Here is a 53,868-nt window from a genome sequence, read left to right on the forward strand (position 1 = left end):
TCGTTGCCGCCGCCCATCTTGATCTTCAGCAAAGGACGGTCCGAGGCGCGCCGTGCCGCTTCGCGCATGGCATCCGGTTCGTCGAGGCTGATCGTGTAGGCGGTGCGCCGGGGCAGAGGTTTCGGCAGTCCGGCGAGCTGCCAGGCGCGTTGGCCGGTTTTCTTCGCCTCTAAATCCCACAACGCGCAGTCGATGGCATTGCGCGCCGCGCCGCGCGGCATGGCGCGCTGGAGGGCCTCCCGGCTCAGCCCGTCCCGCAAGGCCGCTTCCTGGGCACGGATGGCGGCGATCACTTCCTTTTCGTTTTCGCCATAGCGCAAATAGGGGACGCATTCCCCCCGGCCGGCGAAACCGCCTTCCTCGATCGTTACGGAAATGGTTCGAGCTTCCGTCTTGGAGCCTCGCGAGATGACGAAGGCCTCTCGCAATGGCCAAGACTCGGCTTCGATATAGACGGTTCGCATCGGATATCGTGTGTGATCTGACGTAAAAAGGGAGTCGAGCGGGGATAATCGCGTTAAAGTTGCATAACGCCAAGAACTGAATTGGCACAACGGATATATGCCGAATGTGGCCGAAAGCAGTCCGGCTGTATAGAAGGGGTAATCGCCGCGTCAGATGCGGCCTGCGAACCAGGCACCGTTCCAGTTATCGCCTGGCGGGTTTTCCTGATAGTAGGCGATGCGACTTTCGTAAAAATCGTAGAGCGTGGGAATGGCGCCGTTGAGTTTGCGGCATTCCGCGATGGCGGCTTTCGCCTCGTTCCAGCGCTGGTTGCGATAGGCAGCGAAGATCAGCGCATGCGCTTCCTGAAGGGCGCGGAATTTCGGGTTGGCGCGCATGATGGGATCGCCCAGCAGTGCGAAGACGCGGCGGCCTTCGGGGTGGCGCGGGGTCGAGACGAGATCGATTTCCAGAAGGGCATAGCGGTCGCCCACCGCCTTTTGCGAGCCTTCGCCGACAATGATGGCGGGGCCGAAATGGCGGGCGTTCTTTTGCAGATAGGCGGCAAATCCCACAGGTTCGCCCATCACGCCGTAGTCGAAGCGCTGGATCGCGCCAAGATTGCCGGTAATGGCCGGGCCGGTATCGATGCCGATGGACAGGCTGAGCGGCACATGGCTCAGATGCTGCCGGCGCGCGTCTTCTTCGAGGAATTCGTTTAGCGCTTCCAGGTTTTCGACCATGCGCAGCGCCGCGTCGCAGCCCTTGGAGGCATGGTTGGGCGCATCGAGCGGCGCGTTCCAGATCGCATAAAGCGTGTCGCCCACATTGCGGTCCACCATGCCGTTGCGTTCCAGCACGATCTTGGTCATGGGCGAGAAGAAGCGGTTCAGAATGTCGGCATAGGCTGCAGGGTCTTCCAGATAGCGGTCCGAGATCACGTTGAAACCGCGCAGGCCCACCACGACCGATGTCACGTCGCGAAGCTGACCCTCCGACCGGATAAGTTTGGGGTGGGCCTTCACCTTGGCCAGCCCCGCTTCCGACAGGCGGTTGCCGAACTGGGTTTCGAGGAAACGGATCTGGTCCTCGGTGTGAAGTCGTGTCATCAGCCCGCCCGTCAGCCAGACGATCAGCAGGGTGACGCTCGCTAGTGCCGGGTCGATAAGCCAGCGGTGCATGTCGAAGGCGTACCAGGAACCATAGGCGGCGCCGCCGATCAGGATCAGTGTGAAGGCCAGGCTCCAGCGGAAGCGGAGTTGGGTCACCGCTACGATCACCAATACGCCGGCCAGGAAAATGAAGGCCTGTTCGGCGGTCGTGGCCCAGCCCGGCCGGGTCAGGAATACGCCGTCCGCGATCTGGTCGATCGCATTCGCCATAATCTCGCCGCTCGCCATGGGAATGCCGATGGGCGTGCCGTAGAGCAGGCGCTTGCCGTTGACGGAGACGCCGACCACGGCGATCCGGTCCTCGAAGGAGGGGATGTCGGAGGCCCCGGTGAGAATTTTCCAGGCCGGAACGGCAAGCCGCGAGTCCGCCTTGCCGAAATAGAGGCGGAGGCTGCCGTCCTTGAGCGTGACGACATCGAGATCGGTACCGGCGAGTTCCACATGGGAAACGCCCGGTTCGAGATCGAAAGAAAGACCGTTGGCCGGTTCGGAAACGATGCTGCGATAGCCCGTCGCCCCGCGCGAGACGCGAAGCGCTTCCAGCGCATTCGAGGGATAGAGTGTGCCGTCGATTTCGGTCAGCGCGGGAATGGAATGGACCGTTTCTCCGGCTTCCTGCGCGGGGATCGTGGCGCCGATGCCGTCGGCAATCGCTTCAATTTGGGGCAGGGTCGGACGCCAGTCACCGAACTGCGGCACATAATGGCGCGGGTCGCCGCCTGTCATGTCGAGCGGCGCGACAAGGCGTGGTTTACGCGGCGGATGTAGGGAGGGCAGGCCCGGCGTGAAACTGGCGACGAGCCTGGCGTCCTTCACGGCATTTTCGAGCTGGTCCGCGCTTTTGGGCAGCCGGCTGTCGAGCCCTTCGGGGAGGAATCCCCAGAGTTTGCGTAATTCGCCGGGCGAGGTCGGGTCGGGCTCGGAAACCGGCATATCGAGCAGGATGGTGCGCGCGCCCTCTTTTTCAAGCGCTTCGAGCAGGGTGGCCAGGCGCTTTTGCGGCCAGGGCCAGGCGCCGAAGCGGCTGGAGGTTTCGGCGTCGATATCCACATAAACGGCGTGCGGGCCACCGGCCGAGGGCGTTCGCGGCAGGATTTGCTGATAGCCGTCGAACACCAGATTCCGCAGATAGCTGCCGGCTCCTCCCATGTCGTAGATCGACACAAGAAGGGCGAGCACCAGGACCAGCCCCGGCAGCAACGCAGACAGTCTTCGGAACGTGGGTGTCGGATTCATGCTTTCTTGCCAGCCCCGGAGCGGACCCCCGGTCCACTTCAAATGCCCTAAATTGATCGATATTGCGAGCATTCTGTCCCGATCCGGGACGACGGCCCACCTCTCCGCAGTCGAGTTGCATCTTCCGTTCCATAAACGCGTAAAAGAAAAGGGCCCCGCAGAGGGGCCCTTTCATGTCGGCAAATGCTTGCCTGAATATGGCGGAGTGGCTCATTCCTGGGGAAGGCCGCCTGCCTCCTGGATCAGATAGGTGATCAGGTCGTCGCGGTCCTTTTCTTTCTTCAGGCCGGGAAAGGACATGAAGGTGCCCGGTACGTCCTTCCGGGGGTTCTCCAGATAGACGAACATCAGGTCCGGGGTCCATTCCTCGTGTTCTCCGCCGAATTTCTTCATCCCGTCGGAATATTTGTAGCCTTCATGGGTGGCGATACCGCGCGTGAAAATGCCGTAAAGGTTCGGTCCGACGCGATTCGGCCCGCCTTCATTGACGGTGTGACATGCCTTGCAGAGCTTGAAGACCTTTTCGCCATGTTTGGCGTCGCCGCTGGTGAAGCCGCCATCCGCTGCGATAGCGGGGGCTGCGAAACTTGCCGCCAGTACCAGAGCCGCCGTGCCTTTCAGCCATTTCTCGAAACGCATGATCTTTCCCTTCCTCAAGCATGCCAGGCAGAGACCCGGACAATTCTTTCTCGTCCGCCGAGAGGCGGTCTGTCTGGAACCTAAACCTGAACCGTGCCAAGTGCATGCGTCAAACTGGCGCGCCTTGCCCTTGCGCGGCCCCGTGCGGACCGTCAAAGTGGCGCCATCGCCAAATATTACATCCGAGTCACCATTGGGCATTTTTAGACGCCAGCAGAAAAACCAGCCCGATCCGGAGGGAGCGGCCCATATTTCCCTTGAGGAAGACGGGGATATGCTGGTTTTCAGGGCATCCGGCGAGTGGGTGGTGGCCGCCGTTTCCGGCGTCGACCGACAATTGCGCGATATCGATGCCGGGCACGGAAGGGTGAAACAGGCGGTTTTCGATCTCGGCGAGGTGACACGCTTCGATACGTCCGCCGCGGTGATCCTGTCGCGTTGCGCCTATGCGCTGGAACAGGGCGGGGCCCGGATCGAATTCAGGAACCTCAACGAGGCCCAGTCCCTGCTCCTCGACAAGCTGGCGCAGGACGGTCCGCCCGAGCCGGTCGAAAAGCATGATGTCGGCCTCTATGCCCATGTGGCCGGCAATATGGGCGATGCCGTTCTCGCGGTCAGCCGCGAGACGGTGGGTATCGTCGAGTTTCTCGGCGACGTCGTTGCCGCTGTGGGGCGAACGATCAGGCGGCCCGCGCGTCTGCGCTGGGTGCCGTTCGTCTATCACATGGAGAGGGCGGGCTTCGACGCGCTACCGCTCATCTGTCTCCTGACCTTCCTGATCGGCGCCGTGCTGGCGCAGCAGGGGGCGACGCAGCTTGCGAAATTCGGCGCGGATTATTTCACCGTCAACATGGTGACCATCGTTTTTCTCCGGGAAGTCGGGCTGTTGCTGACGGCTATCATCGTGGCGGGCCGATCGGGCAGCGCGTTCACCGCGGAAATCGGATCGATGAAGATGCGCGAGGAAATTGACGCCATGCGCACGCTCGGCCTCGACCCGATGGACATGCTCATTCTTCCGCGCGTGCTGGCGCTGGTCGTCACGCTGCCCATGCTCGCCTTCGTGGCCGATCTGATGGGGCTTCTCGGCGGCGGGGTCGTTTCCTATTTCATGCTCGGCATGTCGCCCGGCCTTTATATCGACAGGGTTCGGGACGCGGCGGACTTCTGGACATTCGCCGTCGGTATCATCAAGGCGCCTTTCATGGCCGCGCTGATTGCGATGGTCGGGTGCCGGGCGGGACTGCTCGTTACCGGCAGCGCGGAATCGGTCGGCCAGCAGACCACGCATTCGGTGGTTCGCTCCATTTTCCTCGTCATCATCGTCGATGCGATATTCGCGATGTTCTTCACAGCGGTGGGAGTGTAGGGCATGAGCGCCGGTACCGGGGATAACATCATCGAAGTGGAAGGCCTCGGTACGCGGTTCGGCGACAATGTCATCCATGAAAATCTCGACCTTCAGGTGAAGCGCGGCGAAGTCATCGGCATTGTCGGCGGCTCGGGCACGGGAAAATCCGTCCTGTTGCGAACGATCCTCGGGCTCAAGAAACCGGATCAGGGACGGATTCGCGTCTTCGGGGAATATCTGCAGGACATGCCCGAGGCGGAGCGGCGGGCCTATGAGCGGCGCTGGGGCGTGCTCTTTCAGGATGGCGCGCTGTTTTCTGCGCTCACCGTCGCACAGAACGTGCAGGTGCCCTATCGGGAGCATCTTCACATGGAAGCGGATTTGATGGACGAACTGGCTGCCGCCAAGATCCGGATGTCGGGACTGCCCGCCAATGCATGTTCCCTTTATCCCTCGGAACTGTCGGGCGGGATGCGCAAGAGGGCGGGGCTTGCCCGGGCGCTGGCGCTCGATCCGGAAATCCTCTTTCTCGACGAGCCGACGGCCGGGCTCGACCCCATCGGCGCTGCCGCGTTCGATGAACTGATCGGCGATCTGAAGCGGACTCTGGGGCTTACCGTCTTCATGGTCACGCATGACCTCGACTCGCTTTATGCGATCTGTGACAGAATTGCGGTGCTGGCGGAGCGCCAAGTTATCCTCGTCGGGACGGTGGAGGATATGCTGGTGAGCGACCACCCGTGGATTCACGAATATTTCCACGGTCCCCGTGCGCGGGCCGCCCTCAAGGAAAGCTGAGCGAAGGGCAAGGAGCTAAGCTCATGGAGATCAAAAGCAACAATGTGCTGATCGGCACTTTCACGCTCATTGTCGTCTTCGGCGTTTTCCTGTTCGTCATGTGGCTGAGCCGCGTGCAGGTGAACCAGCAATATGACGAGTATGAAATCGTTTTCGACGGATCGGTTTCCGGCCTGAGCGTCGGCGGATCGGTGCAGTATAACGGTTTGCCGGTAGGGACGGTGCGCGATCTTCACCTGATGGAGAACAACCCGAACAAGGTCGTCGCGCTTGTCCGCGTGGATGCGCGCACGCCCGTCAAAGAAGATTCCATCGCTCAGCTGGAGCTGGCCGGTATTACGGGTGTCGCCTTCATTCAGCTTTCGGGCGGCAGTCCCAATTCGCCGCCGCTGGAGGCGAAGGGCGATCAGTATTACCCGGTCATCAAGGCCGAACAGAGCACACTGCAGGAAATAGCCACCGCTGCGCCGAAGACGCTGCAGAAGATCGACAAGCTGGTGTCGTCGCTTCGCGATATTGTCGACGAAAACCGGGCCTCGGTGAAAGGTACGCTGCAGAATCTGGAGAAGATGAGCAAGGTGATGGCCGATGGCAGTTCCGACATGAAGAAGGCCATAACGGAATTGTCGGAGGCGTCGGTTCACCTGAACAACATCAGCCGCAATGCGGACAATCTGGTGGCGGGCGACGGGAAACAACTCGTCGCCGAAGCGCGCAAGGCGGTGGAGTCCTACCGCAAGGTCGGGGAACAGCTCGACCGGATGATGGAGGCGAGCGGTCCGGCGGTTAGCGACGGCATGCAGCAATTGCCGCAGCTTATTGCCGAAACGCGGTCGCTCATTACGTCGCTCAACGGCATAGCCAATCGGGCGCAGGACGATCCGGCGCGGTACATCATCGGCAATCGCGTGCCGGAAGTCGAAGCGAAATGAGAGAGGTCAGGATGAGCCGGATATCGAAAATCTTTCGTGCGACGGTCTTTGCCGCGTCTCTCGTCTCGCTCGGGGGGTGTGCGCTGGTCGATGTCGCCAGCGAGCCTGCGCCGCGTTTCTTCACGCTGACGCCGCCCGCCCTTCAATCGATGACGTCGCCGGTGCCGGCGCAGCTTTCGGTTCAGGCGTTTACGGCCAGCGCGGCGCTCGAAACCAGCCGGATCGTCTACCAGCCTTCGGAAAACGAAATCAAATATTATGCAGGCGCGCGCTGGGCGGATCAGACACCGGACATGATCCGGCGCCTGACGATCGAAACGCTCGAACGGAGCGGCGCCTTTGCCGCCGTGCTGGGCGAGGGCGCTCCGGCGAAGGCCGACTATCTGCTGAGCGGCGAAATCCGGCGCTTCGCGGCCATGCCCGCCACGGGAAATGAAAAGCGGATCGAAGTCGTGCTGCTGACGCGACTGACCGAGAAGGGCTCGGGGCGTATCCTCGGGACGAAACTGTTTTCCGAAACCGTAACCTCGCCCGACGGCCGCATGGACAATGTGGTAGGTGCCTATAACGCGGCGCTGGGCAATGTCCTGTCGCAGCTTTCCGCCTGGACGGCGGCGGAGCTGAAAACGGCAGAACCGGTCGGCTGAGCCCGACGCAGGGAGGTCAGCTCAGCTTTCCACTCGTCTGGGCCAGCATCAGATAGACCTTGCCCGTATCGGAGGTGAGGTAGGTCTCGACCAGAATATTGCTGCGGTCGCGCGCAGAGGCTGCGCCGAGCAGTTCCTCGAATGTCGAGACGTAGCGATCGACATAGGTGCGGAATTCGCCGTCTTTCTTGTATTTCGCAGCGATCTGATCGAACAGTTCCCGACCCGACAGATTGTAGAGACGGCGGGTGAAGACATTCCGTTCGCCCGCCTGGTAGCGGCGCCACAGATCCGGCGGAGGGCTTTGTTCGAGAGCCCGGTCGAGATCGATCGCCAGCGATTGCAGCGTCTCGAAGACATTCACGGAGGCGCGCTGGAACGCATCCTCGTTCATTTGAGGGTCGGGTTTGGCCTGATCGGTTTTCTGGTCGCCGGCGGCGGCCAGCAGTTCCGACATCGCCCAGGGGCGTTCGCCTTTTTCGTCGTCGCGGGTCGGGCTCTGACGGGGCAGGTCGTGAAGGGGCTCGTGCGCGCGGCGCGAGGGCTGCTCGGCGGCAGGGCTGGACCGGTCGATGACACGGGCGTGGCGCACCACGATCTCCGCGATGCTCGCCAGGGCCGATACCTGGTCTTCCAGCACCTTGCGCAGCGCGTCGGCGCTTTCCATCGCTTCGTCCGGCAAGTCGTCGATGCGCCTTGCCAGTTCGTCGCTGGCAAGTTGCAGATCGCCGCCGGCCGTGCGCGCGGCGCTGCCCAGTTGTTCCATGACGCGGGAAAGACGCGCGGCCGTATCTTCTTCCTGCGTGACGGTCCGTTCGATGAGGGATTGAATTTCGCCGCCGCGCTTGTCGAGATCGGTATGGATGGCCGCCGTCACGCGGCCCACTTCCTCGCGCATTTCGGCGGTCGCCGCTTTCAGGCGGTCGGTTGTGGCCGATATCGCGTCGGCGGCGCTCTTGTTCACTTCGCTGTCGAGGGCGCTGCCGGCATCTTTCAGTTCCTGCACCGTGGCGCCGATGGCGCGCGTGGCGGCACCTGCCGACCGGCTGACGGCGGCGGAGGTGCTTTCGGCTTCCTCCGCGGCGCGGGCGAGTTCCGCGGACACGCTTTCGCGCAGCGCCGTGGCCTTGTCGTGGGCGCGGGCGAAATTTTCGTCGATACCTTGCGAAAGCTGCCCGACGGCCTTGCTGATCTGCGCGGTATGGCCGGCCAGCGCCGTGTCGGCGGCCTGCATGGTGTCGCGATGCAGCTCGAAAATCGACTGCAGGCGCGCATGTTCCTTTTCCAGCCGTTGCGCGGCTTCCGAGATGAGGTCGCGCTGCGCTTCGTAACGCTGCGAGAGTTCCTCGGCGCGGGTGAGGGCGTTGCTCGACACGACTTCGAGGCGGGATGACTGACGGTCCAGCATGGCGGCGGTGGCGTCGGCGCCGACACGGGCCGCTTCGCCGGTCCGCGACAGCGCTTCCGTTTGCGAGGAGAGGCGCGTGGTGGCCTCCGCGATGCCGGTTTCCGCCTCATGTGCGACTGTGCGCACGGCATCGACTTCGTCGCGGATGGCGCGGGAAATCTTGTCGCTCTGCGATCCCAGCGTATGGGAGAGATCTTCCAGATTTTGCCGGTGGCGCTTCAGCAGTTCTTCCATGGTGCGGGTGCGGAATTCGGCGCGACCCGTTCCCCGCTCGATTTCGGCCACCTCGCCGGTCACGACGTCCTTGAGGTTCGAGGCGCTTTGCACCGCTTCGTCGAGACCGGATTTCAGGTTGTCGAGTTCGCGGCGGACCGCCTGCGCGATGGAGGCGATTTCGCCGGTTGCCGTATCTTCCGGGTCGGAGAGGCGGATGGCGGTCCGGGCCAGCGCTTCCGACATCAGCCGCATTTCCTGCCCGCGCCAGACCGTGTAGGTCAGCATCCAGATCAGAAGAAGGGGAAAGAGCAGGGCGGCGCCCAGCACGGCAAGCTGCTCGGGCGCTTGCGCGCGCAGCACGTCGGGCCCGTAAAATCCCCAGAGATAGGCGCCTTCCGCCCCCAGAACGAAAACGCTCGCCACGACAGCCAGCGTCAGGATGCGCGGATTGGGGCGGCGCGAAATCATGCGGTAGAGGGCGCCGCCGGTAGGGCTGTCCTCATTGGCCGCGCGCACGCCGGTTCCGGCCGCCACCGGGGCGGGCTTTTCTTCGGGGGAAGAGGGGGCGTCGCTCGCCAAGTCGCTGTTTTTCATCTGGTTTCGCCGGAGACATGAAGCCGCAATTTCGCCTCATAGGGTGTCGGAAGGCCGCAAAGGCGTCAACTTGAAGCCACACTCGGAATCAAAGCTGCGGGAAAGGCAACAATTTTAACGATTCAGCCACGTCGAATCGGTAGCCTTTCCAACTGTAACTGTGGGGTACTGGCTGAGGAGCCAAGGCATGAAACCGATGAAACTGGCCGAGGATACCGTTTGTATGCCCGCTGCCGCGAATGCCCGCCCGATCGATCTGGTGCATCTCTCCAAATACACGCTCGGTAATCGCGACCTGGAAAATGAGCTTATGGGCCTTTTCCGGGCGCAGGCCGACGTTTATCTGGGGCGTCTCGCCGAAGCGGCGGACGATGCGGACTGGGTGTCGGCGGCGCATAGCCTGAAGGGCAGCGCCAAGGCGCTCGGCGCGTGGGAGCTGGCCGATCTGGCAGAATTCGCCGAACGGGGTGCGACCGTATCCGAGCGTCCGCAAGCGCTCGATGAGATCAAGGCGGCCGTCGCGGCGGTCAACGCCTTCATCGACGGCTTCCGCGAGTAGGCAAGCCGAATTTCAGCGTCTCGCGGCGGGCCGGGCGACCGGGCCTTCATCCGTGAGCGTGATATGCGTCAGCGTTTGTTCGTCATGGTTCATGCGCCATGAGAGCAGTTTCTGCGCATAGTCGAGCACGAGCGGCAGATAGGCCGGGTCATTCGCCCGGTTCACCATCTCGTGCGGATCCTTTTCCAGATCGAAGAAGAGCGGCGGCAGATGCGTGAAGTGCACGTATTTGAACCGTTCGTCGCGGACGATGTTCATCGTGCACTGATGCAGCGTCAGGCCGAGCTTTTTCTCCGCCGTGTCGTCGGCGGGGTCGCGGAAATCGAATTCCCAATGGGCTTCATGTCGCCAGTTCTCGGGCGTCTGCGTTCCTTCGAGGAAGGGACGTAGAGAGGTTCCGTCGCATTGCACGGGGATATCCGCGCCAATGAGATCCAGCATGGTGGGCATGATGTCCACATTCTCGGTGAAGGCATGCACCGTTCTTCCTCGAGACGCATCGCATTCGTGCCGGGGATCGCGAATGATGAGGGGAATCCGGTAGGAGGCGTCGAAATAGCCGCCTTTGCCCAGCAGCCAGTGATCGCCCATCTGCTCGCCATGGTCGGAGGTGAAGACGATGAGCGTATCGTCCCAGAGGCCGAGTTCCTTCAGCGCGGCGAAAACGCGGCCCAGCGCATCGTCCACTTCGCTCATCAGGCCGTAATAGACCGCCTTCATGCGGCGGAGCTTCTTTTCATCGTCCGGGCAGGTGTAGAGCTTGCGGGAGAGCTGGTGCGCCAGCCAGGGATGCTGGCCGCCTTCCGCCTCGCGCGTTCCGGCGCGGATGAAGCCGGGGACTTCCGCGGGGTCGTACATGGAGGAATAGGGTTCCGGCGCGACGAAAGGCGGGTGCGGGCGCAGGAGCGAGAGATGGGCGATGAAAGGACCGTCCGCTTCCCGCAGATAATCCATCAGCCGGTCGGTGAGGAAGGCCGTGTCGTCGATCTCCGGCCCGTAGACGAGTGGGCGGGGGCGGGGGGCGCCGTCCTCATATTCGGGGCCGGGCGCGCGGACGCCATAGGCCTGTCGGATATCGTCCGGCACGTCGTAGCCGTTCGCCGAGAGCCAGTCCGTCCAGGGCGTCGGCCAGGTGCCCATCATGCAGACGGGACGGATGCCGGGCAGGGGCCCCTCATAGGTCTTGAGCCAAGGGCTGTCTTCTTCCAGTTCCCGCGGGTCGTTTGCCGTGTCGGTATAGCCGAAAAGCACCGGATCGTAGCCGAGGCGGCCCGCCTCCAGCGCCCAGTTGGTATGGCGGGCATCAAGCGGGGTGCCATTGGTGCCGGAGCGGTGGTTCTGGAGGTACATGCCGGTATGAAGCGTGGCCCGGGACGGGCCGCAGGGCGCGGCATTGGCGAAATGATTGGCGAAAAGCACGCCGTCCGCCGCCAATGCGTCCAGATGCGGCGTTTTCACCATGGGATGGCCCAGCGCGGACAGGCAGTCCCCCCGCCATTGGTCGGCCGTGATGAAAAGGATATTGAGCGGCTTTTCCCTTGTGGCGCTGGCGGTCATCCTCAAATCCCCTACTTAATGACGGCGGGCTCGCCCAAAAGCGGCTGGACGGGCGGCAAGTCATCATGATAACTCCCTGCGATCCCGATTTTCGACAGCACGGAAAAGAACAAGCAAGATGGCGAAGATTACTTATATCGAGCACAGCGGCACCGAGCACGTCATCGACGTCGAAAACGGCATGACGGTGATGGAAGGTGCGATCAAGAATTCCATTCCGGGTATCGATGCCGATTGCGGCGGCGCCTGCGCCTGCGCGACGTGCCATGTCTATGTGGACGAAAGCTGGATGGACAAGGTCGGTCCGGCGGAGTCCATGGAAGAGGACATGCTCGACTTCGCGTTCGACGTGAAGCCCAACAGCCGGCTTTCCTGCCAGATCAAGGTGACGGACGAGCTGGACGGCCTGCGCGTGACCACGCCGGAAAAGCAGTTCTGATTTTCCTTTAAATTCAATCGGTTCCGGTCTTCCGCGCCCTGGCGTCGAAGACCGTATATTCGTGCTCGATCGACTTTTCGATGAGCAGCCGCCAGACGGGTTCCGCGATGGCGGGGGAGAGGCCGGCGCGGTCGGCCTCGGCCACGACTTTTTCCACGACATCCTCGATCCGGGCATCGTCCCGCACGGCGCTGCGCTCGCCCTTGATGCGGCCGGCCTGCTCGATATAGCCCTGCCTTTCCGCCAATAATTTCACGAGTTCGCGGTCGAGCCGGTCGATCTCGCGGCGGACTTCCTGCATCGTGTTGCATTTCACCATGGGGGGTACTCCGGACGGAATGTGGCGGTGCGTCATGCTGCGCGCACAACATAGGCAGAACGGCGCGTTTGTCACGGCTTGAAATGCGCATGATCGAGCGAGGTTGGAGTGAGGTTCGGGCGAGATTGGAATGATGGTGGGGCGAGATAGAGCGCATGCGCCCGCCCCGCATCCTCCCTGCGTTGATGGGTCGCCTCTTCGCGACGTCAAATCGGGGGTATTTTTCTCTTGGCTCGCCGCCCGCGCACCCCTATATATGCAACCAAACTTGTGAAATAAATTTAATTACATGGTTTGTGCGTGGTTTTTCGCGCGCAGCCGCCGCGTGACGGAAGCAGGTATCAAGGATGACTCAAGAAACGATCACCACGGATGTCGTCATCATCGGGGCCGGGCCGGTGGGACTCTTTGCCGTTTTCGAACTGGGTCTGCTCGACCTGAAATGCCATCTGGTGGACATTCTGGACAAGCCGGGCGGGCAGTGCGCGGAGCTTTATCCCGAAAAGCCGATCTACGATATTCCCGGCCTGCCGGTGGTGAGCGGTCAGGAACTGACCGACCGGCTGATGGAGCAGGCGGCGCCGTTCCATCCCGAATACCACTACAACGAGATGATCGAGGAGCTGCGCAAGAACGACGACGGCAGCTTCCATCTGAAGACCGATGGCGGGATCACCTTCAACGCCAAGGCGGTGGTGATCGCGGCGGGCGGCGGCAGCTTCCAGCCCAAGAAGCCGCCGATCCCCGGCATCGAAGCCTATGAGGGCAAGTCGGTCTTCTATTCGGTGAAACGGATGGAGGATTTCCGCGGCAAGAACATCCTGATCTCCGGCGGCGGCGACAGCGCGCTGGACTGGACGATCAACCTCGAGCCGATCGCCAATTCCATGCAGCTCATCCATCGCCGCGACGGTTTCCGCGCGGCGCCCGACAGCGTGAACAAGATGCATGCGCTGGTGGACGAGGGGAAGATGAAGTTCCATCTCGGCCAGATTACCGAACTGCATGGCGATAACGGCCAGCTCACCGGCGTGAGCGTGAAGGGTAATGACGGCGAGATCGTCCAGGTCGAATGCGACACGCTGCTGCCCTTCTTCGGCCTGACGATGAAGCTCGGCCCGATCGCGGACTGGGGCATCAATCTCCACGAGAACCTGATCCCGGTCGATACCGAGAAATTCGTCACCGATGTCGACGGCATCTATGCCATCGGCGATATCAACACCTATCCGGGCAAGCTGAAGCTCATCCTGTCGGGCTTTCACGAGGCCGCGCTGATGGCGCAGGCCGCCAAGCGCTATATCGACCCGGAAGCCAAGGTGACGTTCCAGTACACGACGTCGTCGACGAGCCTTCAGAAGAAGCTCGGCGTGGCCTGACGGCCGCGGGCGATGCCGTTCGAGTAGGAGTTCGCGTGATGCATATCGTTCTGGTCGACGACCGTGGCGCCGAGCATGAGCTGGAGGCGCTGGAAGGCTGGCGGGTGATGGAGATCATCCGCGATCACGGCTATCCCATCGTGGCGGAATGCGGCGGGGCCTGCGCCTGCGGCACCTGCCAGGTGGAAGTCGATCCGGAGTGGGCGGCGAAGCTGCATGAGCCGCGCGAGGACGAACTCGACATGCTGGACGAGAACTATGGCGGCGAGTGGTCGCGGCTGTCCTGCCAGATCCTGATGTCGGAAGAACTCGACGGGTTGCGCGTCCGGCTCGCGCCGATTTCGGTGAAGGAAGCGGCCTGATACCTGTCCCTTGCTCTGAGGTGGCGTGGCGGTTGCGCCTAGCTGGAGGCGATCCGGCCAATCGCCAGGAAGAGGCCGATCAGGAAACTCGCACCCAGAAACAAAAGTCCAAGGATCGTCAGGCCAAGGTCAAGTGGCTTGGGACTTGCGAGCCAGTTTTCATCGTTCTGTTTGATTGCATCGAGGAGTGCTGCAATTGAACCTTTGGCTTTGATGCCGCGAATTTTGTCGAGGTCCAATCTTCGATGGAAATCGCGAAGCCACGGTAAAACAAGCAGCACGGCTCCCAGAAAGCCGAAAAACTCTTTTGCAATTGCCCACATCGAGACACCTCAGCTCTCAGCGGCGGCGACTGTCCAGTGGGTTGCAGTGTCGGGAAACTCGGTTGCATCGATTGCGAAATCGGTGGCGTGGGGGGAGATGAGTATTCTCGATTCGCAAGCCGCTGCGATGCGCTCCATCAGATCCCATGTCGGTCCCTGCGTGCCCATTCCCGCTTCGATTTCGCTGATACGCGATTGCGTGAGATCGAGTCTTTCTGCCAATTCCTTTTGAGTAAGGTTGCTGGACTTGCGCATTGTACGGACGATCGAACCTGCACGAAACGCCGCTGCGGATATCGACGGCTTTTTGTTCCGGGTAATATCGTTCCGTTCGATCTTTTCGATCAATGGAACAAGAGAACTGCGCTTGGCCGGATTGCCAATCCTGCGCTTTCCGGCTTTCGTATCCTTCTTCCTGCTCATTGAAAAAAGTCCTCTATTCTCGGTTCGACTTCCGCTTTGATCGCATCGAGGGCCGACTCGCTCCAAATATCCGGAGGCTCGTCGGGTCTTACAAAATCGCCGGTCCTGCCCGCCTGCATCACCGTGATACGCAGCGTTCCATCATTCTCGTCTTCCACTACGTAGAGCACGAAACAATTGTTCTTTTCAGCGTCGAGATAGTCGGCCTTGTAGACATCTATTCCGTCATGCGTATGGAAAATCCGATCTGTCTTGTATCTCCGCTTGCCGACCAGGATGCGTTGAAGGTGGAGCATAAAAAACTTTGCGGTATCCAGCCCAAGCGCGGCGAGTTCCGTCCCAGCATCCGTGCTCCCGCTTGCATAGGCAGCGACCTGTTCATCGCACATAATATAGGTAATTCCTTATTTTTTGCCAACGCAATCCGGTAGCTTGGAACTTGCTTCGAGCAGGAAAGTCGCAAATTCCCACCTTTCTTGATATTAAACATAATATTTTGTTCGCCGGAACGAAACGAAAGGCTTCAGGCGCTTATCGAAGGGGAGCATGAGGTCATTCCGTCGATACGGAAATTTTGTCCAAGCACGATGGTTTCATTGGGACGTCCGTTTCGTTTGCCGTCTCAGGCTTTATGATGCCGGGCATGGACGACACCATTCCGCTGATCGAAAAGTGTTTCGAGATCTGGCCCGGGCTCATGCGTTTCGCCGCGGTGGGCGAGGGGGCTCATGCCGCGCTGGCCGCCGCGATGGATGCGGCGCGCGAAACCTCGGGCGCGCTGCTTTCGGATGCGGAGCTTCTGTCCAGCGGCTTGCCGGACGTGTTGCCGCGCGGCGCGGCGGCGCGCCGGGTGGCGGAGCATGTGCGCCGGATCGCCGACGCGGCAAGGCTCGAGCCCGCCCGGCTGCCGCCCGTGGCGGCGGCGCTGCCGGGCGCGGTCTGCGATCACATCGCCGACGCCATGGCGGAGGCGGGCGGCGACGGCTGCGCCTTTCTGACCGTTTCGCTCGGCGATGCCATGGCGGTGAAAACGGCGCGGGGGGTGGCAACGCCCCCGATGCCGCATATGCCGCCGGTGCTTTGCGAATTCCTGACCGCGCTGGGGCCGGGCTTTACCGGCGGGGCGGCGATGGGGGGCACCAGAGCGGATTTTCCCACCGAAGGCTTTGCCGACATGGTGGGCGTGGCGGCGGGCTCCGCCGCGGAGGCGGGCTATATGGCGGCCGCGCTTTCCGACGCGGTTTATGCCGGCGGGGTTTCCGTAAGGGAGGAGCCGCTTCGAGACCGGATCGCCGCGATGTCCTGGGAGGGACGAAAGACGGTCTTCCAGACGGGTACGATGGAACCCGATGCGATCTGGGATGCGCTGTCGTCGGGCGTGCGCCGGGCGGCGGCCTTGCGCGAGGCGCGGCTTTTGCGGGCCGCCGCGCTCGGCCTCAAGGGGCGGGGACGGACCGTCGGGCCGGTGGATGGCGACAAGCTGTTGCGGTTCGGCGTTTCCGAGTGGCGTTGAGCGGGCAGGCTCGTCATAATCCCCGCAAAGGGGAGGTAGAATTTCATGAGCTTTTACGAACGCCGCATCCTGCCGCATGTCATCAACATGGCCTGCGGCACCAAGCCCATCGACTATCAGCGCCGCAAGGTGGTGCCCGCCGCCGAGGGCACGGTGCTTGAAATCGGCATCGGCACCGGCCTCAACCTGCCTTACTACGACACGAACAAGGTGACGCGCCTCATCGGGCTCGATCCCTCGGAAGAGTCGTGGGTGCTGGCGGGCGAGCGCGCCAGGGCGCTGCCCTTCGATGTGGAATTCGTCGGCCTGCCGGGCGAGGAAATTCCGCTGGAGGCGAAAAGCGTCGATACGGTGCTCGTCACCTACAGCCTGTGCACCATTCCCGATCCGGTGAAGGCGCTTCAAGGCATGCGGCGCGTGCTGAAGCCGGGCGGCAAGCTCATCTTCTGCGAGCATGGCGCGGCGCCGGACGAGGCGACGCTGAAATGGCAGAACCGGATCAACCCGATGTGGAAAGTCCTTTTCGGCGGCTGCCATATCAACCGCAACATGCCCGATCTCATCCGGCAGGGTGGCTTTGACATCGACGAGATGGAGACGATGTATCTGCCCTCGACGCCGAAGATCGCGGGGTTCAACTACTGGGGCGCGGCGACGGCATGAGTCTCGATGTGATCGGCGCCGGTTTCGGCCGGACGGGGACGCTGTCGCTGAAACTGGCGCTGGAGGAACTGGGTTTCGTCAAATGCCACCACATGACGGAGGTCTTCCAGAACCCCGATCAGGCGCCGAAATTTCTCGCCGCGGCGCGCGGCGAGACGGTGGACTGGGAAGAGGTCTTCAAGGGCTACCGCGCGATGGTGGATTTTCCCGGCTGCGCTTTCTGGCGGGAGCTTGCGGAGGCCTTTCCGCAGGGCAAGGTGATCCTGTCCACGCGCGACCCGCATGGCTGGTTCAAAAGCGCGTCGGAGACGATTTTCCAGGCGGTGCAGATGGAGATCGACGATCCGGCCATGAAGGAAGTCACCGAGATGGGGCGCGAGATCGTGCTGGAGCGAACCTTTGGCGGGGATATTTCGGAAGCCCATGCGGTGGAGGCGTTCAAGGCGCATGAGGAAGAGGTGAAGCGCACGATCCCGGCCGACCGGCTTCTCGTTTTCGAGGCGAAGATGGGCTGGGAACCGCTTTGCGATTTCCTTGGCGTGAAGGTGCCGGAGACGCCTTATCCCCGGACCAACAGCAGCGAAGAATTCCAGACGAAAATGGCCCGGAGAAAGTAAGGCCGGGAAGAAGGAGGCTTGACCGGGGTCGGTTTCAAAACTAGAACAAAACAGGAACATATTTCTGAGAAGTCCCGTCATGAGCAAGGCCGCCATCATTGCCGATCTGAAGGCGCGGATTGCCGCCTGCGAGGCGCCGTGCGCGCATGGCGCCGAGGCGGCCGCGCCGGGGCCGATTTCCCTTGGCCATGCGGCGCTGGATGCCGCCTTGCCGGGCGGCGGGCTGAAACGGGGCGGGCTGCACGAGGTGTCGGCGGCCGAATATCGCGATATGGGCGCGGCGACCGGCTTTCTCGCGGCGCTGGCGGTTCGCTGCCAGCAGGCGGCGGGCAACGGGATGTCGGGCGGGGCGCCGCTTCTGTGGTGCCAGCTTGCCTCGCCGCCTTTCGACACGGGACCGCTTTATGCGCCGGGGCTGGCCGGGTTCGGGCTCGATCCGGCACGGCTCATCCTGGCCTCGCCTGCGAAGCCCGTGGAGCTTTTATGGGTGCTGGAGGAGGCGCTGCGCGCCGGGGCGCTTTCAGGCGTCGTCGGCGAGATCGACGGGCGGTCGGCGACGTTCGACCTGACGGCGACGCGGCGGCTGCAACTGGCGGCGGAGGAAACGGGCACGCCCGTGCTGCTTTTCACCGGGCACCGGCGGGAGGGCGAAGGCGGGGCGAGCGCGGCCGTCACGCGCTGGACGGTCGGCCCGGCGCCGGGGCATGTGGACCCGGCGGAGGATTTTTTCAGGCGCGATTTTCCGGGACTTGTCGGGAGCCCTTGCTGGCATGTCCGCCTCGGGAAGGTGAGAGGCGGGGCGCCCGCCGCGTGGCATTTGCGCTGGAAGGCGGCGGAGGGAGCGTTCGACGTGGCGGAGGGCGCGGCGGCGGAGGCTGTTTCTCCGTCTACGGAGGATGAGGCGACGGTGCTTGCGATGCGCCGGACGGGGTGAGGGGGTGTCGTGATGTGCAGAGGCGAGACAGATTCTACAACTCTTAATGTCATCTCGGCCTTGTGCCGGGATCCAGAGCGTTGATTTCTGAGCTTGTGGCCCCTGGGCCCCGGGACAAGCCCGGGGTGACATGAAGGGGGAGATACAAACGAAAGAGTTCGTTATCTTTTCGCTGGAACCGCCTTACCACCAATAGGGCGGATAGCCGGGGCCGTAATAGGGCCACCAGGGGCGGTTCATGCGGTCGAGTTCGCGCGAGCGCGTTTCGTTTTCGATGGCGCGGATCTCTTTCAGCTTCAGCAGGCAGTTGCTGAAATCGTCCGTCCCTTCCTTGAAGCCGAGGCGTCCGCATTCCGCCTTGTCGGCCGTCAGCCGGGCCTGCGCCCGCGCCGCGTCCTGCTCCGGCGTGGCGCAGGCGGCTGCAAGAAGCGGCAGGGAAAGGGCAAAAGCCAGAAAAAGCGGTTTCGTCATGCGTTTCATGGGGGCGACCTCACCTAACTCATTACCAAGGGCGCATTCTAAAGGCCGATGCCGACGCCGAGACCGAAGCCGAAATGCGGGTTGTCGTTCATTTCCCGGCGGGCCCGGATTTCCCGCATCTTCAGAATGCAATTGCCGAATTCCTCGGAGCCTTCCTTGAAGCCGAGTTCCTTGCAGTGCTGCCGGTCCTCCAGTCTTTGCTGGGCTTGCTGCTCTTCCGTGCTGGTGCATGACGCAAGCCCCATCGCCGGGATGGCGAGAAAGGTCAGGAGGGCGGGAATACGCAAGTTTTTCATCGTGAAGACTCCTGTCAGTGCCTGACCACAGGCTAACCATAAAGATGACGAAAGCGCGGCGATTTTTCCAGCGCCCACCGATTCGACTCGATTCGGAACGGGTCTTGAGTCAGGATATGTTCCTGTTTTGTTCCAAAGCATGCCGATTGCGATGACCGAAAAACGGCGCATAGCCTCAGTTTTTTTGCCGGATTGGCCGATCGAACGCTTTTTGCGGGAAAGGCAGGGCCATGGGGAGACGGTCGCGGCGACCGATGGTCGCGCCGTGTCTCCGGCCATGTCTTCGGAGGGGCCTTTGGCCCTTGCCGCCGCCATTGTTCTTGCTGCGCCGGGGGCAGGGGGCAAGCGGGTGACGGCCTGCAACGGCTCCGCACGGGAGGCGGGGATTGCGCCCGGCCAGCTCGTGCCGGATGCGATGGCGCTTTGCCCCTCTCTCGGGGTTCACGACGCGGCGCCGGAGGCGGACCGGGCGGCGCTTGAAAAGCTGGCGCGCTGGTGCGGGCGCTATACGCCGTGGAGCGTGGCGGACCCGGTCGGTGTGGGAGCGGAGCCCGACGGGCTGCTGCTCGACATCAGCGGCTGCGCGCATCTTTTCGGCGGGGAGGCGGCGCTGCTCGACGAGATGGCGGCGCGGCTCGGCCGGTTCGGCTTCGGACTGCGGGCGGCCATCGCCTCCACGCCGGGGGCGGCCTGGGCGCTGGCCCGATATGGCCGCGAGGCGCCAAGTGTTTTGCCGGCGGGCGAGGAAAAGCGCGCGCTGGCGGGGTTGCCCGTCAGGGGGCTGCGGCTGGACAGGGGCGTGGCCGACGGCTTGTCGCGGCTGGGTCTCAAGCGCATCGGCGATCTTTACGACAAGCCGCGTGCGCCGCTGACGGCGCGGTTCGGGCCGGTGCCGGCGCGGCGGCTCGACGAGGCGCTGGGCCGGGCGCCCGAGCCGATTTCGCCCTCGCTGCCGCATGTGCCGTTTCGCACACGGCTGCATTTCGCCGAGCCGATTGCGCGGCTGGAGCATGTGGAAGAGGCGCTGGCGCGGCTGGCGGGCGATCTTTGCTCGCTGCTGGCCGAGGAGCACAAGGGCGCGCGGCGACTGAGGCTCACGCTTTACCGCGTCGACGGCGAGGTGCGCGAACTTCACGCCGGGACGAGCGCGCCGAGCCATGAGGAGGGGCATCTCGCGCGGCTGTTTCGCGAAAAGCTCGACAAGGCGGGAGACGATTTCGACGCGGGCTTCGGCATCGAGGCGATGAGCCTTGCCTGTCTGGCCGCGGACGATCTCGCGCCGTCGCAGGCGCGGCTGACGGGCGGGGGGCCTCAAGCGCATGATCTCGCCCGGTTGATCGACCGGCTGGGGAACCGGCTGGGGCCGGGGCGCGTGGCGCGGGCGGAGCCCAGGGCGAGCCATATTCCCGAACGCGCGGTTCGCGCCGTGCCTGCCATGCGGGGCGCATCGCCGGCGCTTGCCGGCTGGGCGCGGGAGGCGGCGCATCTGCCGGAGGGGGTGTCGCGGCCGTTGCGGCTTCTGCCCGCGGCGGAGCCGGTGGAGGTGGTGGCCGAAGTGCCGGAAGGGCCGCCGCGCATCTTTCGCTGGCGGCGGATGACCTATCGGGTCGCGCGGGCCGAGGGGCCGGAGCGCATCGCGCCGGAATGGTGGCGGCAAGACAGCGGGCAGGGGGAAAACGGGAAAAAGGATGGGGGGCGCACGCGCGACTATTACCGGGTGGAGGACGGAGACGGGCGGCGCTTCTGGCTCTACCGCGACGGGCTTTACACGCGCGACGAGGAAGAACCGCGCTGGTATCTGCACGGGGTGTTCGGATGAGCGGTTCCCGTTCTCTCAAGCAAGGCCCCCATTCTCTCAAGCAGGACCCCCATCCAAACCTTCCCCCTCGGCGAGGGGGAAGGCTTCCGGGCAGCACGGCCCGGGCGCGGCATCTGCGCCGTAATATGACGAAGGCGGAGCAAGTGCTGTGGCGTCGTTTGCGCATGAAGCAGATGGCAGGCTGGCGCTTTCGCCGTCAGTCGCCCGTGGGCCCCTATGTCGCCGATTTTCTCTGTCTGGATCCGCCTCTCGTCATCGAACTGGATGGCGGCCAGCACGACCGCCGAAAGTCGCATGACGAAAAGCGGACGGCATTTCTGAGCGCCAGGGGCTTTCACGTTCTGCGCTTCTGGAACGGTGAGGTGCTGACGAATATCGACGGTGTGCTGACGGTTATTCGGGAAGAAGGCCGTGCGGTTCTTGCAAGTCCTCCCCCGCTTGCGGGGGAGGATTCAGGTGGGGGTGAGGCGTGAGCGGGTTTGCGGAGCTGGCGGTCACCAGCAATTTCAGTTTTCTGCGCGGCGGGTCGCATGCGGATGAGCTGGTGCTGCGGGCCAAGGCGCTGGGGCTCGACGCGATCGGGGTTGCGGACCGGAACACGCTGGCGGGCGTGGTGCGCGCGCATGCCTCGGCGAAGGCGCATGGGATGCGTCTTCTCGTCGGGGCGCGGCTGGTGCTGGCGGACGGGTTCGAGGCGATTGCCTATCCGCGGGACCGCGCGGCCTATGCGCGGCTGACGAAACTTCTGACGCTGGGCAATCGACGCGCGCCCAAGGGGGAGTGCCATCTCGCGATGGAGGATGTGCGCGCGTATGGGCAAGGCATGTGTTTCATCGCCATGCCGCCTGCGAAGCCGGGTGCGGCGTTCCGGGGCAATCTGCGCGTGCTGGCGGAGGCGTTTGCGGGCGCGGTCTGGCTCGGTGTGTCGCCCGCCTATGCGGGGGATGACGGACGGCGGCAGGCGCGGCTCGCGGCGCTGGCGCGGGAGGCGGGCGTGCCGCTCATGGCGACGAACGACGTGCTTTATCATGTGGCCGAGCGCAAGCCCCTGCAGGATGTGCTCACCTGCATTCGCGAGCATGTGACGCTGGAGGAGGCGGGCTATCTCCTCGAGGCCAATGCGGAGCGCCATCTGAAACCGGCCGACGAGATGCATCGGCTGCTGGCGCATCTGCCGGAGGCGCTGGCAGCACCGGCGGAGATCGTGGCGCGCTGCGGCTTTTCGCTCGACGAACTGGCTTACGAATATCCCGACGACACCTTCTCCGCGACGGAGACGCCGCAGGAACTGCTGGAGCGGCTGACATGGGAGGGCGCGGCGCGGCGCTATCCGGACGGCTATAGCGAAAAGCTCCGGCAGACATTGCGCCATGAACTCCAGCTTATCGGAGAGATGCGCTATGCGCCTTACTTTCTCACCGTCTACGACATCGTGCGTTATGCGCGCGAGCAGAAGATTCTCTGCCAGGGGCGGGGGTCGGCGGCCAATTCCGCGGTCTGCTATTGCCTCGGCATTACCTCGGTGGACCCGACGCAGATCGACCTGTTGTTCGAGCGTTTCGTTTCGCTCGAACGCAAGGAGCCGCCCGATATCGATGTCGATTTCGAGCATGAGCGCCGCGAAGAGGTGATCCAGTACATCTACGAAAAATACGGGCGCCAGCGCGCGGGGCTGGCGGCGACCGTCATCACCTATCGGTCGCGCAGCGCGGTGCGCGAGGTCGGCAAGGCGTTCGGCCTGTCGGAGGACGTGGTGGCGGCGCTGGCGAAGTCCGGCTGGGGGTCGGGCTCGAAGCCCGTTTCGCCCGAGCGCGCCTCCGAGGCCGGGCTCGACCCGACCGATGCGCGGCTGCGGCAGGTGCTGGCGCTGTCGGGCGAGCTGATCGGCTTTCCGCGACACCTGTCGCAGCATGTGGGCGGGTTCGTCATCACGCGCGGCGCGCTCGACGAGGTGGTGCCGATCCAGAACGCGGCGATGGAGGACCGCACCATCGTCGAATGGGACAAGGACGATCTCGATACGCTCGGTATGCTGAAGATCGACGTGCTGGCGCTGGGGATGCTGAGCTGCATCCGCCGGGCCTTCGCGCTGCTCGATACGCATTACGGCGTGAAGATGGGGCTCGCGGACGTGCCGCAGGACGATGAGCGCGTCTACGACATGCTGTGCGAGGCGGATTCCGTGGGCGTCTTCCAGGTGGAAAGCCGGGCGCAGATGACGATGTTGCCGCGGCTGCGCCCGCGAAAGTTCTACGACCTGGTGGTGGAGGTCGCCATCGTCCGGCCCGGGCCCATTCAGGGCGATATGGTGCATCCCTATCTGAGACGGCGGCACGGGAAGGAGCCGGTCGAGTTTCCATCCGACGCGCTGCGCGAGGTGCTGGGCAAGACCTATGGGGTGCCGCTGTTTCAGGAACAGGCGATGAAGATGGCCATTGTCGCGGCAGGGTTCAGCCCGCAGGAGGCCGACCTGCTGCGCCGGGCCATGGCGACGTTCCGCAAGACGGGCACGATCGGCCATTACCGGGAGAAGTTCATCGCCGGCATGGAGGCGAACGGTTACGAGACCGATTTCGCCGAGCGCTGTTTCAAGCAGATCGAGGGCTTTGCCGATTACGGCTTTCCCGAAAGCCATGCGGCGAGTTTCGCGCTGCTCGCCTATGTGTCGGCCTGGCTCAAATGCTACTACCCGGATGTGTTCTGCGCGGCGATCCTGAATTCGCAGCCCATGGGCTTTTACGCCCCGGCGCAGCTCGTGCGCGATGCACGCGAACACGGCGCGGAAGTGCGCGCGGTCGATGTGAATTTCAGCGACTGGGATTGCACGCTGGAACCGCTCGACAAGGCCGGAGAGGGGAAGCTGCCGGGAAACCGCTGCGCCGTCCGGCTGGGCCTCAGACAAGTGAAGGGGTTTCATACGCATGACGGCGAAACCGTCGAGGATGCGCGCGGGCGGGGCTTCGACAGCGTGCGCCATATGTGGCTTGCCACGGGGCTGGCGCCGCGCGTGGTGGAGCGGCTGGCGGATGCGGATGCCTTCCGCTCTCTCGGGCTCGACAGGCGCGCCGCGCTCTGGGCCGTGCGCGGGCTCGGCGGATATGGGGGCGGGCAGAATGGCAAGATGCCCGCCGCGCTGCCGCTTTTCGCCGCGATGGAGGAAGGCGGTTTACAGACAGAAGAAGAGACGGCGTTGCCGCCCATGCCGCTGGGCGAGCATGTCGCGCTCGATTATTCGACGCTGCGCCTGTCGCTGAAGGCGCATCCGGTTTCGTTCCTGCGGTCGCGCCTTGCCGCGCGGGGCGCGGTGCCGCATGAAAGGCTTCGGCATATCGACGACCGGAAGCGCGTGAGCGTGGCGGGGATCGTGCTGGCGCGGCAACGGCCCGGCACGGCGAGCGGCGTGATCTTCGCGACGCTGGAGGACGAAACGGGGGTCGCCAATCTCGTGATCTGGCCCAGGGTCTTCGAGGCGCATCGCCGGATCGTGCTTACCTCGCGGCTGATGCTGGTGAAGGGCCGCGTGCAGAAAGAGGGGATCGTCATCCATGTGGTGGCGGATGAGATCGTCGACATGACGGATGAGCTGGGGCTGCTTTACGACATGGACGAAGCCGCCGTCAGGGGACGGACGGCGCGGATCATTCCCGGCAGCCGCGATTTCCACTGAACGGCGTCATGCCACCACGGAACTCACCGCGACCCCGAACAGGAAGAAGACGACCGCCGTTCCGATGGATGCATAGGCGAGGGCCCTTATCATCGAGCGTTGCCGGTCTATTTCCAGCGTCAGGGAGTTCAGCAAAGACTCCAGCTCGGCATCGCGCTGGGTCTGTTCTATCAGCACGTGACGCTGATCGTATGCGAGTTCCATATCCACCTCCACCGTCCGGATTCTAGCCTTGCCCGTAATTCTTTCGGGCCTGTGCCCATAGCTTGTGCCCTTCGGCGACAAGATCGATTTGCCGCGACGCGCCCAGTTTTTCGTAAATACGACGACGATGCGTTTTGAGCGTGTTGTGAGAAATGTTCAGCGTTTCGACGATCGATGCCTGACGTTCATTGCCGATCAACCGGATTGCGATTTCCGTTTCCTTGTTCGTGAGTCCGTATCTTTCGCGAAGAAGTTGCGCCAACTCCCTCTCCACACGCGGGGCATCCGGCATTTCTTCGTCGTTCGGGTTTCTGCGTCTGTAAGCAATCACCGTACCTTCCACGATCCCCCACTCTCGAACGTGCCGAAATGGATCAATAAGCCGCCATTCAATCCTTATCCGGATCGACCCAATAAAAAATCACCCTTTTGGGTGTCTATTGTTCGGGGGCAGGCATTTTTGACTATGCGGAAGGGCGCTCGAATTACCCGGATTCGCGCGAAACCCGCACTTTATATGCGCGCGACTAATCAATGACGGCGGGGCGATGGGGGACCCTGCGCCTGCGATTATCTGATCCGGCCGTTATATTTGCCGAAGGCGAGCTCGTTGCTGTTTTTCGGGCGCCATATCTTCTCGACGATCACGCCGGAAAGTTCCGTGACAAGAAAAAGCCCGATGGCCGGTGTGGCGCCCTGATAGAGCGCAAGCAGAATCAGAACCGAGACGGCTAGGCGCCCCAGCGAATCGATCCGCGCATTGTACTCGCTGGGATCGTGAAGCCGGGCGAGCGCCCAGACGACGCCGAGCAGGCCGGTGACGTGGATAAAAAGCATCGAGACCGGGTTCAGAACCGGAAAACCCGTATACCAGCCCAATGCGTAATCCAGCCGATAGAGGAGCGTGATCGCCCATTCGCCGACAAAGGGGATGGCGAGAGGCAGGGTGATTGCGAGATCGAGCCAGGCAAAGGCCCGTGTCAGCTTTCGCCGCAGGGGCGGTTCCTTCATTTTTTCCATGTCCTTATTGCGGCCGCCAATGCGACGATAGGTCAACCCCCGGCGGCCCGGATGACAGCCGTTTCTGATATAAGAAGCGCCGCGGGGTATGAGGTGTCACGAGAGCGGGTTGCGGAATGTCGGGGAAATTCCTCTGGGTCGGTGGTCTGATAGCGCTGGGCGTTCTTGCGGCAGGGCTTTTCTGGATTCTCGGGCCGGCAAGTGTACAGACGGTAAAGCCGCATCGCGGCGAGGCGGTGGAAGCGGTTTACGCGACGGGGACGGTGGAATCCGTCCGCCATGCCTATGTCGGCTCGAAGATCGCGGGCCGTGTGACCGACGTTCCGGCGCGCGAGGGCGAAAAGGTGGGCAAGGGCCAGGTGCTTGCCGTTCTCGATGCCCGCGAGGCGATTTCCCAGCTTCAGGAAGCGCGGGCGCGGCTCGATCTTGCCCGTTCCGATCTTTCGCGCGCGCAGCGCCTCTTCAAGGCGGGGCACGTGTCCAAAGCGGCGCTCGACCAGGCGGTCAGCGCATCGCAGGCCGCCGAAAGCGCCGTGGAAGGCGCCAAGGCCCGGCTCGACGAGCATTTCATTCTGGCGCCCTTCACCGGCGAGGTGATGCGCTCTGTGCAGCAGATCAAGCCGGGCGACATGGTGGGAGGCAACCAGAATCTTTTCCTGATCGGCGATCCTTCGGCGCTGGAAATCAACGCCGAGGTCGATGAGGAGGACATTCCGCGCATCGAGCCGGGGCAGACCGCGCTCATTCGCGCCGATGCGTTTTCCGGCCGGGCGCTGACGGGCACGGTGAACCGGATCACGCCGCATGGCGACCCGGTGGCGCGGACCTATCGCGTCTATCTCACCTTGCCGGCCGATACGCCGCTTCTTTCGGGCATGACGACGGAAATCAATATCGTGGTGACGGAGCGCAAGGATGCGCTGCTCGTGCCTGTTTCGGCGGTATCGGGACAGGGCGTCTGGGTGGTGCGCGACGGGGAGGCCCGTCTCGCGGAGGTGACGCTGGGGACGGTCGGCGCGGATATGGCGGAAATCAGGAGCGGTCTCGATGAGACGGCGCGGGTTATCGCGAACCCGCCTTCCGGGCTGGCGGAGGGGCAGCGCGTTCGCGCCGCGCCGGCGGAAAAGGACTAGCGCCCCATGTTCTGGCGAGTGGCCTTTTCCATCGCGGCCTCGCAGCTGACCCATCGGCGGCGGCAAACGGTGGTGTCGGTGCTGGGGGTGGCGCTCGGCGTCGGCTTCTTCATCGGCGTTTCCAGCATCATGTCGGGTTCGGAAAAGGATTTCGTGGACCGGCTGGTGAACAGCGCGCCGCATATCACCGTCAAGGACGAGTTTCGCGACCCGGCGAAGCAGCCCGTCTTCATCCGCTTTCCCAAGGCGGCGGTGAAGCTGGAAAACGTCAAGCCGCGGGAATATCTGCGCGGCATCAAGAACTATGGCGAGAAGGTCGACGAGCTGTCGCAGCGCCCCGGCTATGTCGCGGAGGCCGCGCTGACGGGACAGGCCATCGTGCGGTATGCGAACAAGGATATGAGCGCCTCGCTGATCGGTATCGATCCGGAGAAGGAGAAGCTGCTGACGCGGGTCGCGGAGGATATGCGCGAAGGACGCCTGGAGCGCCTGCGCACGGCGTCCGACGGCATCGTGATCGGATCTGGCATGTCGACGCGGCTGAGCCTGAAGCTCGGCGACCTGGCGAGCGTCGTGTCGCCGGCGGGGCAGGTGAAGCGGATGAAGGTGGTGGGCATCTTCCACACCGGCAATCTGATGCTCGATTACGGGCAGATCTACATGCTGCTCAAGGATGCGCAGGTGCTGCTCGACAAGCCCTTCATCGCCAACCAGCTTCGCATCAAGGTGCCCGATCCCAATGCCGCCGAGGGCATCGCCGCGGCGCTGGAAGCGCGCTGGGGCTATCGCTCGGAAAGCTGGCAGGAAGTGAACCGCGACATTCTCGGTCTCTTCATCATCCGTAACGCGATCATGTATTCCATCGTGTCGGCCATCATGATCGTGGCCTCGTTCGGCATCTTCAACATCATCTCGACGGTGGTGCTGGAGAAGCGCCGCGACATTGCGATCCTGATGTCGATGGGATTCCGGGAGGCCGATATTCAGTACATCTTCCTCATGCAGGGCTTCATCGTCGGCGTGCTCGGCATGTTGATGGGCTGGGCCATCGGCTGGGGCATTCTCGCCATTCTGGGGCAGGTGGAATTCACCGTGCCGGGCATGGCGGACCGGCAGGGCTTCGTGCTCGACAAGAGCTTCCAGCAATGGGCAATCGGCGGCGTCTTCTCGCTGGTGGCGGCGATCGGCGCGGCCTGGATCCCGGCGCGCAAGGCCTCGCAGGTGCATCCCGTCGATATTATCCGGGGGGCGGTATGACGGGCGCGGCGCGGCCGGAAGAGGGCGTGCTTGTCGAGGCGCGCCATGTGACGCGCATTCTCGACCTCGCCGTGCCGGTGCGGCTGGTGCACGATATCGAGCTGAAAGTGGAGAGCGGCGAGTTCGTGACGATCACCGGGCCGTCGGGCTCCGGCAAGTCCTCGCTGCTCTACCTGCTGGGGCTGCTGGACGTGCCGAGCGAGGGCGAGGTGCTGATCGGCGGCAAAACGACGGCGGGGCTTTCGTCGAACGAGCTGGCGGCGCTCCGGCTTTCGCGGCTCGGTTTCGTTTTCCAGTTTCATTTCCTGTTGCCGGAGTTCAGCGTGCTGCACAATGTGATGCTGCCGATGCAGCGTCTGGGGCGGCTGAGCGAAAGGGAGCTGACGGAGCGCGGGATGGCGCTTCTCGACCGATTGGGGATCGCCGACCAGGCGGAGAAGATGCCCGACCAGCTTTCGGGCGGCCAGCGCCAGCGCGTGGCGATCGCGCGCTCGCTCGGCAACGATCCGCATATCATTCTGGCCGACGAGCCGACGGGCAATCTCGACACGAAGAACAGCGAGGTGGTGCGCGACATCTTCCGCCGTCTGGCGGAGGAGGAGGGGCGCACCATCATCGCGGTCACGCATGAGCCCGCCTTCGCGGAAGCGGCCATGCGCAACGTGCATCTGGTGGATGGCGAGATCGTGTCGGATACGCGGCATCCGGATTGAGGCGTCCGAATGAGGGCGAGAGACGATCAGCGCGCGGGCGTCCTGCTTTTGGTTTTTTTCGTCGCGGCCCGCATTTCCGCCTTTACCAGCTTTTGCGCTTTCGGCGTGGCGAAGGTCATGAGGGCGACGGCGAAGCCGTAGCGCGCATTGCTTTCCAGCCGGTCGAGCGAGATGAGGCCGGCCACCCAGTCCGCCAGAGAGCCCATTATGATATGGGCGAGCAGGAGACCGAGGCGACGGGCATCGGTGTCCGGCACGAGGAAGCCGTCATCGATGGCGGCGCCGACGAGATTTTCCCAGAAGGCCTGACGGGAGCCGCGCACGACGGTGAGAAGCTCGCTCTCGGCCTCGGTGGGCGCGCGCACGACCATGGCTTCGCGATAGAAGGCGGGGTCGCGGCGATAGAAATCGGCGGCGATGCCGACCGCATCGAAGATCGTGGACAGCGTGTCGGCCGAGTTCGCGTCGGCCACATGCTGCTGGTAGGTCTCGAGGTCGCGGTCATAGACCTTGAGAAGCACGGCGGCCTTGGTGCCGAAGAGGTTGTAGATGGTGGCCGCGCTGACATCGGCGCGCTCCGCGATCATGGCGACCGACACGGAATCGAGCTCGAATTCGCGCAGAAGCTCGCAGGCCGCATTCACGATGCGCGCGCGGCGTTCGTCCTTGGCCTGTTCGCGGCGGGATTTCGGTTCGTCTCGATTCTCCATGCCCCTTCCTTCAACCACAGGAAACGCCCTTGTGCCAGCGGGGCGGGCGATTTTGCGATCATGGCCCGGATTCTTCGCGTGTGCAAAAAATTAGAGTGGACACTAAAAATATTTGACGGTGCCCCGGCGACGGGTCTTAAACTGTGTGGCAAATGACGCGGCAAAGGGAGGAAACGTCATGAGCCAGCAGACAGCAGCGAAGACCGACGCACCGGCAATGCAGAAGGCGAAGCGGGCGCGGATGACGATCCACCGCGCGACGGATGCACGGGAAGTGGATTCGGAGTTGATGCCCTATCTGGGCCTCACGCCGGCCGACGAGGCGGGCATCGGGGAGGCCGTGGCCGCGGGCGCGCAGGAAGGCGATTTCGTCAAGCTTCTCTTCGAGAACGAGGAAGCGGGGATGAGCCTCACCTATGCGTGGTTCAAGCCGAACTTCACGCTGCCGCGCCATTCGCACAATGCCGATTGTGCCTATTACGTGATTTCGGGCGAAGTTCATCTTGGTACGGAAGTACTGAAGGCGGGCGACGTCTTCTACGTGCCTTGCGACCATGCCTACACTTACGTGGCGGGGCCGGACGGCGTGGAAGTGATGGAGTTCCGTACCTCTTCGAGTTTTCATATCAACTTCACGGGCAATTCGGCGGCGTTCTGGTCGCGGCTTGCCAAGGTGAGTGCCGAAAACCGGGACGCGTGGTCGAAGGTGGAGCCGCCTCTTGCCGCGCGGCGCATGATGGAGAAGGCCTGATCCGGCCGGGCACGGGAGGGCCCGCCGGACAGACAGGCCGGGAATAGACAGGCCGGGATACCGGTCGCAGGGAGGAGAGAATGGCGGTAGCCGACATGGAGGCGGCGCCCGCCGCCTTGCCGTCGCCGACGCGCGACCTGGCGCAGGCGGAGCGCGATATCGAGGAATACGGGCTGGCGATCGTTCCGGACGCACTCGATCCGGAAATGCTGAAGCGCGTGCGCGATGCGCTCTACCGGGCGGCGGAGGCCGACCGGGCGCGGGGGCGGGAACAGAAATTCTCGCTCGACTACGAACAGGATTCGACCAATCAGCGCGTCTGGAACGTGCTGAGCCGGGATCCGGTATTCGCCGACCTCGTGGAGCATCCGGCCGCGCTGCGCCTACTCAAATCCGTGCTGGACTGGCCGATGCTGCTCGGCAACATCTCGGCCAATATCACGGGGCCGGGCGGGGGCGAGATGGTGCTTCATGCCGATCAGATCTTCGTGCCGACGCCCTGGCCGGACGAGCCGCAGGGGGCGAATGCGGCGTGGTGCCTCGACGATTTCACCGACGAGAACGGGGCGACGCGCATCGTGCCGGGGAGCCATAAATGGCATCGCCCGCCGCGGGAGGACGAAGCGAATATCGACACGGTGCCGATGGAGGCGCCGGCGGGATCGATGATCGTTTTCGAAAGCCGGCTCTGGCACAAGACGGGCTTCAACCGCACGAAGGACCAGCATCGCGCGGGCATTTTCGGCTGGTACACCAAGCCGATCTATCGCCAGCAGGAGAACTGGTACCTGTCGCTCGACCCGAGCGTGCGCCAGTTCGCGTCCGACGACATGCTGGTGCTGCTCGGCTATCGCACGGAAGGGCTCGGGCTCGTCAACGGCGCATCGCCCGACTGACGGCCGGAACGAAGGAAAGCGGAAAGAATGGCTCAGACGGACATGACGAGCGCGACGGATGAGATCGCGGCGCTGGCGAAGCGGTTCTTCGCAGGGCTTGAAGCCGGCGACAAGAACGCGGTCGGCATGTGCTACGCGGACGATGCGGAGATCTGGCACAACACGGACGGCATCGTGCAGAGCAAGGCCGACAATCTCGGCGTGCTGGACGGGTTCTTCGCGGCGGTGACGGAGCGGCGCTATGCGGATGCGCGGCTCGACGTCTTCGAGGACGGCTTCGTGCAGCAGCACCGGCTGCTCGGCAATCTGCCGAACGGCAGGACGCTGGACTGGCCGGCCTGCATCGTCTGCCGCGTCAGGGAGGGAAAGATCGTCCGGCTTGACGAATATTTCGACTCCGCCGGCGCGCCGTCGCTATGACCGGAGGGAGCGTCATGGATATCAGACAGAAGAAGGCGCAGCTCGACAAGGAGGGCTATTGCGTCATTCCCGACGTGCTCGATGCGGAAACCGTCGAGACGGTGCGGGCGAAACTCTGGGGCGCGGCGGAGAAGAGCGAAAAGCGCGGCGTGCCGACGCGCAATATCGGGCTCGATCCGAACGAGCATAATGTGCGCGTGTTCAACCTCATCGATCTCGATCCCGTTTTCATCGATCTGATCCGGCATCCGCTTGCGACGGATATCGTGTCGCATCTGCTGGGCGGGAGTTTCCTGATCTCGAACTTCACCGCGAATATCGCGCTGCCGGGATCGAAATCCATGGCGCTGCATTCCGATCAGGGGATCGTGGTGCCGGAGCCCTGGTTCCAGCCCTGGTCGATCAACATCATCTGGTGTCTCAACGACGTGCGGGCCGAGAACGGCGCGACGCGATTTATCCCCGGCAGCCAGACGGTGGCATGGCGCAAGGATCTTCCTAAAGATGCGCGGGAGCGGCTGGTGCCGTTCGAGGCGAAGGCCGGGTCGATCATCGCGATGGACGGGCGCGTGTGGCACACATCCGGCGCAAACGTGACGGAGGACGAGGAGCGGGCGCTGCTCTTCGGCTATTACTCGAAAAGCTTCATCCGCCCGCAGCAGAACTGGAACGCGGCGCTGTCGCCCGAGACGATCGCGGGGCTCGACGAAGAGATGCAGGAAAGACTCGGACTCGGCGCGGCGGCGAATGTGGAACTCGGCCGGCCGCTCGTTCAGGCGTAGGCGACCCAGCCTCGCCAGGTGAAGGCGGCGTAGAACTGGCTGACATCGGAGAAACCGGCGGCGCGGAAAATTGCCTCGTCGTCTTCCGGTGCGATGGCCGGCAGGGTGGCATCGACGGCGGCGCGGGCGTTTTCGGCTATGGCGGGCTCGATGCCGGAGGCGACGGCGAAGGCCGCATAGCGCGACAGCCAGAGCGGTCGTTCCGTAGTGCTTTGCGGAAAGCTCGCATGGGCCGCCACGAAAGGTGCGCCGGGGACGAGGCGGCGGTGGATTTCCGCCACGGTGCGTTTGCGTTCCTCACGTTCGAGAAAATGCAGGGTCAGGAGGCATGCTGCAGCATCGAAAGGGCCTTCCGGCGCATCGTCGATGTAGCCTTCATGCAGCGTTACGCGCTTGGCGAGCGGGCCGAGGGTGCGGCTTGCGAGTTTCAGCATTTCCGGGGCGGGGTCCACGCCGTCGAAGGTCCAGCCGGGTTGGGCTTCGGCAAGGGCTTTCAGCTCCATGCCGCCGCCGGCGCCGAGGACCAGAATGCGCGCGTCTTGCGGGGCGCGTTCGGCCAGCAGGATCGCCGTCATGCGGTGCATATCCGCAAGGCCGGGCACGAAGCGCATGGGGCCGTCGGTATAGCGCGCCACGGCTTGCGGGTCGTCGAAGGATTTCAGGAACTGGTTCACGGCGCGGTTTTTCCTTCCAGGCAGAGATGCGCGGGGCCGCGGGTTGCGGCGTGCACGCGCGATTGCAGGGCGGCCAGCGAGACTTCGCCGAAACGGGCCAGGAGCAGGGCTTCGGCATCCCGAAACGCGCCGTCCAGCGTTTCGTTGACGGCCTGCTCGATGAGGCAGTCCGGGTTTTGCGTGCGATGGGTGAGGGAGAGCAGGGGGCCGGCACCGAGCGCGAGATAGACGTCGCGCAGCGTCAGCTCCGCCAGAGGGCGGGAGAGGGTCCAGCCGCCGTGATGTCCTTTCCTCGACTGCACGATGCCGCGTTCGCGAAGGCCGCCCATCAGGCGGCGGATCACGACGGCATTGGTGTTCATCGCCGAGGCAAGCCGCTCGGAGGTGACGGGCTCGTTCATTTCCGCCATGTGCAGCAGGAGATGAAGGGCGAGGGACAATTGGCTGTTGGTTCTCATGTAACTTTTATAGTTACATGATTGGGCGTAATCAAGCGCTACTCTGAGGAGCGGTTTCAGGGCGGGAGGAGAATAACGCCGCGCGGCTGACCATCCCGAGCGCGGGGTTTGCTACCAAAGTGACAAACGGAAACGGTAAATTGTAAGGGTGCGAGTGCCGATCAGGAGCTATCTCGCGTTTTACCCTACGGATTGTAACCGTACCGCACCGTGCTGCGGCGGGCTTTATCCCACAGCTCTAACGCCATTCGCTTCGCCTGTCCGAAGCACGGGGGCTTGTGGTTATCGACCTAAGGTTTTCCCGTTGCGGTTCGTAAGAAGCCAAGTCAGAAGCTTCAAAGCGGACCTCCTTTCACCGCAGTTGGCCAGTAGGGCGAGCGGCTTACAAGATATGGGTCCCAAGGATAGAGTTTTAAACGGATGCCGTAGTGGGAGTTCAGGTCTTTGGCGTTTAGCGGGACAATTCCCGCATGGCGCCGTCGAGGCCTTCCAGCGTCAGCGGGAACATGCGCTCGCCCATGATCTGTTTCACGATCTGGAGGGAGGGCGTGTATTCCCAGTGGCGCTCGGCGACGGGGTTCAGCCAGATGCAGTTCTCGTAGATCTGGTTGACGCGCTCGAGCCAGATACCGCCGGGCTCTTCGTTCCAGTGTTCCACGGAGCCGCCCGCATAGGTGATCTCGTAGGGGCTCATGGTGGCGTCGCCGACGAAGATGACCTTGTAGTCGGACGGGTATTTGTGGAGCACGTCCCAGGTGTCCATCTTCTCGGTATGGCGGCGGCGGTTGTCCTTCCACACGCCTTCGTAAAGGCAGTTGTGGAAGTAGAAATATTCCATGTTCTTGAATTCCGTCCGCGCGGCGGAAAACAGCTCCTCGCAGAGCTTGATATGGCTGTCCATGGAGCCGCCGATATCGAAGAAGAGGAGCACGTTGATCTTGTTGCGGCGCTCCGGGACCATCTTGATGTCGAGATAGCCGTTCTGCGCGGTGGAGCGGATCGTATCGTCGAGATCGAGTTCGGTCGGCGCGCCGTCGCGGGCGAAGCGGCGCAGGCGGCGCAGCGCCACCTTGATGTTGCGCGTGCCGAGTTCGACCTGGTCGTCGAGGTTTTTATATTCGCGCTTGTCCCAGACCTTCACCGCCTTGCCGTGGCGGCCTTCCTTCTGGCCGATGCGCACGCCTTCGGGGTTGTAGCCATTGGCGCCGAAGGGGGAGGTGCCGCCCGTGCCGATCCACTTGTTGCCGCCTTCGTGGCGCTCGTCCTGCTCCTCGAGGCGCTTTTGCAGCTCCTCCATGATCTTTTCCCAGCCGCCCAGCGCCTCGATCTCGGCCTTCTCTTCCTCGGTGAGGAATTTCTCGGTGAGCGAGCGCAGCCATTCTTCCGGGATTTCGGCGAGGTCGGCCTCGCTCATCATGTCCAGCCCCTTGAAGACATGGCTGAAGACGCGGTCGAACTTGTCGAGATTGCGCTCGTCCTTCACCAGCGCGGCGCGGGAGAGGAAATAGAAATCCTCCACATTCTGCTCGATGACCTTGCTGTCCAGCGCTTCAAGCAGGGTGAGGTATTCGCGCAGGCTCACCGGCACGTTGTGGGTGCGGAGTTCCTGGAAGAAATTGACGAACATGGGCCCTCCCGGGGCGGTATTCAGAAATATCGAAGTTGCGCTAATCTAACCCTCATGGCCGCCGGTTTGAAGGGGCGCGGTCGCCGGGAATGGGGGTGGCGGAAATGGGGCGTTTCCTGATGTTTTTGCCGGTTGCGCTGGGGCTGGCCGCAAGCCCGGCCTTTTCGGCGGAAGCCGACGACCAGGCAGCGGCGGCGATCGGCGCCTGTCTGGCCTCCTATGACGCCGCGGCGATGCGGGAAAAGGCCGACGGGGCGCCGCTCAAGGGCGCGACCTCCTATTGCACCGACAAATTCTTCGAGGCCTGCGCGGAAGCGCGGGGCTGGACGCAGGCGGCCATGACCGAGTGCCAGGGCGAGGCCGCCGGATACTGGCAGGCGGAGGTCGGACGCCGGACGGCGGCGGCGAAGGCGCTGGGCTCGTCGGAGATCGACAGATGGCTGGAGGTGTCGGCGGCGAGCTTCGAGACCTATCGGCGCGACCGCTGCGGGCGTTTCGACATGGCCGAGGGCAGCATGTATGCGGCGATCCGGGAAGGCTGCGAGACGGATATGGCGCGCGAGCGGGCGGAAGATCTCGACGATTTCCTGGGGAGCGAGCCGCTCATCATGAAGCCGGAGTAGGGCCCGGTTTTATTTCGGTCCCGTCATGCCGGGCTCGATCCGGCATCCATTCGGCGCGCCTGTGACAAACGAAAGTGCGTATGGACCCCGGGTCGAGCCCGGGGTGACGCCATGGGGGGAGGCTTGAGAGCAAGAGGTCGGCTTCCGGAAAGCGCCCCCTCCCAACCCTCCCCCTAAAGGGGGAGGGCTTTAGAGGCGATGGGCGAACCCGATCTCGCTGCTAGTTCCGTTCGCGCCGCGCAAGGAAGGCGAGGCGTTCGAAGAGGTGGACGTCCTGCTCGTTCTTCAAAAGCGCGCCGTGGAGCGGCGGGATGAGCTTGGACGGGTCCTTCTCGCGCAGCGTTTCCGGCGAGATGTCCTCGGACATGAGAAGCTTCAGCCAGTCGAGAAGTTCCGACGTGGAGGGCTTTTTCTTCAGGCCCGGCACTTCGCGGATCTCGTAGAAGATCGACAGCGCTTCCTTGACGAGCTGGCCCTTCAGGCCCGGGAAGTGGACGTCGATGATGGCCTGCATCGTCTCGTCGTCCGGGAACTTGATGTAGTGGAAGAAGCAGCGGCGCAGGAAGGCGTCCGGCAGTTCCTTCTCGTTGTTGGAAGTGATGATGACGATGGGGCGCTGGGCGGCCTTGATGGTTTCGTTCGTCTCGTAGACGTAGAACTCCATCCGGTCGAGTTCCTGCAGCAGGTCGTTCGGGAATTCGATGTCGGCCTTGTCGATCTCGTCGATCAGCAGGATCGGGCGCTTTTCGCGCTCGAAGGCTTCCCAGAGCTTGCCCTTGGCGATGTAGTTGCGGATGTCGTGCACGCGCTCGTCGCCGAGCTGGCTATCGCGCAGGCGGGACACCGCGTCATATTCGTAAAGGCCCTGATGCGCCTTGGTGGTGGACTTGATGTGCCAGGTGATGAGCTCGGCATCCAGCGCCTTGGCGATTTCCTCGGCCAGCACCGTCTTGCCGGTGCCCGGCTCGCCCTTCACGAGAAGGGGGCGCTCAAGCGTGATCGCGGCATTGACCGCCACGCGAAGGTCTTCGGTGGCGACGTAATTCTTTGTTCCCTCGAACTTCATGCGACTAGTGATCTCCCTCGGCACGATGGATTTTGTTCGGCAATGTCTAAACGCGACGAAACTAGGGCGTCGGCTGCCTGCGTTCAAGGAAAAGCCATAACGCGCCGCCACCGGGGCCGATACCCGGCAAATCCTGCAGGGCGGCGGGCACAGAGTGCCGGGCAAAGGGGGCCGAAGGCGGTGTGTCCGTAGGGTCAAGTGGTTGAAATCAAAGGATTATGAGGTCTGGTCCTGTTCTTGCTCCATGAGGCGCAAGCCAAGTCCCGCGGCAAGAGGTCCGGGACATCAAGCATGGAGACACGCCATGAGTTTCTACGGGTCGATGACCACCGCCGTTACGGGTATCCGGGCGCAGTCCAGCGCGCTGGGCAATATTTCCGACAATATCGCCAATTCGCAGACGACAGGCTTCAAGCGCACGGAAACGAGCTTCGAGGACATCGTGACCGCGTCGAGCAGCCGGAATCACCTGCCGGGCGCGGTGCTGGCCACGCCGAGCTACACCAATACGGTGCAGGGCTCGATCGACGCTTCGTCCACCAAGACCCATATGGCGATCAATGGCAGCGGCTATTTCATCGTGTCTTCCCCGGTCGCCACGGTGGACGGCAGGCCGGTCTATGACGAGGTCGACTACTACACCCGGCGCGGCGACTTCTCGCTCGACAAATACGGCTATCTGACGAACCAGTCGGGCTACTCGCTGCAGGGCCTGATGGTGGACCCGGAAACCGGCAACCCGATCGGCGATACGCCGGACCTGATCCGGATCAGCCGCGACTTCCTCAAGGCGCGGCCCACCGATGTGATCTCCTATGAGGCGAACCTGCCGTCCTATCCGAAGACGGCGGTGGCGGACCCCGATATCGCCAACAGCGAATTGCTGACGCCGGGCGATCTGGGCACGGCGGACCTTTCGGTCGTGCCGGCCAACCAGGAAACCGCCTTCCTCGACCGCAGCCTGTCGGGCGGCGCGGTGACGGCCTATGACACGCTCGGGCAGCCGATCAGCGTTCAGCTTCGCTGGGCGAAGGTGGACAATGAGGCGGGCGGCGGCGACCAGTGGCAGCTCTTCTACAAGAGCGACGACAGCGCGACCGGCGGCGCCGCCAAATGGACCAATGTCGGCCAGGACTACAATTTCACCGACGGCCAGATGGACCCGCCGGTCAATTCCCTCACCGTCACCGGGATGACGGTCAACGGCGTCAATCTGGGCGACGTGACGATCGATCACGGCGCGGCGAGCATCACGCAGTGGGACGAGGGCAACGGCACGGTGACGGTGAACAATCTCGACCAGACCGGCTATCCGTCCGGTTCGCTGGTGGGGATTGCGGTCGCCGAGAACGGCCGTATCACCGGCACCTATTCCAACGGCAAGACGGTGGATCTCGCGGAAGTGTCGCTGGCGAATTTCGGCAATGCGAACGCGCTCAACAAGGTCGACGGCACCGCCTTCGAGGCTACGCAGGAATCCGGCGAGGCTTTCCTGACCCGCGGCGCGGAAGTGGTGGGGTCTTCGCTCGAGGCGTCGAATGTCGATCTGGCGGACGAGTTCGCCAAGCTGATTACGACGCAGCAGGCCTATACGGCGGGCTCGCGCATCATTACCGCCGTCGATCAGCTCACGCAGGAAACGCTGAACATGAAGCGCTAAGGCGCTTCATGCCGGGTCCCCGCATTAAGGGCAACAGGATATGAGCCTCACTCAGGCCCTCAACGCCGCGCGCAGCGGCCTCGCCGCCAGCCAGGCCGGCATCGACGTGACGTCGCGCAATATCGCGAACGCCAACACGGTCGGCTATACGGCCAAATCCGTCGATCAGACCAATCTGATCGTCGCGGGCGAAAGCCGCGGCGTGACGAGGCTGGCCGCGCAGCGCCATGTCGATGCCTTTCTGCAGCAGCAGATCCGGACCGAGAATGCGACGACGTCCGCGCTGACGGCCAAGGCGGACATGCTGACGCGCATCGACCGGATGTTCGGTTCGCCGGACTCCGAAACCTCCATCTCCGCCTCGATCGACAAGCTGGCGGGGCGGCTTTCCGACCTCATCACGAGCCCGGAAGATTCCGCCGCCCGGCTGACCTTTCTCAATCAGGCGCAGCATGTCGCGACAGACCTCAACAGCATGTCCCGGACGGTGCAGGACATGCGGCTGGAGGCGGAGCAGAATATCGCCGACGACGTTGCGCAGGCGAATACGCTGCTGAAGCAGGTCGCCAATCTCAACCAGCAGATTTCGCAGCGCGTGGGCAGTTCGCTTTCCGCCGCCGACCTGCAGGACCAGCGGGACCTGGCGATCAACGAATTGTCGAAGCTCATGGACATCAGGGTCAATGAGCGCGACGACGGCACGGTGACGGTGTTTACCGGCGGCGGACAGTTGCTGCTGGACAAGACGCCCGCGGAACTCAGCTTCGACCAGCACACGCAGATCAACGCCTCGTCCGTCTATGACGCCGATCCGGCCAAGCGCACGGTCGGGACGATCAGTCTCGTTTCCGGGTCGACCAAGATCGACCTGGTGGCGGCGGGGGCGTTCGAGGGCGGGTCCATCGGCGGCTATCTGGAGTTGCGCGACGAGATCCTTCCCGAGGCGCAGGACCAGCTCGACGAGATCGCCAGCCAGCTTGCGCTCTCGCTGTCGCAGGAAAAGGTGGACGGCACGGCCGCGACCAGCGGCGCGGCGAGCGGGTTCGACCTGGATACCGGCGCGCTTCAGGACGGCAATTCGATCAGCCTGACCTATGAGGTCGGCGGGACGAGCCAGACGGTGACGTTCGTGCGGGTGGACGATACGTCCGCGCTGCCGCTTTCCGATACGGATACCGCGCAGACCGGCGACACGGTGGTGGGGATCGACTTCAACCAGCCCATGGCGGATATCGTCGCGGACATGCAGGCCGCGCTGCCCCCCTCGGTGCAGGTGTCGAACCCGTCGGGCAATACGATCCGCATTCTGGACGACGGGGCGGCGGGCACTTCCGACATTACCTCGCTCAGCGCGACGGTGACGCCGACCTCGCCGACCGACAGCGGGACGGGGCTTGCGCTCTTCGTCGACGGCGAGGAGGGCAAGTTCTTCACGAATGCGCAGGGCGCGGTCGACCAGAAGACGGGCTTTGCCGCGCGTATCACGCTCAATCCGGACGTGGTGGAGGACGACAGCCTGCTGGTGACCTATCAGACGGCGGGCGGTACGAACTCGGCGGGCGATTCCACGCGGCCGGTCGATCTCTACAACCGGCTGACGCAGGCGGGGCGGGCGTTTTCGCCGTCCACGGGGATCGGCGGCACGAGTTCTCCCTATACGGGTTCGATCGCTTCCTTTGCGCAGCGCGTCGTCTCCTATCAGTCCACCCAGGCGTCCAACGCGAAGGACGACCTTGCCTCCCAGGAGATCGTGTCGCAATCGCTTCAGGACCGCTTCGACAGCGAGACGGGCGTCAATGTGGATAACGAGCTGTCCAGTCTTCTGGTGCTGCAAAACGCCTATTCGGCAAATGCGCGGGTGATGACCACGGTCTCCCAGCTCTTCGACGTGCTCATGAGCATCGGCAGGTAACGAACATGAATATTTCCACGCTTTCCCAATCGCTTAATCTGCAGACCTCGATCGGCAAGATGCGCTCGGAGTTCACCTCGCTCCAGCAGCAACTGAGCAGCGGTATCGTGTCGGACAGCTATGGCGGGCTGGGGACGGACAAGAACGTCGTTCTGTCGCTGCAGAGCCAGATGCGCAATCTCGGCGCCTATAGCGACACGATCAACCTGACCTCGCTTCGGGTGAAGTCCATGGCGGACTCGCTGACGCGCGTGTCCGACATTGCCGCCAGCCTTCGCCTGACGGGGGCCACCACCGAGTTCGACATGGTGAGCGGGACGCAGAACAGCGGACAGCTTTCGGCGGGCATGAATCTCGACGAGCTGGTCAATCTGCTGAACCTGAATGTCGAGGACCGCTATCTCTTTTCCGGGTCGGCCACGCAGGAAAAGCCGGTGGAGCTGCCCGATACGATGCTCGACGGCGATGCGACCCATGCGGGGCTGAGGCAGCTTGTCGACGAACGCCGCCAGGCGGATATCGGCGCGAACGGGCTCGGGCGCCTGGACGTGACCTCTCCGGCGGCCGACACGGTGACGGTGGACGAGCAGGCGGGGATTTTCGGTTTCAAGATGACCGGCGTGACCTCCGGTCTTTCCGGCGCGACGGCAACGGGCCCGACGGGCGCGCCGGCCTCGATGAGCGTTCAGTTCGGCGCGAGCCAGCCGGTTGCCGGCGAGACCGTCAGCATCGATTTCGACCTGCCGGACGGCACCGCGACGAGCGTGACGCTGACCGCGACGACGGACGATCCGCCCGCGGAGGGGCAATTCACGATCGGTGCGAACGCGGCGGACACGGCGGCGAATTTCCAGGCCTCGCTGACGGCTTCGCTCAAGAGCGAGGCGGCGACGAGCCTGCGCGCGGCCTCCTCGGTGCAGGCGGCCAACGAGTTTTTCGATTTCGATGCGGACAACCCGCCGCAGCGCGTGGACGGACCGCCTTTCGACACGGCGACCGGCTTGCGCGATGCGACGAGCGACGACACGATGTTCTGGTACAAGGGCGATCTGACGCTCGAGCCGGGCGCCAACATGACGGCGGTCATCGACAATGATCGCGTCATCAAATACGGCGCGCAGGCCAACCAGACCTCGCTGCGCGACACGCTGAAGGCGGCGGCGCTGCTGTCGGCGGTGACTTACGACGCATCCGACCCGGATGCGGAGCAGGCCTACAAGGATCTCACGTCGCGCGTTTCGACCATCACCGCGCCGTCGGGCTCGGAGACGGTGGAAGGGGTGGTGACGCAGCTCGGCCTGACGGCATCGACGCTGAAGGAGACGCTGGACAGGAACGAGCAGATGCAGGGCATCGCCTCGGGCGTGCTGGGCGACAAGATGGGGGTCGACGAGTATGAAGTCGGCACCAAGCTCACCATGCTGCAAACGCAGATTCAGGCGAGCTATCAGGTGACTGCGATGCTGTCCCAACTGTCGCTGTCGAATTTCCTCTGATCCGCCGCCGCATGGCGAACGACCAAAAAGGGCCCCATAAGGGGCCCTTTTTTCGATTCCGGGAGGGACGGAAAATGGTTACGGCCTGCCGGAAAGCCCGGCGGCGATGTCGCGATTGATCGAAATGAGCGGATCGAAGAGCTGCGGTTGCGGCTCGCGCTGGGCTTCGATTTCCGCCGTGCGCTTGAAGATGAAGAGGGCCAGATTGGCGATGTTCTGTTTGATCTCGCGGGGGAGGGGGTGTTCCTGCTCCGCCGCCGAGGAGGCGAAGACGGTCCAAATCTGGCGATTGTAGAGAAGCGCATCGTCTTCCCCGCAATAGCCTTCTGTCCAGGAGTCTCTTGCGCGTTGAAGTCTGCCCGCGGCCTTGGTCAGCAATTCCGCTTCGAACGAGCGCGGATCGCCGGATGTCGCCGCCCGGCGGTTTGCCGCGGCATAGGCTTTATGCGCTTGAGACATTCCCCAATAGCTCCCCTTCGTACCCGATCAGCTTGCGAGCTGCCTTGAGAGCTTTATACATTTCGCCGGTTAATATTTTGCTGTTCACGTCGTCGATATAGGCCCGCGTGCTGGGCGCGGCCTCCAGTACCTGCTTGACCAGATCGAAATACATTTCGTGATGCTGGCGCGGGTCCGGCGAGAGATACATCATCTGCACGACGAGATAGATCTTCTTGCAGGGCGTATCCGCCTGGTCGAGCCGCAGAATATCCTTTTCGCGGAGGATGGGCGTCGTTCCCTCGATGAAGAGGCGGGTGCGCTGATCGTCATTGGTGATGACGCTATCGCCCAGAATGAATCGCTCGCCCGGTTTCAATTCCACCTTCAAGGCCATATCGCACCCTCCTTTCTGGGTTGTGCACTGCCCGAATCACCTTTGGCAGTATACGTCTATGGTTTGCCGGCGGAAATCCAGTAAAAAAGACGGGGGCCGAGGCCCCCGTCCAATACTCGATACGGTACTCTGTACTAAAACCGTTTCCCGGTCTCTCCTTAGCGCAGGAAGGAGAGCACGGCCTGGTCGGCCTGGTTGGCCAGCGACAGCGAGGTCGTGGACAGCGACTGGCGGGTCTGCAGGGCCAGCATGTTCGCACCTTCCTCGTTGGTGTCGGCAAGCGTCAGGTCGCCGGCACCGGAGTCCAGGATGTTGATCATGTTGTTCGTGAAGTCCTGCCGGTTCTGCACGACCGAGAGGTTGCCACCGAAGGTCGAGGACTGCGCGCGGAGCGTGTTCGTCGCCGAGTTCAGTTCCGCAACGGCCGTCGCAACCTTGGAGTCGGTCGAGAAGTCGGCCGAGTTGATGCCGAGGCCCGTCGAGCTGTAGCTCACGCCCGTGATGTCGAGCTTGGACGAACCGTCCTCGTTGAACTTCACGGTCAGGTTGTCGCCATTGAGCAGGTTGACGCCATTGAAGCTGGCATCGGTCGCCAACTGGTCGATCTGCGTGCGCAGGCTGTTGTAGTCCGTCTCGTAGGTCGCGCGGGCTTCCTCCAGCGTTTCGCCATTGTCGGAGCTGTCGGAGTTGATGCCCAGCGTCGTGGCGGCCGCCGCGCCGAAGGAGAGGTCTTCGCCGCTCGCGAGCGAGAAGCCCAGCGTGCCGTCGCCATTGTCGGTGACCGTGAGGCCGGAGACGCCGGCACCGTCGATCTCGGCCTTGAGATCGGCCGCGCTGGTGACGTCCGAGGAAATGGTGACCGTCGCCGCCGTCGAGCCGCCGACGATGATGTCGAGCGCTTCATTGGCACCCGCCGACGTGCTGAAGTCGTTCGCGGAGACCGTCGAAGAGGTCAGCGTCGTTGCCGTCGCCTTGGCCTGAAGGGCCTGGTTGGCGGTGGACTTGGCCTGGTCGACCAGCTTCTGGATCGAGGTGAGGCCCTGGTCAGCCGATTTCAGAGTCTGAACGGCGAGCTTCGTGGAGTCCTGAAGGGCCGTCAGGTCGGAGGCGCGGTTGGACAGGCCCTGAGCCGTGAAGAACGACTGCGGGTTGTCGAGAGCGCTGTTGACCTTCTTACCGGTGGACAGACGCGAAGACGTCTGAGCCATCAGGTCGGCCGTGTTCTGGAGGGAGAGGAGGTTCTGACGAACCGAAGCAGAAAGAGCAATACCACCCATTTTAGATTTCCTTTCCTAGGAATGATCGTCAAAAGCTCGTCCTGAGCTTTGAATGGACGTTAGGGGCGGGCCTCTTAAGAGCCGGTAAACAGAACGGCGATTTCAGTCTCGGCAACAAAAAAGCGGGGCACCGGGCCCCGCTTTGTTTTCGTCGTGGTAACCGTCGGGTTAACCGAAGAGGCGCAGCACACCCTGTTCGGCCTGGTTGGCCAGCGAGAGCGCCGTGGTGCCCAGTTGCTGGCGCGTCTGAAGGGCGAGCAGCTTGGCGCCTTCTTCATTGGTGTCGGCCAGCGTGAGGTTGGAGGCGCCGGTCTGCAACGTGTCCACGAGGTTCTTGGTGAAGTCCTGGCGGATTTCGACCACGCCCAGATTGCCGCCGAAGGTGGAGGCCTGTTGGCGCAGCACATCGGTGGTGGAGTTGAGGCCGTTGATGAGGGCGGTGATGTTGCTGTCGGTCTCGAATTCGTGGTTGCCGTCCGTTGCACCGACCGAGGCGATGTTCAGAAGGCCGTCCGGGGTCAGCTCGACGCCCTCGATGTCCATCTTGCTGCTCTGGTCTTCATTGAAGAAGACGCTCAGCAGATCGCCCTTGAGCAGGTTGACGCCCTTGTAGCTCGCATCGTCCGCCAATTGCTGGATCTGCTCGCGCAGATTGTTGAAGTCTCTTTCGTACTTGTCGCGGTTCACGCCGTTGGACGAGGAGGTCTTCGTGCCGAGCAGTTTGGAAAGCGCGGTGTTGTCGGCGGAGTCCGTCGTGACGGTTACCGCGCGGCCCGAGGCGGCTTCCAGATGAAGCTGGCCGTCCTCGATGGAGGCGGTGACGCCTTCGCCCGTGAGATCGCCGCCCGCATCGTTGTTGATCGCATCGACAAGCGATTTGACGTCGCTGGAGGCGGTAATGGCGAAGTCGAAAGTCTTTTCGCCGACCGTGAGCGTGATCGTCTCGCCCGAGGTGAAGCCGCGGGAGGTGTCGGTCAGCGTGTTGGTCGCGCCGGAGGCCGTGGTGCCGGTGCCGACGACTTCGGTGGACGCCTTGCCGGTCAGCGTGGTCGCGCTGATCTTGGTTTCCAGCGCCTGGTTCGCCGTCGCCTTCAGGCTCTCCACGAGTTTCTGGATCGATGTGATGCCCTGGTCGGCGGCCTTCAGCGTCTGAATGGACTGCCCCATGCTATCGAGCAGGGTGTTCAGATCGGAAGCGCGGTTATTGAGGCCCTGCGCCGTAAAGTAGGCGGTCGGGTTGTCAATCGCGCTATTCACCTTCAGGCCGGTCGAGAGACGAAGGTTCGTCTCCGAAAGCATCTTCTGCGTGTTCTGCATGCTGAGCAGATTGGAGCGGATCGCCCCGGAAAGAACCACATCAGCCATTGTCATCTACCTCTAGGGTTTTGCCGGCTCGTCGTATCATCACGGCACAGCGGCTATACTCGGAATTAATGCTTAATTCAGCGTAAACGGATCGGGATCATTCCTTCTCCGCTGTGGCTTCTCACGCTTCCGAGCGCCAGATTCCACGCCGCGTCACTTCTGGCATGCTATATCGCACAAGCCGTGCCATAGAATTTTTATCAATAAAAACAGTGGGTTGGTTGTTTTCCGCCGGGGCGGGGCAGGCAATTGATGCGCGGCCCGCGGCAAAGTTTGCCGGTCGGCAGGCAGGAAATGCTCAGCCGATCAGGCGCCCGGCGGCTTCCTTGCGGAATTGGGCGACCAGCGCCTCGCGGTCCCAGAAGGGCGCCTGCGGGTAGACGGCAAGGGAGGGATACCAGGGCAGGGACCCGGTGCCGAGCTGGTTGGCGTTCTCGATGGGGGCGAAGACGAGGGCGGGCGCCCCCAGCGCGCCGGCCATTTCGGTCGCCGCGTTCCACGACCCGACCGTGAGATCGAGTTCGCACAGAAGCGCGGCCACGCCCTCCAGATCGTCATGGGTGTCGAGGCCCGGCATTTCATGGATCGTGATGCCGAGTTCCCGCCGGGCTTCGGCGAGTTCCTCTTCAGGTCCGGAATATTGAAGGCTGACGAAATCGAACCGCTCGTCATCCAGGAAGGGCTTCCAGTCGGACAGGCGGGTGGCATAGAGGTCGCGCAGCGCGTTCGATATGCCGGAGCGCCAGGTAATGCCGATTTTTGGGCGCGGGCCCAGCGAGGAGAGCCAGTCGCGCGCGCGGGCCCGTTTTTCCGGGCAGGCGACGAGCCTTGGCGGATTTTTCGGGAAAGCGTCGAGGCCGCGGCGAAGATGGATGGACGGCATGGCGGCCGGCGCGGTCAGGTCGAAATCGATCTCGCCGTAATTGTCGAAGCCGGAGGCCAGTCGCGTTTCGGCGCGGACCGTCGCGCCGGGCCAGGTGCGCCGATAGAGCGGCACCACGCGCGGATCGGTTTCGATGATGACGTGGCCGGCGCGCTCCACAATGTCGTGATAGACGGTCGAAAAGCGGAAATCGTCGCCCAGCCCCTGCTCGCGCCAGAGGAAAATCGTCTTGCCGGCGAGGTCTTCGTCTTTCCAGATCAGGCCGGGAAAGGGGCGCAGCGGCGTGCGCACGCCGGATTCGAAGCCGTAGCCGTAAAGATCCCACCCGTTCTCGATGTCGCCGGTGGCGAGCAGGGCGAGGGCGAGGTTCCAGAGAATTTTGGCATTGCGGGGCGAGAGGGAAAGCGCCTGCCGGTAAAGCTGGATCGCATCCGCCGTGCGGCCCGAGTTCTGAAGCATCGAGCCCAGATTGACGGCGGCCTGGACCAGGTCCGGCTTCAGCATCAGGGCGCGGCGATAGCAGGCTTCCGCTTCCTCGAACATGGCGGCATTGGCCAGATAGCGACCGAGATTGCTGTAGGCCTCGGCATTGTCGGGAAACATCTCGATGACTTCGGAGACGAGATCGACGGCAGCTTGCGTTTCGCCGCGCTCGTCGAGGAGCGAGGCGAGGTTGATCCGCGCGGAGGCGATCCGCGGCTCCTTGCGCATCAGTTTGCGGTAAATCTCTTCCGCGCGTTTCTTTTCGCCGCATTCCGCAAAGGCGATTGCGATGTCGAACTGCCGGGCCAGATCCTGCCCGGCACGGCGGGACGCCTTTTCGAGGTGTTTGCAGGCTTCTTCGGTGTCGTCGAGCAGGGCCAGGGCCTGCGCCATGACGAGGCGCGCCCGATGCGTGTCGGGCTTTTCCTTGAGGACGGCGTCGAGATGTTGGATGGCGGTCAGCGGATCGCAGGCCTTTACCGCCTCGGCGGCCAGGTCCAGCTTTTGCCGGAGGTCGGTCGCCCCGGAGGACGCCACCGGATCCGTCGCGATTTCAATTTCGATTTCGAACGCCATGCCCACCCTCGTTCATTCCGGCCGACGCCGGTGCCCAAACCAGATGCCCAAACCCGATGAAAATGGCCGAAACTTGGTTAGCGCATGGTTAAGGGCGGGGCCGGGCCTCAGGCGCGCTCGTCGAAGGCGATGGAGTTGTCGCGCGCGCGCGTCCGGCGGATCGCGGCATTGTCGCCATATCCGCCCGACGGCGCCTTCTGGCGGTTGACCGCTTCGGCCACCGCGTGGATCAGGCGGTCGGAGACCGATTTGGTGGCGAGCAGGGTCTCTTCGTTCCGGCGCATCGTCTCGTCGAGATCGTGCATGGCCGCCTTCAGCTCGTTGATCTTTTCCGACGGCGCCCGGTCGATAAGCGCGGCGCGTTGGCGCACCGCCTGGCTGTCCATGGCGTAGTCGTTGGCGACGCGGATCTTTTCGGCCTGCAATTCGCCCAGCGCACCGATCTTGCGGGCCTGAAGGGCTTCGGTTTCGCGGGTCAGGATCGCGGTGAGGCTCGTCGTCAGGCGGAGCAGGCGCTCGGCAAGTTCGGCAGGCGGCAGTTGCTCGGCGGGAATGCGGCGCTCGGCGCTCATTGGTGTTGCTCCTGAAGCTTGATGATTTCCGAATAGACGGTGTCGGCAAGGCCGATGCCGCCGGATCTGGTCATTTCCTGGCCGTACTGGTCGACCAGCAGGGAACGGAACATTTCCTCGCCCTGTCCGCCGCCGAAGGTCTCGTCCGTTTTCAGGCCCTTGAACATCGATTGGAACATGGAGGAGAGGAACTGGGACTCGAAATCCTGCGCGGCGGCCCAGGCCTTGGGATCCTTGCCGTCCGGCGCGTTCTGGCTCGCGGCCTGGTGGCGCGAACCGGCGACCTGCATGAAGGCGGGCTGGAAGGCGCCGGAGGAGAGGGCGGTCATGTCCATCACATCACCTCGATTTCGGCCTGCAGCGCGCCGGCGGATTTGATCGCCTGCAGAATGGTGATCATGTCGCGCGGGCTGACGCCCAGCGCATTGAGCCCGTCCACCAGTTCGGCCAGCGAGATCGAGCCGTCGAGAATGCCGAGCTTGCGGTCGGCCTGCTCGTCGACCTGCACGTCGGTGCGCGGCACGACGACGGTGCGGCCATTATTGGCGAAGGGGTTGGGCTGGCTGACCTGCGGGGTTTCCTGCACGGAGATCGTCAGATTGCCCTGGGCGATGGCCACGCGGCTGACGCGCACGTCCTGACCCATCACGATGACGCCGGAACTTTCGTCGATGACGACGCGGGCCGGGGCATCGGGTTCGACGCGGAGCTGCTCGATCTCGGTCAGCAGGCCGACCACGTCGTCGCTGAATTTCGGCGGGATCCTGAGATCGATGGTGGTGGGATTGTCGGCCTTGGCGGCGTCGCCGCCGAGATAGGCGTTGATGGCGGAGGAGACGCGGCGGGCCGTCGTCAGGTCCGGATTGCGCAGCGCCAGACGCAGCGTCTTCAGGTCGGAAAGCTTGAAGGCGATCTCTTTTTCGACGATCGCGCCATTGGCGATGCGGCCATTGGTGGGGACGCCGCGCACCACGGAGGCGGCCTGACCCTGCGCGGCGAAACCGCCGGTGGCCAGCGAGCCCTGTGCGACGGCATAGACCTGGCCGTCGGCGCCCATGAGCGGGGTGACGAGCAGGACGCCGCCCTGCAGATTGGTGGCATCGCCAAGCGCGCTCACCGTGACGTCGATGCGGGTGCCCTGGGGCGCGAAGGCCGGCAGGTTCGCCGAGACCATGACGGCGGCCACATTATCCGTCTTGAGCGCCGTGCCGCGCGTGTTGACGCCCAGCCTTTCGAGCATGCCGATCAGGCTTTGCTGGGTGAAGGGGGCGTTGCGCAGCGTGTCGCCGGTGCCGTTCAGGCCGACGACGAGGCCGTAGCCGACCAGCATATTGTCGCGAATACCTTCCACATCGACGATATCCTTGATGCGCGAGGCGCCTTGCGCCGGCGTGACGACCAGCGTCAGCAGGCAGGCAAGCGCGGTCAGCGCGGCTGCGATACGGTCGAAAGAAGAAAAGATGCGGAACATGAGATGGGGTACTCGTTTTTCGCCAGCGATCCTGCCTCTGTCTAGCGAATGCCGTGCCAAAGCCGAACGGACCGGCCGGGCCGGTGTAACCCTTTGATTTCATTCGATTCCGGTGCGGGCCGGCCGGCGGGCGGCGGCGGCTTTCCGGTGCCGGGCGGCAGGGCTTTCCGGCTTCGGGCGGCAAAAACTGCCGGGAGCGGGACGGGATTTAACCCCGCCTTAAGCCTCGCGACCCATTCTCCATAGTCTGAAAGCGCATGGGTGAGCGCAGTTGGGGGCCATGATGAAAATCGGGCAGACAAAGAGCACATCGGGAACGCAGGGCAAACGGTCCGCCGGGTCGGCGGGGACGGGCGCGGCGTCCGGCTTTACCATCGGCGAAACGGGAACGGCCCGTGCGAGCGCGGGCCTGAGCGCGCCGGCTTCCATCGGCGCGGTCGATGCGCTGCTGGCGCTACAGGGCGCCGAGGCGGCCGAGGATGCGCTGGGCGCGCCGCGCCGCGCCATGGAACGCGCCGAAGACATGCTCGATATTCTGGATCAGGTGAAGATCGACCTGTTGTCGGGCGAGGTGCCGGTCAACCGGCTGACCCGTCTTCTGGGCGTGGTGGGCCGCAAAAAGGGCCGGGTGGCCGATCCCGGTCTTCAGGATCTTCTCGACCAGATCGAGCTTCGGGCAAGGGTGGAACTGGCGAAATTCGGCAATTTTCCGGAGAACTGAGCGGATTCTGCCTGCTTTTTAGGCAAATCGGCCTTCAGCCAAGTCATTGCCAGTACTGGATTTTCACCGATATTTCATGCGCGGAATCGCGTCGGCGCAGTTGAGAATCGTGGGTTGTCTCCATATACTCCGCCGCGCTTGGTTAGGGCTCGTTTGAGGGAGTGACCGTCGGTATGGCAGTGCGTTTACCCAAAGGCTATGCGCCATCGGACGATGAGCCGTTTATGAACAAACGGCAGAAAGAATATTTCCGTCTCAAGCTGGAGAAGTGGAAAGACGACATCCTGAAGGAAAACCGCGAAACGCTGCAGCACCTTCAGGACGATTCTTCCAACCATCCGGATATTGCGGATCGCGCATCGAGCGAGACCGAACGGTCGCTCGAGCTGCGCACGCGCGACCGGCAGCGCAAGCTGATCTCCAAGATCGACGCGGCGCTGCGCCGGCTGGAGGACGGAACCTATGGCTATTGCGAGGAGACGGGAGAACCGATCAGCCTGAAGCGGCTGGACGCGCGCCCCATCGCCACGCTGTCGATCGAGGCGCAGGAACGCCATGAGCGCCGCGAAAAGGTTTATCGCGACGACTGATCGCGTTTGAGCGAACCGGATGAAAAGAACGCGGCCCCTCCTCACGGGGGGCCGCGTTTTTTGTTGGGTCGAGTTGTTGGGACCCGTGAGTCCGGAGACTGTCGCCCTGGATCCCGGCAGAAGGCCGGGGTGACATTCAGAATTTTCAGAACGGCATCAGGATGTCGTAGAGCTGCTGGCCGTAGCGGGGCTGCTGCACATCGGTGATCTGGCCGCGGCCGCCATAGGAAATCCGGGCCTCGGCGATCTGGGTATGTTCGATGGTGTTGGTGTTGGAGATGTCCTCCGGCCGCACCACGCCCTGAACGGTCAGTTCGCGCACTTCATTGTTCACGCGCACTTCTTGACGGCCCGCGATGACGAGATTGCCGTTGGGCAGCGTCTGGGTCACGACTGCGGCGATGGTCAGCGCGATCGATTCCTGACGGTTGACGGAACCGGTGCCGGTGCTGGAGCTGGTGCTGCCCGCGCCGACGAGATTGGTCGGGTCCACCGCGTCGGGCAGGACGTGGCTCAGATTGCTTTCCAGCCCGAAGAAATTGCTGAGATTGGCGTCTTCTGAATTGTCGCGGCTGCGCTTGGAGGTGTTGTCCACCTTGGCGCTGTCGGCAATGTCGATCTTCACCGTCAGGATATCGCCTTCGCGGCTGGCACGCTGATCGCGGAAGAAGGCGCGGGAGCCGGAGCGCCAGAGCGAGTTGGGCTCGTAGACGATCCTTTCGGGCTGCGGCATGGGCATGCCGACGCGCCGGTTCGCATCACCGGACAGGCCGGCGCCGACCGGGGCCAGCGCGGGGGCCTGGCCGATATTCTCGATGCGGTCCACGGCGCTGCAGCCGGCAAGCAGGGCGCCGGACAGGACGAAGGCGGAGAGGTTGAAAAGAGAACGCGGGATCATGGAAACTGCCTTTGCTTTGATGTCTCTGCCGGATGCGAAATCGCGGATCAGCCGTTGCGCGGCCCGGCGCCCAGCGAGGCTTGGGCGGGGGAGGCGGCGTCGATGCTGATCGTGTTGGGCGCGGACACCGTGCCTTCGATCGTGCGGTTGGAACGGATATTCATGATACGGACGACATCGCCGATGGCGCCGTCTTCAAGGGCGCGGCCGCGCGCGGTCAGCGTGAGCGCGCCGGTCTTGTAGATGACGTCTACCTGCGCGCCCTTGCTGACGAGGACGGGCGGTTCCATGTCGGACAGGCGCAGCGGCTCGCCCGCGCGCACCGGACGGCGCGGCGACATGCCCCGGAGCTGGGTTTCGGAGCCGATGATGTTGCCGGCGACGCGGCTGGCGGGGAGCTTTACCCACTGGATGTCGCGGGCCTTCACCACATCGCCGGGCGTCATGTCGCGCGACAGCACGGGCACGTCGCGCACCGGATAGGCGCGGCCCGACACGCGGCGCAGCGGCGCGAGTGCATCGTCGGCGGGGGCGCGGAGGGCGGCGGCGAAGGTGCCGTTGCGGTTGTTCCAGGCAAGCTGTTCGACCTTCACCGTCAGGGGCGCGCCGTCCGCGACCTGAATGCCGGCAAGGCCTTGCGCGAAATCCACCTGGAGGGAAGAGGGATCGCTGAGGGAGGGCGAACGCGCCGTCACGGCATCGGCGATGGCGGCGGCGATGTCGGTTTCGGGTACCTGAACGCCCGCGCGGGCGATGACGACATGGGTCAGGCCGGCGTGATTGTGCCAGTCGATACCGCTGCGCCGCGCGGCCAGCGAGATGCGCGAGACGGAAAGCTGGCCGGCAAGGCCGGGGGCGGGTGCCTGGGCGATGACGACATTGGCGGCACGGCCCGCATCGTCGAAGAGGTCGCCCAGCGTCACCACATCCTGCGACACGGTGACGGCGGGATGCAGCTCGGCGGCGGCAAGCGGCGCGGCGGCGGACGCGGCGAACACAAGGCCGAGAGCGACGATGCGACAGGAGGCGAGGAGAGCGCGGATCATCGGTACCGTTCCTTACTTCACGTTCGAGGTGACGGACATCATCTCGTCCGAGGCGGAGATGATCTTGGCGTTCATCTCATAGGCGCGCTGGGCGGTGATGAGCGAGGTGATTTCGTTCACCGCGTTCACATTCGAGGTTTCGAGGAAGCGCTGCTGAAGCGAGCCGAAGCCGGTATCGTCGGGATTGCCGAGCGTCGCGGCGCCGCTTGCGGTGGTTTCCTGAAAGAGGTTGTTGCCCATCGGGTCGAGGCCGGACTCGTTCTGGAAGGTGGCGAGTTCCAGCGTGCCGACGATCTGCGCGTCGGTCTGGCCGGGGATCTTGGCCTGGACCTGTCCGTCGGCGGAAATGGTGACGTCGGTCGCATCCTGGGGAATGGTGATGCCGGGGGCCACGGTGTAGCCGTCGGCGGTCACGATCTGCCCGTCGGGCGAAAGCTGGAAGGAGCCCGCGCGGGTATAGGCGTCTTCGCCGCTGGGAAGCTGCACGTGGAAGAAGCCCCGGCCCTGGATGGCGATGTCGAGATCGTTGCCGGTGTTTTCGTAGCCGCCCTGCGACATGATGCGGTAGACGGAGCCCGTCTTCACGCCGAGACCGACCTGAATGCCGGCGGGCACCACCGTGCCGCTGTCCGACGAGTTGGTGCCGACGCGGCGCAGGTTCTGATAGAGCAGATCCTGGAACTCGGCGCGCTGACGCTTGAAGCCCGTGGTGCTCATATTGGCGATGTTGTTCGAGATGACCTCGACGTTGAGCTGCTGGGCCATCATGCCGGTGGCGGCGATGCTGAGGGACTGCATGTTCTAGATCCTCTTTCTCAAAAATCCGCGGCGGCGCTTCAGGCGGCCTGGCCGAGTTTGGAAATGGCGTCGCGGCGCATCCGGTCGGCGCTGTCGACGAGTTTCTGGGCGCTCGCATAGGAGCGGGTGACGTCGATCATGTTCGTCATCTGGAGGATGGCGTT

Annotated in this window: 59 protein-coding genes (2 of these 59 running past the window's edge); 28 read left to right on the forward strand and 31 right to left on the reverse strand. The window is 63.5% G+C overall.

The window, feature by feature from the left end:
- The 3 genes from dgcA to FHS78_RS06805 all read right to left on the reverse strand — a co-directional run.
- Positions 1-464, reverse strand: the 5' end (the start) of a protein-coding gene (gene dgcA, locus FHS78_RS06795; RefSeq protein WP_167092233.1) for an N-acetyl-D-Glu racemase DgcA. Its footprint begins 517 nt before the window's first position; 464 of the gene's 981 nt are visible here — the first part of the coding sequence; it begins with the start codon at positions 462-464; the stop codon falls past the left edge of the window.
- A 150-nt stretch (positions 465-614) separates the two neighbouring features.
- The gene (locus FHS78_RS06800; RefSeq protein WP_167092236.1) at positions 615-2,852 is read right to left on the reverse strand and encodes a CHASE2 domain-containing protein; all 2,238 of its coding nucleotides are present in this window, start codon (positions 2,850-2,852) and stop codon (positions 615-617) included.
- A gap of 210 nt (positions 2,853-3,062) precedes the next feature.
- Positions 3,063-3,491: a c-type cytochrome gene (locus FHS78_RS06805; protein ID WP_167092238.1), complete on the reverse strand. Its 429-nt coding sequence runs from the start codon at positions 3,489-3,491 to the stop codon at positions 3,063-3,065.
- A 274-nt stretch (positions 3,492-3,765) separates the two neighbouring features.
- Here FHS78_RS06805 and FHS78_RS06810 point away from each other — a divergent pair, with 274 nt between their 5' ends.
- The 4 genes from FHS78_RS06810 to FHS78_RS06825 are packed head-to-tail and all read left to right on the forward strand — an operon-like array spanning position 3,766 to position 7,219.
- Entirely contained in the window at positions 3,766-4,860 is a 1,095-nt protein-coding gene (locus FHS78_RS06810; RefSeq protein ID WP_167092242.1) for an ABC transporter permease, read from the forward strand.
- Between the two features lie 3 nt (positions 4,861-4,863).
- Positions 4,864-5,640, forward strand: coding sequence for an ABC transporter ATP-binding protein (locus FHS78_RS06815; RefSeq protein WP_167092245.1), 777 nt, complete (start codon positions 4,864-4,866; stop codon positions 5,638-5,640).
- A gap of 23 nt (positions 5,641-5,663) precedes the next feature.
- Entirely contained in the window at positions 5,664-6,572 is a 909-nt protein-coding gene (locus tag FHS78_RS06820) for an MlaD family protein (protein WP_167092248.1), read from the forward strand.
- 11 nt (positions 6,573-6,583) lie between these two features.
- Positions 6,584-7,219, forward strand: a complete 636-nt coding sequence (locus tag FHS78_RS06825; RefSeq protein WP_167092251.1) for an ABC-type transport auxiliary lipoprotein family protein — start codon at positions 6,584-6,586, stop codon at positions 7,217-7,219.
- A 16-nt stretch (positions 7,220-7,235) separates the two neighbouring features.
- Here FHS78_RS06825 and FHS78_RS06830 read toward each other — a convergent pair whose 3' ends face one another.
- Positions 7,236-9,437: a coiled-coil domain-containing protein gene (locus tag FHS78_RS06830; RefSeq protein WP_167092254.1), complete on the reverse strand. Its 2,202-nt coding sequence runs from the start codon at positions 9,435-9,437 to the stop codon at positions 7,236-7,238.
- 187 nt (positions 9,438-9,624) lie between these two features.
- Between FHS78_RS06830 and FHS78_RS06835 the strand changes: the two genes are divergently transcribed.
- The gene (locus FHS78_RS06835) at positions 9,625-9,996 is read left to right on the forward strand and encodes an Hpt domain-containing protein (protein WP_167092257.1); all 372 of its coding nucleotides are present in this window, start codon (positions 9,625-9,627) and stop codon (positions 9,994-9,996) included.
- 12 nt (positions 9,997-10,008) lie between these two features.
- Here FHS78_RS06835 and FHS78_RS06840 read toward each other — a convergent pair whose 3' ends face one another.
- The gene (locus FHS78_RS06840) at positions 10,009-11,553 is read right to left on the reverse strand and encodes an alkaline phosphatase family protein (protein WP_167092260.1); all 1,545 of its coding nucleotides are present in this window, start codon (positions 11,551-11,553) and stop codon (positions 10,009-10,011) included.
- 118 nt (positions 11,554-11,671) lie between these two features.
- On the opposite strand from FHS78_RS06840, the gene FHS78_RS06845 reads away from it, so the two are divergent.
- On the forward strand, positions 11,672-11,992 hold the full coding sequence (locus FHS78_RS06845) for a 2Fe-2S iron-sulfur cluster-binding protein (RefSeq protein ID WP_167092263.1): 321 nt from the start codon (positions 11,672-11,674) through the stop codon (positions 11,990-11,992).
- Positions 11,993-12,005: 13 nt separating this feature from the next.
- On the opposite strand, the gene FHS78_RS06850 is transcribed toward FHS78_RS06845, so the two are convergent.
- Entirely contained in the window at positions 12,006-12,311 is a 306-nt protein-coding gene (locus tag FHS78_RS06850; protein ID WP_167092266.1) for a chorismate mutase, read from the reverse strand.
- 347 nt (positions 12,312-12,658) lie between these two features.
- Between FHS78_RS06850 and FHS78_RS06855 the strand changes: the two genes are divergently transcribed.
- Entirely contained in the window at positions 12,659-13,690 is a 1,032-nt protein-coding gene (locus FHS78_RS06855; RefSeq protein WP_167092270.1) for an NAD(P)/FAD-dependent oxidoreductase, read from the forward strand.
- A 38-nt stretch (positions 13,691-13,728) separates the two neighbouring features.
- Positions 13,729-14,052 (forward strand): 2Fe-2S iron-sulfur cluster-binding protein, encoded by a 324-nt coding sequence (locus FHS78_RS06860; protein ID WP_167092274.1) that lies wholly within the window; start codon positions 13,729-13,731, stop codon positions 14,050-14,052.
- Between the two features lie 38 nt (positions 14,053-14,090).
- On the opposite strand, the gene FHS78_RS06865 is transcribed toward FHS78_RS06860, so the two are convergent.
- Genes FHS78_RS06865 through FHS78_RS06875 form a run of 3 tightly spaced genes read right to left on the reverse strand, consistent with a single transcriptional unit; the run spans position 14,091 to position 15,187 of the window.
- Positions 14,091-14,375, reverse strand: coding sequence for a hypothetical protein (locus FHS78_RS06865; protein ID WP_167092277.1), 285 nt, complete (start codon positions 14,373-14,375; stop codon positions 14,091-14,093).
- Between the two features lie 9 nt (positions 14,376-14,384).
- Positions 14,385-14,798, reverse strand: coding sequence for a helix-turn-helix domain-containing protein (locus tag FHS78_RS06870; RefSeq protein ID WP_167092280.1), 414 nt, complete (start codon positions 14,796-14,798; stop codon positions 14,385-14,387).
- Positions 14,795-15,187 carry a hypothetical protein gene (locus FHS78_RS06875; RefSeq protein WP_167092282.1) on the reverse strand — a complete coding sequence of 131 codons (393 nt, stop codon included), beginning with the start codon at positions 15,185-15,187 and terminating at the stop codon, positions 14,795-14,797. The genes FHS78_RS06870 and FHS78_RS06875 overlap by 4 nt, the downstream gene beginning before the upstream one ends.
- A gap of 254 nt (positions 15,188-15,441) precedes the next feature.
- On the opposite strand from FHS78_RS06875, the gene FHS78_RS06880 reads away from it, so the two are divergent.
- The 4 genes from FHS78_RS06880 (at position 15,442) to FHS78_RS06895 (ending at position 18,525) form a co-directional block, all read left to right on the forward strand.
- Positions 15,442-16,311, forward strand: coding sequence for a hypothetical protein (locus tag FHS78_RS06880; RefSeq protein WP_167092285.1), 870 nt, complete (start codon positions 15,442-15,444; stop codon positions 16,309-16,311).
- 45 nt (positions 16,312-16,356) lie between these two features.
- Positions 16,357-16,974 (forward strand): class I SAM-dependent methyltransferase, encoded by a 618-nt coding sequence (locus tag FHS78_RS06885; RefSeq protein WP_167092288.1) that lies wholly within the window; start codon positions 16,357-16,359, stop codon positions 16,972-16,974.
- Complete coding sequence (locus tag FHS78_RS06890) at positions 16,971-17,591, forward strand: sulfotransferase family protein (RefSeq protein ID WP_167092291.1); 621 nt, start codon at positions 16,971-16,973, stop codon at positions 17,589-17,591. Before FHS78_RS06885 ends, FHS78_RS06890 begins: the two co-directional genes overlap by 4 nt.
- A gap of 79 nt (positions 17,592-17,670) precedes the next feature.
- Positions 17,671-18,525 carry an ImuA family protein gene (locus FHS78_RS06895; RefSeq protein ID WP_167092294.1) on the forward strand — a complete coding sequence of 285 codons (855 nt, stop codon included), beginning with the start codon at positions 17,671-17,673 and terminating at the stop codon, positions 18,523-18,525.
- A 183-nt stretch (positions 18,526-18,708) separates the two neighbouring features.
- Here FHS78_RS06895 and FHS78_RS06900 read toward each other — a convergent pair whose 3' ends face one another.
- Positions 18,709-19,005: a hypothetical protein gene (locus FHS78_RS06900; RefSeq protein ID WP_167092297.1), complete on the reverse strand. Its 297-nt coding sequence runs from the start codon at positions 19,003-19,005 to the stop codon at positions 18,709-18,711.
- 38 nt (positions 19,006-19,043) lie between these two features.
- Positions 19,044-19,616, reverse strand: a complete 573-nt coding sequence (locus tag FHS78_RS19340) for a hypothetical protein (RefSeq protein ID WP_246220388.1) — start codon at positions 19,614-19,616, stop codon at positions 19,044-19,046.
- On the opposite strand from FHS78_RS19340, the gene FHS78_RS06910 reads away from it, so the two are divergent.
- The 3 genes from FHS78_RS06910 to FHS78_RS06920 are packed head-to-tail and all read left to right on the forward strand — an operon-like array spanning position 19,579 to position 24,787.
- Positions 19,579-21,120 (forward strand): DNA polymerase Y family protein, encoded by a 1,542-nt coding sequence (locus FHS78_RS06910; RefSeq protein ID WP_246220384.1) that lies wholly within the window; start codon positions 19,579-19,581, stop codon positions 21,118-21,120. The two genes, FHS78_RS19340 and FHS78_RS06910, sit on opposite strands and share 38 nt — an antisense overlap.
- Positions 21,117-21,593: an endonuclease domain-containing protein gene (locus FHS78_RS06915; RefSeq protein WP_167092306.1), complete on the forward strand. Its 477-nt coding sequence runs from the start codon at positions 21,117-21,119 to the stop codon at positions 21,591-21,593. The genes FHS78_RS06910 and FHS78_RS06915 overlap by 4 nt, the downstream gene beginning before the upstream one ends.
- Entirely contained in the window at positions 21,590-24,787 is a 3,198-nt protein-coding gene (locus tag FHS78_RS06920) for an error-prone DNA polymerase (protein ID WP_167092309.1), read from the forward strand. Before FHS78_RS06915 ends, FHS78_RS06920 begins: the two co-directional genes overlap by 4 nt.
- Positions 24,788-24,793: 6 nt before the next feature.
- On the opposite strand, the gene FHS78_RS06925 is transcribed toward FHS78_RS06920, so the two are convergent.
- The 3 genes from FHS78_RS06925 to FHS78_RS06935 all read right to left on the reverse strand — a co-directional run bounded on the left by FHS78_RS06925 (position 24,794) and on the right by FHS78_RS06935 (position 26,002).
- On the reverse strand, positions 24,794-24,991 hold the full coding sequence (locus FHS78_RS06925; protein ID WP_167092312.1) for a hypothetical protein: 198 nt from the start codon (positions 24,989-24,991) through the stop codon (positions 24,794-24,796).
- A gap of 22 nt (positions 24,992-25,013) precedes the next feature.
- Positions 25,014-25,334 carry a LuxR C-terminal-related transcriptional regulator gene (locus FHS78_RS06930; protein WP_167092315.1) on the reverse strand — a complete coding sequence of 107 codons (321 nt, stop codon included), beginning with the start codon at positions 25,332-25,334 and terminating at the stop codon, positions 25,014-25,016.
- A 227-nt stretch (positions 25,335-25,561) separates the two neighbouring features.
- On the reverse strand, positions 25,562-26,002 hold the full coding sequence (locus FHS78_RS06935; protein WP_167092318.1) for a hypothetical protein: 441 nt from the start codon (positions 26,000-26,002) through the stop codon (positions 25,562-25,564).
- 125 nt (positions 26,003-26,127) lie between these two features.
- Between FHS78_RS06935 and FHS78_RS06940 the strand changes: the two genes are divergently transcribed.
- Genes FHS78_RS06940 through FHS78_RS06950 form a run of 3 tightly spaced genes read left to right on the forward strand, consistent with a single transcriptional unit; the run spans position 26,128 to position 29,114 of the window.
- Positions 26,128-27,144: an efflux RND transporter periplasmic adaptor subunit gene (locus FHS78_RS06940; RefSeq protein ID WP_167092321.1), complete on the forward strand. Its 1,017-nt coding sequence runs from the start codon at positions 26,128-26,130 to the stop codon at positions 27,142-27,144.
- Positions 27,145-27,150: 6 nt separating this feature from the next.
- A complete protein-coding gene (locus FHS78_RS06945) occupies positions 27,151-28,401 on the forward strand; it encodes an ABC transporter permease (RefSeq protein WP_167092324.1) in 1,251 nt (416 codons plus the stop codon).
- Positions 28,398-29,114 carry an ABC transporter ATP-binding protein gene (locus FHS78_RS06950; protein WP_167092327.1) on the forward strand — a complete coding sequence of 239 codons (717 nt, stop codon included), beginning with the start codon at positions 28,398-28,400 and terminating at the stop codon, positions 29,112-29,114. The genes FHS78_RS06945 and FHS78_RS06950 overlap by 4 nt, the downstream gene beginning before the upstream one ends.
- Before the next feature lie 26 nt (positions 29,115-29,140).
- Here the strand turns inward: FHS78_RS06950 and FHS78_RS06955 are convergent, their stop codons facing one another.
- Positions 29,141-29,824 carry a TetR/AcrR family transcriptional regulator gene (locus FHS78_RS06955; RefSeq protein ID WP_167092330.1) on the reverse strand — a complete coding sequence of 228 codons (684 nt, stop codon included), beginning with the start codon at positions 29,822-29,824 and terminating at the stop codon, positions 29,141-29,143.
- A gap of 178 nt (positions 29,825-30,002) precedes the next feature.
- Here FHS78_RS06955 and FHS78_RS06960 point away from each other — a divergent pair, with 178 nt between their 5' ends.
- From FHS78_RS06960 to FHS78_RS06975, 4 genes are all read left to right on the forward strand, one after another.
- Positions 30,003-30,575 (forward strand): cupin domain-containing protein, encoded by a 573-nt coding sequence (locus FHS78_RS06960; RefSeq protein WP_167092333.1) that lies wholly within the window; start codon positions 30,003-30,005, stop codon positions 30,573-30,575.
- Positions 30,576-30,655: 80 nt separating this feature from the next.
- Entirely contained in the window at positions 30,656-31,471 is an 816-nt protein-coding gene (locus tag FHS78_RS06965; RefSeq protein WP_167092336.1) for a phytanoyl-CoA dioxygenase family protein, read from the forward strand.
- Between the two features lie 27 nt (positions 31,472-31,498).
- On the forward strand, positions 31,499-31,891 hold the full coding sequence (locus FHS78_RS06970; RefSeq protein WP_167092339.1) for a nuclear transport factor 2 family protein: 393 nt from the start codon (positions 31,499-31,501) through the stop codon (positions 31,889-31,891).
- A 14-nt stretch (positions 31,892-31,905) separates the two neighbouring features.
- Complete coding sequence (locus FHS78_RS06975) at positions 31,906-32,673, forward strand: phytanoyl-CoA dioxygenase family protein (RefSeq protein ID WP_167092342.1); 768 nt, start codon at positions 31,906-31,908, stop codon at positions 32,671-32,673.
- Here FHS78_RS06975 and FHS78_RS06980 read toward each other — a convergent pair.
- From FHS78_RS06980 to FHS78_RS06990, 3 genes are all read right to left on the reverse strand, one after another.
- Complete coding sequence (locus tag FHS78_RS06980) at positions 32,664-33,284, reverse strand: class I SAM-dependent methyltransferase (RefSeq protein WP_167092665.1); 621 nt, start codon at positions 33,282-33,284, stop codon at positions 32,664-32,666. The two genes, FHS78_RS06975 and FHS78_RS06980, sit on opposite strands and share 10 nt — an antisense overlap.
- A 59-nt stretch (positions 33,285-33,343) precedes the next feature.
- Positions 33,344-33,805 carry an Rrf2 family transcriptional regulator gene (locus FHS78_RS06985; RefSeq protein WP_167092345.1) on the reverse strand — a complete coding sequence of 154 codons (462 nt, stop codon included), beginning with the start codon at positions 33,803-33,805 and terminating at the stop codon, positions 33,344-33,346.
- A 451-nt stretch (positions 33,806-34,256) separates the two neighbouring features.
- The gene (locus FHS78_RS06990; protein ID WP_167092347.1) at positions 34,257-35,432 is read right to left on the reverse strand and encodes a vWA domain-containing protein; all 1,176 of its coding nucleotides are present in this window, start codon (positions 35,430-35,432) and stop codon (positions 34,257-34,259) included.
- 119 nt (positions 35,433-35,551) lie between these two features.
- On the opposite strand from FHS78_RS06990, the gene FHS78_RS06995 reads away from it, so the two are divergent.
- Positions 35,552-36,055 (forward strand): lysozyme inhibitor LprI family protein, encoded by a 504-nt coding sequence (locus tag FHS78_RS06995; protein ID WP_167092350.1) that lies wholly within the window; start codon positions 35,552-35,554, stop codon positions 36,053-36,055.
- Between the two features lie 220 nt (positions 36,056-36,275).
- Here FHS78_RS06995 and FHS78_RS07000 read toward each other — a convergent pair whose 3' ends face one another.
- A complete protein-coding gene (locus FHS78_RS07000) occupies positions 36,276-37,121 on the reverse strand; it encodes an AAA family ATPase (RefSeq protein ID WP_167092353.1) in 846 nt (281 codons plus the stop codon).
- 304 nt (positions 37,122-37,425) lie between these two features.
- On the opposite strand from FHS78_RS07000, the gene FHS78_RS07005 reads away from it, so the two are divergent.
- The 3 genes from FHS78_RS07005 to FHS78_RS07015 are packed head-to-tail and all read left to right on the forward strand — an operon-like array spanning position 37,426 to position 42,189.
- On the forward strand, positions 37,426-38,781 hold the full coding sequence (locus FHS78_RS07005) for a flagellar hook protein FlgE (RefSeq protein WP_167092356.1): 1,356 nt from the start codon (positions 37,426-37,428) through the stop codon (positions 38,779-38,781).
- 40 nt (positions 38,782-38,821) lie between these two features.
- Complete coding sequence (gene flgK, locus FHS78_RS07010; RefSeq protein ID WP_167092359.1) at positions 38,822-40,693, forward strand: flagellar hook-associated protein FlgK; 1,872 nt, start codon at positions 38,822-38,824, stop codon at positions 40,691-40,693.
- A gap of 5 nt (positions 40,694-40,698) precedes the next feature.
- Entirely contained in the window at positions 40,699-42,189 is a 1,491-nt protein-coding gene (locus FHS78_RS07015) for a flagellin N-terminal helical domain-containing protein (protein WP_167092362.1), read from the forward strand.
- Between the two features lie 78 nt (positions 42,190-42,267).
- Here the strand turns inward: FHS78_RS07015 and flaF are convergent, their stop codons facing one another.
- From flaF to FHS78_RS07055, 8 genes are all read right to left on the reverse strand, one after another.
- The gene (flaF, locus tag FHS78_RS07020; RefSeq protein WP_167092365.1) at positions 42,268-42,648 is read right to left on the reverse strand and encodes a flagellar biosynthesis regulator FlaF; all 381 of its coding nucleotides are present in this window, start codon (positions 42,646-42,648) and stop codon (positions 42,268-42,270) included.
- Complete coding sequence (gene flbT / locus FHS78_RS07025) at positions 42,632-43,024, reverse strand: flagellar biosynthesis repressor FlbT (RefSeq protein WP_167092368.1); 393 nt, start codon at positions 43,022-43,024, stop codon at positions 42,632-42,634. The genes flaF and flbT overlap by 17 nt, the downstream gene beginning before the upstream one ends.
- A 158-nt stretch (positions 43,025-43,182) precedes the next feature.
- Positions 43,183-44,301, reverse strand: a complete 1,119-nt coding sequence (locus tag FHS78_RS07030; protein WP_167092371.1) for a flagellin N-terminal helical domain-containing protein — start codon at positions 44,299-44,301, stop codon at positions 43,183-43,185.
- 168 nt (positions 44,302-44,469) lie between these two features.
- Complete coding sequence (locus FHS78_RS07035) at positions 44,470-45,666, reverse strand: flagellin N-terminal helical domain-containing protein (RefSeq protein WP_167092374.1); 1,197 nt, start codon at positions 45,664-45,666, stop codon at positions 44,470-44,472.
- 298 nt (positions 45,667-45,964) lie between these two features.
- Positions 45,965-47,608 (reverse strand): tetratricopeptide repeat protein, encoded by a 1,644-nt coding sequence (locus FHS78_RS07040; RefSeq protein WP_167092377.1) that lies wholly within the window; start codon positions 47,606-47,608, stop codon positions 45,965-45,967.
- 107 nt (positions 47,609-47,715) lie between these two features.
- Positions 47,716-48,180: a hypothetical protein gene (locus FHS78_RS07045; protein WP_167092380.1), complete on the reverse strand. Its 465-nt coding sequence runs from the start codon at positions 48,178-48,180 to the stop codon at positions 47,716-47,718.
- Complete coding sequence (locus FHS78_RS07050) at positions 48,177-48,515, reverse strand: rod-binding protein (RefSeq protein WP_167092383.1); 339 nt, start codon at positions 48,513-48,515, stop codon at positions 48,177-48,179. The genes FHS78_RS07045 and FHS78_RS07050 overlap by 4 nt, the downstream gene beginning before the upstream one ends.
- Entirely contained in the window at positions 48,515-49,651 is a 1,137-nt protein-coding gene (locus FHS78_RS07055) for a flagellar basal body P-ring protein FlgI (RefSeq protein ID WP_167092386.1), read from the reverse strand. The genes FHS78_RS07050 and FHS78_RS07055 overlap by 1 nt, the downstream gene beginning before the upstream one ends.
- A gap of 280 nt (positions 49,652-49,931) precedes the next feature.
- Between FHS78_RS07055 and FHS78_RS07060 the strand changes: the two genes are divergently transcribed.
- Together FHS78_RS07060 and dksA are read left to right on the forward strand one after the other, a co-directional pair.
- Positions 49,932-50,372, forward strand: coding sequence for a flagellar assembly protein FliX (locus tag FHS78_RS07060; RefSeq protein ID WP_167092389.1), 441 nt, complete (start codon positions 49,932-49,934; stop codon positions 50,370-50,372).
- A gap of 173 nt (positions 50,373-50,545) precedes the next feature.
- Positions 50,546-50,962, forward strand: coding sequence for an RNA polymerase-binding protein DksA (dksA, locus tag FHS78_RS07065; RefSeq protein ID WP_167092392.1), 417 nt, complete (start codon positions 50,546-50,548; stop codon positions 50,960-50,962).
- Between the two features lie 145 nt (positions 50,963-51,107).
- On the opposite strand, the gene flgH is transcribed toward dksA, so the two are convergent.
- The 4 genes in view from flgH to flgF are tightly spaced (at most 47 nt apart) and all read right to left on the reverse strand, a layout consistent with a single transcriptional unit that may run on beyond the window.
- Entirely contained in the window at positions 51,108-51,860 is a 753-nt protein-coding gene (gene flgH, locus FHS78_RS07070; RefSeq protein WP_167092395.1) for a flagellar basal body L-ring protein FlgH, read from the reverse strand.
- 47 nt (positions 51,861-51,907) lie between these two features.
- Complete coding sequence (gene flgA / locus FHS78_RS07075; RefSeq protein ID WP_167092398.1) at positions 51,908-52,906, reverse strand: flagellar basal body P-ring formation chaperone FlgA; 999 nt, start codon at positions 52,904-52,906, stop codon at positions 51,908-51,910.
- A 12-nt stretch (positions 52,907-52,918) separates the two neighbouring features.
- A complete protein-coding gene (gene flgG, locus FHS78_RS07080; RefSeq protein WP_167092399.1) occupies positions 52,919-53,704 on the reverse strand; it encodes a flagellar basal-body rod protein FlgG in 786 nt (261 codons plus the stop codon).
- A 38-nt stretch (positions 53,705-53,742) separates the two neighbouring features.
- Positions 53,743-53,868, reverse strand: partial view of a flagellar basal-body rod protein FlgF gene (gene flgF / locus FHS78_RS07085; protein ID WP_167092402.1) — the 3' portion only. 606 nt of this gene lie beyond the right edge of the window; only the last 126 of its 732 coding nucleotides appear in the window; its start codon lies beyond the right edge, outside the window — the gene reads right to left on this strand; it ends in the stop codon at positions 53,743-53,745.

The sequence above is a fragment of the Parvibaculum indicum genome, from assembly GCF_011762095.1.
Lineage (GTDB): Bacteria > Pseudomonadota > Alphaproteobacteria > Parvibaculales > Parvibaculaceae > Parvibaculum > Parvibaculum indicum.

Bases quoted from the DNA above. Each gene is read 5' to 3' on its own strand.
- FHS78_RS06910 (WP_246220384.1), top strand. From the start codon at position 19,579: ATGTCTTCGGAGGGGCCTTTGGCCCTTGCCGCCGCCATTGTTCTTGCT.
- dksA (WP_167092392.1), top strand. From the start codon at position 50,546: ATGGCAGTGCGTTTACCCAAAGGCTATGCGCCATCGGACGATGAGCCG.
- FHS78_RS06895 (WP_167092294.1), top strand. From the start codon at position 17,671: ATGAGCAAGGCCGCCATCATTGCCGATCTGAAGGCGCGGATTGCCGCC.
- FHS78_RS07030 (WP_167092371.1), bottom strand. From the start codon at position 44,301: ATGGGTGGTATTGCTCTTTCTGCTTCGGTTCGTCAGAACCTCCTCTCC.
- FHS78_RS07060 (WP_167092389.1), top strand. From the start codon at position 49,932: ATGATGAAAATCGGGCAGACAAAGAGCACATCGGGAACGCAGGGCAAA.
- FHS78_RS07055 (WP_167092386.1), bottom strand. From the start codon at position 49,651: ATGTTCCGCATCTTTTCTTCTTTCGACCGTATCGCAGCCGCGCTGACC.
- FHS78_RS06870 (WP_167092280.1), bottom strand. From the start codon at position 14,798: ATGAGCAGGAAGAAGGATACGAAAGCCGGAAAGCGCAGGATTGGCAAT.
- FHS78_RS06860 (WP_167092274.1), top strand. From the start codon at position 13,729: ATGCATATCGTTCTGGTCGACGACCGTGGCGCCGAGCATGAGCTGGAG.
- FHS78_RS07005 (WP_167092356.1), top strand. From the start codon at position 37,426: ATGAGTTTCTACGGGTCGATGACCACCGCCGTTACGGGTATCCGGGCG.
- FHS78_RS07015 (WP_167092362.1), top strand. From the start codon at position 40,699: ATGAATATTTCCACGCTTTCCCAATCGCTTAATCTGCAGACCTCGATC.
- FHS78_RS06850 (WP_167092266.1), bottom strand. From the start codon at position 12,311: ATGGTGAAATGCAACACGATGCAGGAAGTCCGCCGCGAGATCGACCGG.
- FHS78_RS06830 (WP_167092254.1), bottom strand. From the start codon at position 9,437: ATGAAAAACAGCGACTTGGCGAGCGACGCCCCCTCTTCCCCCGAAGAA.
- FHS78_RS07050 (WP_167092383.1), bottom strand. From the start codon at position 48,515: ATGGACATGACCGCCCTCTCCTCCGGCGCCTTCCAGCCCGCCTTCATG.
- FHS78_RS06875 (WP_167092282.1), bottom strand. From the start codon at position 15,187: ATGTGCGATGAACAGGTCGCTGCCTATGCAAGCGGGAGCACGGATGCT.
- FHS78_RS06815 (WP_167092245.1), top strand. From the start codon at position 4,864: ATGAGCGCCGGTACCGGGGATAACATCATCGAAGTGGAAGGCCTCGGT.
- FHS78_RS07000 (WP_167092353.1), bottom strand. From the start codon at position 37,121: ATGAAGTTCGAGGGAACAAAGAATTACGTCGCCACCGAAGACCTTCGC.
- FHS78_RS06955 (WP_167092330.1), bottom strand. From the start codon at position 29,824: ATGGAGAATCGAGACGAACCGAAATCCCGCCGCGAACAGGCCAAGGAC.
- FHS78_RS06810 (WP_167092242.1), top strand. From the start codon at position 3,766: ATGCTGGTTTTCAGGGCATCCGGCGAGTGGGTGGTGGCCGCCGTTTCC.
- FHS78_RS06925 (WP_167092312.1), bottom strand. From the start codon at position 24,991: ATGGAACTCGCATACGATCAGCGTCACGTGCTGATAGAACAGACCCAG.
- FHS78_RS06900 (WP_167092297.1), bottom strand. From the start codon at position 19,005: ATGAAACGCATGACGAAACCGCTTTTTCTGGCTTTTGCCCTTTCCCTG.
- FHS78_RS07040 (WP_167092377.1), bottom strand. From the start codon at position 47,608: ATGGCGTTCGAAATCGAAATTGAAATCGCGACGGATCCGGTGGCGTCC.
- flgH (WP_167092395.1), bottom strand. From the start codon at position 51,860: ATGATCCCGCGTTCTCTTTTCAACCTCTCCGCCTTCGTCCTGTCCGGC.
- FHS78_RS06960 (WP_167092333.1), top strand. From the start codon at position 30,003: ATGAGCCAGCAGACAGCAGCGAAGACCGACGCACCGGCAATGCAGAAG.
- FHS78_RS06835 (WP_167092257.1), top strand. From the start codon at position 9,625: ATGAAACCGATGAAACTGGCCGAGGATACCGTTTGTATGCCCGCTGCC.
- FHS78_RS06880 (WP_167092285.1), top strand. From the start codon at position 15,442: ATGGACGACACCATTCCGCTGATCGAAAAGTGTTTCGAGATCTGGCCC.
- FHS78_RS06825 (WP_167092251.1), top strand. From the start codon at position 6,584: ATGAGCCGGATATCGAAAATCTTTCGTGCGACGGTCTTTGCCGCGTCT.
- FHS78_RS06805 (WP_167092238.1), bottom strand. From the start codon at position 3,491: ATGCGTTTCGAGAAATGGCTGAAAGGCACGGCGGCTCTGGTACTGGCG.
- FHS78_RS19340 (WP_246220388.1), bottom strand. From the start codon at position 19,616: ATGGCGGCGGCAAGGGCCAAAGGCCCCTCCGAAGACATGGCCGGAGAC.
- FHS78_RS06855 (WP_167092270.1), top strand. From the start codon at position 12,659: ATGACTCAAGAAACGATCACCACGGATGTCGTCATCATCGGGGCCGGG.
- FHS78_RS06820 (WP_167092248.1), top strand. From the start codon at position 5,664: ATGGAGATCAAAAGCAACAATGTGCTGATCGGCACTTTCACGCTCATT.
- flgA (WP_167092398.1), bottom strand. From the start codon at position 52,906: ATGATCCGCGCTCTCCTCGCCTCCTGTCGCATCGTCGCTCTCGGCCTT.
- FHS78_RS06945 (WP_167092324.1), top strand. From the start codon at position 27,151: ATGTTCTGGCGAGTGGCCTTTTCCATCGCGGCCTCGCAGCTGACCCAT.
- FHS78_RS06935 (WP_167092318.1), bottom strand. From the start codon at position 26,002: ATGAAGGAACCGCCCCTGCGGCGAAAGCTGACACGGGCCTTTGCCTGG.
- flbT (WP_167092368.1), bottom strand. From the start codon at position 43,024: ATGGCCTTGAAGGTGGAATTGAAACCGGGCGAGCGATTCATTCTGGGC.
- FHS78_RS07035 (WP_167092374.1), bottom strand. From the start codon at position 45,666: ATGGCTGATGTGGTTCTTTCCGGGGCGATCCGCTCCAATCTGCTCAGC.
- FHS78_RS06985 (WP_167092345.1), bottom strand. From the start codon at position 33,805: ATGAGAACCAACAGCCAATTGTCCCTCGCCCTTCATCTCCTGCTGCAC.
- flgK (WP_167092359.1), top strand. From the start codon at position 38,822: ATGAGCCTCACTCAGGCCCTCAACGCCGCGCGCAGCGGCCTCGCCGCC.
- FHS78_RS06800 (WP_167092236.1), bottom strand. From the start codon at position 2,852: ATGAATCCGACACCCACGTTCCGAAGACTGTCTGCGTTGCTGCCGGGG.
- FHS78_RS06995 (WP_167092350.1), top strand. From the start codon at position 35,552: ATGTTTTTGCCGGTTGCGCTGGGGCTGGCCGCAAGCCCGGCCTTTTCG.
- FHS78_RS06970 (WP_167092339.1), top strand. From the start codon at position 31,499: ATGGCTCAGACGGACATGACGAGCGCGACGGATGAGATCGCGGCGCTG.
- FHS78_RS06845 (WP_167092263.1), top strand. From the start codon at position 11,672: ATGGCGAAGATTACTTATATCGAGCACAGCGGCACCGAGCACGTCATC.
- FHS78_RS06975 (WP_167092342.1), top strand. From the start codon at position 31,906: ATGGATATCAGACAGAAGAAGGCGCAGCTCGACAAGGAGGGCTATTGC.
- FHS78_RS07045 (WP_167092380.1), bottom strand. From the start codon at position 48,180: ATGAGCGCCGAGCGCCGCATTCCCGCCGAGCAACTGCCGCCTGCCGAA.
- FHS78_RS06990 (WP_167092347.1), bottom strand. From the start codon at position 35,432: ATGTTCGTCAATTTCTTCCAGGAACTCCGCACCCACAACGTGCCGGTG.
- FHS78_RS06865 (WP_167092277.1), bottom strand. From the start codon at position 14,375: ATGTGGGCAATTGCAAAAGAGTTTTTCGGCTTTCTGGGAGCCGTGCTG.
- FHS78_RS06980 (WP_167092665.1), bottom strand. From the start codon at position 33,284: ATGCGCTTCGTGCCCGGCCTTGCGGATATGCACCGCATGACGGCGATC.
- flgG (WP_167092399.1), bottom strand. From the start codon at position 53,704: ATGCAGTCCCTCAGCATCGCCGCCACCGGCATGATGGCCCAGCAGCTC.
- flaF (WP_167092365.1), bottom strand. From the start codon at position 42,648: ATGTCTCAAGCGCATAAAGCCTATGCCGCGGCAAACCGCCGGGCGGCG.
- FHS78_RS06940 (WP_167092321.1), top strand. From the start codon at position 26,128: ATGTCGGGGAAATTCCTCTGGGTCGGTGGTCTGATAGCGCTGGGCGTT.
- FHS78_RS06965 (WP_167092336.1), top strand. From the start codon at position 30,656: ATGGCGGTAGCCGACATGGAGGCGGCGCCCGCCGCCTTGCCGTCGCCG.
- FHS78_RS06915 (WP_167092306.1), top strand. From the start codon at position 21,117: ATGAGCGGTTCCCGTTCTCTCAAGCAAGGCCCCCATTCTCTCAAGCAG.
- FHS78_RS06890 (WP_167092291.1), top strand. From the start codon at position 16,971: ATGAGTCTCGATGTGATCGGCGCCGGTTTCGGCCGGACGGGGACGCTG.
- FHS78_RS06950 (WP_167092327.1), top strand. From the start codon at position 28,398: ATGACGGGCGCGGCGCGGCCGGAAGAGGGCGTGCTTGTCGAGGCGCGC.
- FHS78_RS06840 (WP_167092260.1), bottom strand. From the start codon at position 11,553: ATGACCGCCAGCGCCACAAGGGAAAAGCCGCTCAATATCCTTTTCATC.
- FHS78_RS06885 (WP_167092288.1), top strand. From the start codon at position 16,357: ATGAGCTTTTACGAACGCCGCATCCTGCCGCATGTCATCAACATGGCC.